The organism is Xylanivirga thermophila, from assembly GCF_004138105.1.
GTDB lineage: Bacteria > Bacillota > Clostridia > Caldicoprobacterales > Xylanivirgaceae > Xylanivirga > Xylanivirga thermophila.
This window is the reverse complement of the sequence record NZ_RXHQ01000019.1, coordinates 1-51338: the sequence shown is the minus strand read 5'-3', so window position 1 is coordinate 51338 and position 51338 is coordinate 1. Positions and strand designations below refer to the sequence as shown.

Sequence of the window (51338 nt, the reverse complement as noted above, 5' to 3'; positions counted from 1 at the left end):
TGTTAATGGTGTAGATAAAACTATAATACCAAACAGTCATCTGAATATATGGGAACTGTAACTTTAAGTAAAAATATCCCAGGATGTTATCTATTCTTCTTTTCCCTACAGTAAATTGACGCTATCTTTTATCATTTTTTACTTTCTTTATTCCAATATTTTTGATAGAATCAGTTTGGATGGGGTTTATGATAGAGACCTCAAATCCAGATTTACAAAGTGAATGGAAAAGGATTTTGTGATAGTGCCCAGTAGATTTCATGACGACGGAAGGGCTTGACCCAAAGTCCTTTTCCATTTTTCTAAGCAAATTAATAGCTTTTTTAACGTCATTATTGGAATCATGATTAATTTTCATTCGGGCAAACCACTTTGTTAGATGGTGAAACAATGACCATTTCACTAAAGAACTTGCCCACATCAATACCGGCGATAGGTTTAAAATTAATTGGATTTAAAGTATCCATTCCTTTCCGTGTAAGTAAATAACCTTGCATGTGACACGAGGAACCAGCTAAAGAGCTGGCCTCAACCAGCTGAAACATGTAGACTTACCGGAATGGATTAATACTCTAACTTACGGGTAATCGGCCCGCTAAGGTCCGTCCCAGGAGGTTTTGCATTAACCTTTCAAGTCCGGATAATATTATACATGTTATCAAGGTTCAGGCCAACAGGTGCTGGCAAATTGGCTAAGATATGGAACCGAAAATGTATTTGATATTTAGAATAGATTGGTTTTATTTGATGTGATTAACTATTAAATTTGCAGGTCTGACAGTGATTTCATTCACTGATTAATACAATACTAATTATACAAGGAGGAGTCATATGGAAAAGAAAATAAACTATTTTCCTGCGATTCTTCGTAAGCTTGAAAAAAAGGTGGAAATATATTGCCGTGTCAGTACCAATGATATGGAGCAATTAAAAAACCTTGTTGCACAGATTTCAGCATTAACAAGAATGGTTTCAATCGTTGAGCAGTGGAGATTAGTCGATACTTATATTGACATTGCATCAGATGATGATTGCACGAAACGCAAGAGTAAAAAGTATAGTTCAAAGAAGAAGGAAAACCATAATCAGAAATCTTAGATATATACTTTTAGAGGAGGCAATTACATTGATAAAAAAGAGATTGGACAATACATCAATCCATTACTGGATAAATGATTCTGACGCTGAAACGAGCATTCTGTTTCTTCACCCTGCTTTTGCTGACCACTCTTGCTTTGATAAACAGATGAAATACTTCGGCAATCATTTCAAAGTGATTGCGCTCAATCTGATTGGTCATGGATGCTCGCTGGGAAAAGGATCAATCACGGATACTGCTGATAACATTGCAGCGATAATGAAGGCGGAGAAGATTGGGAAAATCAATCTCGTCGGTGTTTCGATTGGGGCTGTGCTTGCATCGGATTTTGCAAATCAATATCCAGATCAGCTTGCTTCACTCTGCTGCATTGGCGGATATGATATTAACCATTTTGAACCTGAACTTCAAAAGGGCAACAGCGGTCAGCAGATGAAGATGATGCTTCGGGGATTCCTTTCGATTCGGAAATTTGCTGAAGAGAATAAAAAAATCAGTGCATATACTCCAGAGGCGCAAGAACAGTTTTACAATATGAATCTGCACTTCAAAAAAAGCTCGTTTCGTTATCTTGCACCGCTCGGCAGTTTGATAAACAAACACGAAACGCAGGAGCGTTCCTACCCTCTGTTAATCGGTGTGGGAGAGCATGATAATGAGATGGCGATTAAGGCATCAAAACAATGGGCAGAAACTGAGCCTACAGCTCGTTTTGTTATATTTGCAGGGGCTGGTCATATCGTAAATATGGACATGCCAGATGCTTTTAACAAAGAATTGGAGTCATTGTTTCAGTAAGATTATGAATGTAGTTCTCAACGATTGGATAGATTAGATAGTGGCCATTTTGAATAGGTTGAGAAGATAGAGTCGATCTAAACTTTGTTTAGTCCTGGGCATTAATTAAAATCTAAAGGGAAAATTTTTTAGCACATTTATCTTAGATCATTATTGACATCTTGGTCTATAAGGTATAGACTTATATTATAAAGTCGATATCGTATAGACCAAGGAGGGATAAATATGAAATCATATAAACTTACTGAAAGTGAAGAAAAGTTTGCAGAATTAATATGGCATGACGAGCCGATTGGTTCCGGTGATCTTGTGAAGATATGTGAAAAAGAAATGCATTGGAAAAAATCCACAACATATACAGTACTAAAGAAGCTGTGTGAAAAGGGCATTTTCCAAAATGAAAATGCTGTAGTTTCATCTCTAATCACAAAGGATGAATATTATGCCAAGCAAAGTGTACGCTTTGTTGAGGATACCTTTGGAGGGTCTTTGCCTAAATTTCTAGCAGCTTTTATTGGAGCAAAAAAATTAAGTAAACACCAGGCTGAAGAGTTGAAAAAATTGATTGACGAGCACAAGGAGGTGTAGGAATGGTTGAACTATTCCTTTCTGTTTTAAATATGAGTCTTACGGCAAGCTATGTTATTCTTTTTGTGATACTTATCAGACTATTACTCAAAAAAGCTCCAAAAGTCATCTCCTATGCCTTATGGGTTGTGGTGGCATTTCGCCTTATAATTCCATTCTCCTTTGAAAGCATGTTTAGCCTTATGCCACGGAATATGAATACTGTACCAATCCCCCATGACATTATTTATCAGCAAAGTCCTCAGATTGATACTGGGATAGAAGTAGTTGATGTATTTGTAAGCGAATCACTTCCTGCACCGACCATTGGGGCAAGTGTAAATCCACTGCAGATTTATATAGAAATAGGGGCATACATCTGGATTTTGGGCATAATAGCATTACTTGTTTATAGCCTTGTATCTGTCATACTCTTAAAAAGACAGCTTAAAAATGCACAATTGATAGAGCAGAATATCTTCGAAGCTAAGGATTTGAAAACACCATTTGTGCTTGGCTTAGTAAGACCAAAGATATATTTACCAGTTGGACTTAATGCTAACGCAAGAAGCTATATCTTATTACATGAACAGACCCATATTCGCCGGAAGGATCATATCATTAAAATATTAGCCTTCTTAATATTTATCATACATTGGTTTAATCCCCTTGTGTGGATTGCGTTCATGTTGATGAGTACAGATATGGAGCTTTCCTGTGATGAACAGGTACTGAAAGAAATGAATGAAGATATTAAAAAGTCTTATGCTAATTCGTTATTGTTACTTGCTACCGGAAGGCATATCTTAAATGGAAGTCCACTTGCCTTTGGCGAGGGAAATGTAAAAGGGAGGATTAAAAACGTGTTAAACTATAAAAGAGCAAGTTTTTGGGTACTTGTTTTTTCAATTGTCATTGTGACGGCAGTTGGAATTGGACTAATGGCAAATCCGAAAGCTGCAACTATTGAACCTACTGCACCCAAGTGGTCTCTCGAGCAAATCGTAGGAGCTGACATGGTTGAACTTGACTTTGCTTCTGATGATGTAGTAATTTTCCATGATTATTTCGGACTATTTGTATATGATATTAATTCACTACAAATTATACGCAGTCTAGATCTGAAGCCTTTAAATTGTCATCAAACGCAAGGAGATAATTATTGTGATGTTTCAGTGAGTGTGGACGGTAACACAGTGCAACTACACCCTATGAGTAGTGAAAATATGTTCATATATATCGTGCCAGATAATACATTACAGGAAACAACATATAAGCCAATGGATGATCCATTTAAAAGTCAGTTTGTTTCTATAGAAGAAGTGATTAATTCAACAAAACTTGGCAATTACAGTCATCATGCAGTCCTCTTTGACACAGGCGAATACGGATATCTTCATACAGAAGATGGGACGATTGGCACATTGTCATATGTACGAGGAGATATGATATTCAGGTTATTTGATATAAAAGAAGGCTTATCTGACAGACGGCCGATGATTATGGTAAATGATAAAATCTACATGGACACGGGAAAAGAAATACCAGCTGTAAAGTAAACAATTGAAGAGCCTTAGTTAGAATGTAAAGGAGAGCTTCCCATAGACAGGATACAACTAAAAATAAGTGAAACAGATATTGTGTTAAGGAATTGGAATATTGCTGATGAGACATATTCAAATACTGGAATGGAAAAACCTTATTTTATAATTGAAGTTTCAGATTTACTTATAAAAGATCAGGAGCAATTTGAAAAGGAATATATTGATTTAGTATTTGGCTGGAATGACTTAAAGGATTTTAGCATTGAAACTCAAGCTATGAAAGAGATCCGAACCAAAATAGAAAAAAGCTGGGAGTGCATTTTTGACTTGGAACGGGAAGATAAAAATCTTATTTATGGAAGCAACTCTAAGAAATCAATACAAGCTACATGTTGGGAATTAAAACTTGAACAAGTAATTAAAGCTGAGGTATTCATTGCGAAGTAGTTCAGTATCTATTATATAAACTAAACCCCATTAAAAATAGGAAAATACCCTAAGGACACATATAAAATGTTAGGTGATATTTTAAAAGTTTAGTTTACAAGAATTTTTTTCTCTTTTCTATACACAAAATTATTTGAGGCTTATATGTAATATCTACACTGTATGTATCAGAATTAGATTTCACTATTTTAAATTTTAGTATCAGGACTTACTTCTTTAACTGATTCCCCACATAATGTCAGCCCTAGCTTCATTTTATTAATACTTTATTATATAATGGAATGAAGCTATGAAGGGTTGATGGGGTAGCAATCAATAGATTATTGATAAAAAGTTATGATAAGGAAGATGATAATGGTCTATTTAAATGTTTTTACATTTCCAAATGAGGATATGGAATTTAACTTTTTTATGAAAATAAAAAGAACGTGCTATGATTCATTTTATCCGTTTAAGGTATTATCAAGGCATGGTTTTGAAAGAATTGATTTTGAACCAGTAACAATTTTATATGGGGGAAATGGTTCAGGAAAATCAACGGCATTAAATGTGATAGCAGAAAAAACAGGGATCAATCGTGATTCCATTTATAATAAATCTAATTTCTATATGGACTATGTAAATATGTGTACTATGCAGCTTGAGGACAATATTCCTAAAAATAGTAGAATTATTACTAGTGATGATGTTTTTGACTATATGTTGAACATTCGTAATCTTAACGAAGGAATTGACCAAAGACGGGAAAAGCTTTTTGAAGAATATTTGGATGCTAAATATTCTCATTTTCAACTGAAGTCTATAGAAGATTATGAGCAACTTAAAAAAGTAAATAGTGCTAGAAGTAAAACGCAGTCCCGTTTTGTGAGAAGTGAGTTGATGGATAATGTACGGGAATATTCAAATGGTGAGAGTGCATTCCTATACTTTACGGAGAAAATTGGAGAAAAAGGGCTTTATTTATTGGATGAACCTGAAAATAGCCTGTCCCCAAAACGTCAGATAGAATTAGTGAAATTTATTGAGGAATCTGCACATTTTTTTGGCTGTCAGTTTATTATATCAACACATTCGCCATTTTTGCTTTCTATGCATGGAGCAAAAATATATGATCTTGATGAGAATCCGGTTGATGTAAAAAGATGGACAGAATTAGAGAACGTACGCACATATTATGAATTTTTCAAAAGACATGAAAAGGAGTTCTAAAACATTTTAAAGAGTTAATAGAATTTTATAAATGTTTTTCAAAATTTATTTGTAGAAAATAGGGGAACGAGAAAAACATTTTCGTAATTCTGTTCTTACTTAAACAACAACATTGGAGGATTTTTATGTATTCGTTTTTACTTATAATTATATATATTGCCTTTATTAGTCTTGGACTGCCGGACTCGCTACTTGGCTCAGCATGGCCGGTTATATATGAACAGCTTGATGTACCAATATCTTATGCCGGAGTCGTAACAATGATTATTGCTGGTGGAACGATAGTATCCAGTCTTATGTCAGATAAGCTGACAAGAAAGCTTGGAGCAGGACTTGTAACTGCAATTAGTGTGCTGATGACAGCGGTGGCACTGTTTGGATTTTCTATTTCTAATTCTTTTATCTTACTTTGTTTATGGGCTATTCCATATGGACTTGGTGCAGGTGCAGTTGATGCTGCTCTGAACAATTATGTTGCATTGCACTATGCCTCTCGACATATGAGTTGGTTGCATTGCTTTTGGGGAGTTGGAGCGGCAGTTAGTCCATACATCATGAGTTATTGTCTAACAAGTGGATATGGATGGAATAGAGGCTACAGTTCTGTTGCCATTTTACAGTTTATATTGACAGCTGTACTTTTTATCAGCCTTCCACTATGGAAAAGGGAAAATAATATTGAAAATAGCTATGAAACTCTGCCAACGCCTCTGAGCCTGCCACAAGCTTTGAAAATTAAGGGAGTCAAGTTCGTACTCTTGACCTTTTTTAGCTACTGTGCTCTTGAAACAACGACAGGTTTGTGGGCAAGTAGTTATCTTGTTAAATTTCATGGAATTGATTCCGAAACTGCCGCAAAATTTGCATCTCTATTTTTCTTAGGAATAACCTTTGGGCGTTTCCTTTGCGGATTTATCGCTGATAAAATCGGAGATAAACTGCTCATTCGATTTGGTATAATGACTATTATTTTAGGAGTTATCTTGCTAGGGATTCCTAACGGAAGGAGCATACTGGCTTTAGTCGGACTTGTCATCATCGGTCTTGGCTGTGCCCCTGTTTATCCGTCATTAATTCATTCAACACCGTCAAACTTTGGACAAGAGAATTCTCAGGCAATTATTGGGATACAAATGGCAAGCGCTTATGTTGGTAGTACTTTTATGCCACCACTTTTTGGCTTAATTGCAGATAATATAAGCATTGGAATATATCCTATATATCTGATTTGTTTTGCAATACTAATGCTTATAATGTCAGAGATATTAAACCGAGTGATTGCAGTAAAAGAGTAATATTAATAGGGTTATTATGCAGAATGGAGATATGGGAAGCAGTACAACCAAGGCAGAAAAGGATGAGCGTATCAAGGTTGTAGGCATGGAAGGCTTACGTATAAGTGTGAATGTGCTTAAAGATGAATTTCAGGATTAACAATATTACATATATTGTGACATGACTGAAAAGCTTTGTAATGAAGTGAAGAAAACAGCGAAGGAGGAAAAAGAATTAAATAGTATTGTTTATGCGAGAAAATTGAAAGGAATGGATATATTTATGTTAAAGCCGTATTTATTAATTGTTGTACAGAGACCTGAACCAGGGAAGACAACATTTTATAGAGAGCCTGGCAAGCAGCTATTTTTGCCTGTAATCGGCTGTGACGGTATAGCAATAAGTATAAAATAACTTGCTATTATATTGTTGTTTTTGTATTTATTTAGTAGTAACATTATTATTATAATATAAAAGTCTGCTTAAAAAACAGGTTATATGAAAAATATTAAGGATTAAGATTTTAATTTTAATAAATAAAAATGTCTTGTAAAAATAAATAGAAAAATTGATAATATAAAGTAGGTGAAGATATGGCTTTTACTTTAGCTCATCCAGCAGCAGTAATTAATTTTACAAAAAAGCATAGATCATATATAAATAATGCTGCCATGATTTTAGGGACTATGGCACCAGATTTTGAATATTTTATATATTTTAAGCCCATAGGGGTTATTGGCCATAGTATAAAAGGATTTTCATTGATAAATTTACCTTTAGTGGCTTTATTATATTTAATTTTTTATAAAATTGTAAAAGATGATTTTATTTCAAATTTGCCTAGGGAAATAAATCAACACTTATATGGATTATATAATGATCAAATAAAATTAACTAGTTTCAAGGAGCTTATTACTTTTTCATATTCATCTTTTATAGGGATGGCAACCCATGTAGTATGGGATAGTTTTACCCATAAAAGTGGATATATTGTAAAACGAATAGATTTATTATCTAATAATATATTGAATATACCAATATATAAATATCTACAACATGGGTCTACTATACTAGGTTTTATGATTATAATTGGATATATATTAAGGTTAGAAAAGGGGGAGGTTTATAATTACAATATAGATGAAAAAACAAAATATTGGCTACAGGTCTTATTAATTAGTATATCAATATTTTTTATAGTTTTAAAAATAAATAAAAGTTTTTCTATCGGTGAAATAGTGATAGCTATTATGAACAGTGGATTTTTATCAGTATTGTTAATTTCATCTATTAGAATTATAAAGGTTAAATCTAAAAAAAATATTATTCATTAATGTATTAAATAAATTTATGATTAAGTGCAGATTCATATACTGCCTGTGGTCATGTAATTGATCTTAAGGAACGGTAACCATATTTCCCTCTGTTGATAATGCTGAAATAATAAGCGATTTATAAAATTAAGCTATGGGAAAAGGTATTAGATGAAATTTTCATCTGATACCTTTTCCCATTTTTATATATAATTAATTCTCAGTAATTGAGGTGGTTTTGCCTATAACTGCCTTGTCTTTCCATCTTCCTTTTTTATAGAAAATCGTAGTAATAGTTGCTCCACATATCCAAGCAGTTAGTAGGGAGATAAAAATTGCTTCTGGTCTTCCTGCAGGATATGATGCGCTTTTTGTAAAACGTGCAATACCATATGCAATAGGTACACGTAAAATTATTGTGGTAATAAATGAAATCCACATAGGAGTCATAGTATCGCCAGCACCACGCATCACTCCAGATAGACACTGGGTTACTGCCATTGCAATATAACCAACTGCAAGAATGCGCATCATGTGTATGCTCAGTTCAACTAGTTCAGCAGTATCAGTAAAAAGGTACATTAGGTATTTTCCAAAGATTAAAATAGTTATAGTGACAACAGTTGAAACTCCAACTGCTATTTTTGTACCATCCCGTACTCCCTTTTCCACCCTGTCTATTTTGTTAGCACCTATATTTTGTCCTACAAATGTCGTCATTGCATCGCCAAAAGTAAAATTAGGCATCATAGCAAATCCATCTACACGCATTACAATGACATTGCATGCAATAACCATTTCACCAAAGCTATTGGTAAGGGATTGCACAGCAATCATTGCGAACGAAAATATTGCATGTGTCAATCCAGATGGCAAGCCGAGTCTTATGAGTTTACCAGAGTATTCTTTTACTGGCTTCAGCATTTTTAGATTGAAATCAAAAACATCTCTCATCTGTATTAATTTTATAAAGCAGAGTACAGCAGATATTCCTTGAGCTATTACAGTAGCTAGAGCAACACCTCCAACTCCCATATTTAGCTCTGCAATAAACCATATATCTAGTCCCACATTGAGGGCAGTAGAAATTAAAAGAAACACAAGTGCTGAAACAGAATCACCTAGGCCCCGTAAAATACCCGATAGAATATTAAAATAAGAAAAACCCATGATACCAATAAAGAAGATCCTTAAATATTCATCGCACCAATCTATTATCGACGTTGGTGTATGTAGAATGGTAAGCAATGGACGGGTTACTAGAGGTCCTATAATCATAATTATTATAGATACTATTGCAGTGAGGGTAATAGAAGCTCCAATGGAACGGGATAGGGATTCCCGATCTTTTGCACCAAAATATTGTGCAACCATAATTCCTGCACCGGTTGCAACGCCTACAAAAAACACAAGTAAAAGATTTAATATTGGCGCAGCGCTACCGACTGCTGCAAGTGCATTGTCACCAATGTATTTACCGACTATAATTGAATCGGCAGTGTTGTAAAATTGTTGAGCAATATTACCAATTAACATGGGGATTGCAAATTCAACGATTCGTTTCCAAGGAGTACCCTCAGTCATATTTTTGGGGGCAAGTAATTCTCTCAATTTTGCCATAAACATTCCTCCATTTCATAATTATTAAATAAATTATTGATAAATTTGTATTGCTTATCTTATTCTACAATTAAAAAAGACCTACAGAGGTCTTGGTTGTGCAAAACTTTATTTCTTTGGGAGCTGAAGAAAATAGTTTTGGTGTATGGATATTATATCATAAATAATATTTAATTTGCCACAATAAATATTGTTTGTGATATATATTTTAGCATATAAAAACTTTATTACACTGCGAAAACTCAGTACGAAAGATTATATGATATAATAAAAGGGATAAAAAGTTTTAATGTAAAATAATAGGACAAATAATAATATTTATTGTTATTTATAGGAATATAGACAAAATATCCAAACTAAAGAGGTGGGAAATGATTGCTGAATTGAGAAAGAGCCCTTTATTCAACCATATGACTGATGAGGATATAAGAAATTGCTTGAAATGCAGCCACTCTAAGGTTATAAGCTATGAAAAAGATGAAGTGATTTTTTTGCAACAGGATAAGCCGAAAAAACTTTTCATTTTAATAGAGGGTTCGGTTGTTGTGTGCAGTGATTCTATTTCTGGGAAACGTAATATTATTACAACTATTAGTAAAACTGGAGAGGTGTTTGGAGAAGTTTTTTTGTTCCTGGATGAAAGAGGATATGAGAATTATGCCATTGCAGCGGATAGAGCAGAAGTGTTAGAAATGCCCAAGGAATTTTTGTATCATAATTGCGGCAACAATTGTGGCTATCATACCTTACTAATTTCCAATATGTTATCTATTCTTGCACAAAAGGCATATCACTTAAACCAAAAGTTACAAATCATGTCGAGTTCTACTTTGCGGCAGAAGATTTCAAAACTATTGCTTCAAAATGTGGATAAGGGTGGCAATGTTATATTAAAAATGAAACGTGAAGAATTAGCAGATTTTTTGAATGTGGCTCGTCCATCTTTATCAAGGGAGCTAATGAAAATGCAAGAGGATGGCTTGGTCAAAATTGAAAGAAATAAAATTAAAATTATTGACTTTGATGAAATACAAAACAATTTATAAAATCGACTGCTCTGTAACATATGTTACAGAGTTTTTTTTATGCTCCTGATAAGATAGACTCAACAAAGAATTTATGGGTATTGTTGGTATGAAAATATTTATTATGTGGATTAAAAAATAGGAGGAATTAATATATGGAAAATAAAATGTTTTGCTATCAATGTCAGGAAACAGCTGGCTGCAAAGGTTGCACACAGGTAGGGGTATGTGGAAAGAAGCCAGAAGTAGCTGCTATGCAGGATCTATTAGTTTATGTGACAAAGGGTATTTCAGTGATTACTACACGTTTGCGTGCTGAAGGTAAAGAGGTTGAAAAAGAAATAAATCATTTGGTTACATTAAATTTATTTACCACTATTACGAATGCAAACTTTGATGAGGATGCAATAGTTTCTCGCATTTTCACGACTTTGGAGAAGAAAAAGGAACTACTTGGGCAGCTTGATAATAAGGAAGGACTCCCAGAAGCAGCGCTTTGGGAATCATTTAACCGCGATGAATTTGCTTCAAAAGCAAATAAGGTCGGTGTACTTTCTACCCAAAATGAGGATATACGGAGTTTAAGAGAGCTGATCACCTATGGTCTAAAGGGGCTTTCCGCTTATAGTAAGCACGCAAATGCCTTGCTTGAAGATGATGAACAGGTGGATGTATTTTTACAAAGTGCATTAGCAAAAACACTTGATGATAATCTTAGCGTGGATGAATTGGTCGCTTTGTCTTTAGAGACTGGTAAATATGGTGTAAATGGTATGGCACTATTGGATAGGGCCAATACCTCTGCTTATGGCAATCCTGAAATTACAAAGGTTAATATTGGTGTGGGCAATCGTCCAGGAATATTGATCTCCGGCCATGACCTGCGTGATATGGAAATGCTTTTAAGGCAGACAGAAGGTACAGGCGTAGATATATATACCCATTCTGAAATGTTACCTGCCCATTATTACCCAGCTTTCAAAAAATATCCTCATTTTGTTGGAAACTATGGGAATGCATGGTGGAAACAAAAGGAAGAGTTTGAAAGCTTTAATGGTCCAATACTTATGACAACGAATTGTATAGTTCCACCTAAGGAAAGCTATAAGGAACGTTTGTATACTACAGGGGCAGCTGGATATCCCGGTTGTAAACATATCCCGGGTGGAATCGGTGAAGAAAAAGATTTTTCGGAAATTATTGAGCATGCAAAAAGATGTGCACCGCCTACTGAAATTGAAACCGGTGAGATCATTGGTGGTTTTGCCCATAATCAGGTTTTTGCACTAGCTGATCAGATCGTTGATGCTGTTAAATCCGGAGATATTAAAAAATTTGTTGTCATGGCAGGTTGCGATGGCAGAGCGAAATCTAGGAATTACTATACCGAATTTGCAAAGGCCCTGCCTAAGGATGCGGTCATTCTAACAGCAGGTTGTGCAAAATATAAATATAATAAGCTAAATTTAGGTACTATAGGCGATATTCCTCGTGTATTGGACGCGGGACAGTGTAATGATTCATATTCATTGGCTGTGATTGCCCTTAAGCTTAAAGAAATATTTGGACTGGATGATATTAATGATTTACCTATTGTATATAATATTTCCTGGTATGAGCAGAAGGCAGTCATTGTTCTACTGGCTCTCTTATATCTTGGTGTAAAAAATATTCATTTGGGACCAACTTTGCCTGCATTCCTTTCGCCCAATGTTGTAAATGTACTAGTAGAGAATTTTGGGATTGCAGGTATCGGCTCTGTAGAAGATGATTTGAAGCTATTCTTTGAGGAATAAGCAACAGATAGAATAGATCTTAATATGAAAGCCATAGGGTATGTTAACATGACCTCTATGGCTTTTATATAATAGTTATTAGTATGAATTTATGACTGGTTGATATTAAATTTTCTACCTGTCCATTTATTCTACTTTGGGATAAAATAGATGTTTTATCGTGTTAAACTTTTTGTATCCATACTTACATACTAACACCATAGGGTAGTGCTAATTGCAAATTTGTATTAGTTTTAGTAGTCTAGTTTGTTATGTTTCAAAAATTCTACTGATTTTTTCAGTATAAATTTTTTAAACCATAGATGGGAAGTTAAATGCCCTGCAGGAAGTATATACTTTTTTGGTTTGCCAATTTTGGTCCATAAATCTTTAGAAGAATTTCTGGGGATAAATGGATCAAAGGCTGCATTAATCATTAAAACCTTATCTGGGTTTATCATTTTTGCAAATAGGGACGGGTCATATCTAAAACAGTTAGGAAGACTATTTAAATCGTCTAAGGTGTTGAATTTTTCAGCCTGTTCATCAAAATTTTCATGTAGTCTATGGCACCTCTCTATGCTGCAGCTGCCTTTGTCCTCATAACGAACTCTGAGGACTTTGGTTGCAACGCTTTTCCAGGTAATATACATAAAGTTGCCTCCAGATACTATAAATATGGCCTTATCTAATCTATTATCCAAGGCTTTGGAGATGACTCCTATCATGCCTCCAAAGCTAAAACCCATAATGTGTATTTTTTCTATGCCTATATTTTGTAAGTAATCAACGCAGGATAGTATATCGGTAACTGACTGATAAAACCTTTTTTCAATATCAACTGCAGTGCCAGATAGGAAATCTATTTTTTTATCCTTTGGCATCCTTTCAAAATGATAAGGTAATACGGGCATGATTGTTGTGTAGTTATAATGGATTAAATTTTCAGGATAGTATTTTAAATAATCAAAATTTCTATTACCTAAACCATGTACGAATACAATACCTTCTTTTCCATGACCTCTATATAAAAGTGCTTTTACTTTATCAACATATTTATCGCCAGATGGAAAAGGACTATTAAAATATAGGGTGTTTTCATCTTTTCTTTCAAAAACTACGTTTTCTCTAGAAATATTATACATATTAATTTATCCTTCCTTTTTTAGCAATGATTATCTATGTTTTTATTATAGCACTTTTGTGGAGACGCAATCTATTCTAAAATCCGATAAAAATATTTAATGTGGATATAATATATACTAACTTCAGATTGGTATTTATCCTAATAGCATTATGGACGTAAAACCAATTTATAACTATTGAATTATCAGGGAGATGAAACTATGGAAAATAACAAAAAAAAAAGAAGAAGCTTCAGTTTCCAACAGCTTTTACAGTGCTCTTTATAGTTTTAATACTATCAGCTGTATTAACTTATGTGGTTCCAGCAGGGCTTTATTCAAAGTTAAAATATGATTCAGAGCAAAATATTTTCATGATAGAGGATCATAAAGGGCAAATAAGCACCCTCCCAGCTACACAAGCGACACTGGATAAATTAAATATCAAGATGGATGTTAGAAAGTTTATAGATGGTAGTATCAAAAAACCTATCGCAATACCAAATACTTATCAACCTATAGAACAATCACCTCAAGGATTGTTATCAATTATTATGGCACCTGTTGAGGGTGTCATGGATACAGTTGATATCATGGTTTTTGTACTTATACTTGGGGGAATTATTGGGTTAATCAATAAAACAGGTGCATTTGATGCAGGTATTGCAGCATTATCGCAAAAAACTAAGGGAAAAGAGTTTTTATTAGTAGTATTTGTTTCTTCTTTGATAGCATTAGGCGGTACTACATTTGGATTAGCAGAAGAGACTATTGCATTATATCCTATACTTATGCCTATATTTATAGCAAGTGGATATGATGCAATCATTTGTATTGCATCAATATATATGGGGTCTTCCATTGGAACTATGTTTTCAACTACAAATCCTTTTTCTGTAGTTATTGCTTCAAATGCTGCAGGGATATCCTTTAATGAAGGGCTTATCTTCCGTATTTTATCTTTAATTCTAGCTATGATAATAACACTTATATACATTTATTACTATGCGAAAAAGGTACAAAAAGATCCAAAAAACTCATTGATTTATGAAGACATGGTAAGTATTGAAGAAAAGTTTTTAAAGGATTATGATCCAGATAATGTAATACAATTTGACTGGAGAAGGATTTTAATACTTGTAATATTCTTAGCTGCATTTCCAATAATGATTTGGGGAGTATCCACAGGTGTGTGGTGGTTTCCAGAGATGTCAGGATTGTTTTTAGCCGTTTCCATAATAATTATATTTTTATCAGGACTTTCTGAACGGGAAGCGGTTAATACTTTTTTAGATGGGGCAGCAGATTTAGTAAGCGTTGTCCTTATTATTGGTGTTGCAAGGGCTATCAATATTGTAATGGATAATGGTATGATTTCTGATACATTACTTTACTATTCATCATCTATCATACAGAATATGAGTGGTGGTGTTTTTGTAACTGTTCAGATGTTATTATTTAGTTTATTAGGTTTTTTCATACCATCTTCATCGGGATTGGCTACATTATCTATGCCTATAATGGCCCCTTTAGCAGATACTGTAGGCATCTCAAGGGATATTATAGTTACTGCCTATAATTGGGGACAGGGATGGATGGCATTTATTACTCCAACAGGACTTATTTTAGCAACCCTTGAAATGGTTGATGTAACCTATGATAAATGGTTAAAATTCATACTCCCGCTAATGGGCATTATAGGAGCATTTTCTATTATAATGCTTGTAATACAGACGATAATATAGGATAATAATTATTTAGTACTTATTTGATAAAATAAAAATAATGCTAAAGAGGGGATTATCATATGGATAAAATTCTTGAAAGATTTAAAAGGTATATAGCTATAGACACAAAATCTGATGAAGATAGTAGTACTTGTCCAAGTACGCCAGGACAAATAGAACTTGGGACTTTATTAGTAGGGGAATTAAAGGAGTTAGGACTTAGTGATGTCAAACAAGACAAAAATGGATATGTATATGCTACACTTAAATCCAATATAGATAAAAAGGTACCGACAATAGGATTTATATCACATTTAGATACTAGTCCTGATTTAGATGGTAAATGTATAAATCCAAATATCTTTTTATATGAAGGTGGGGATATTAAAATAAACGATCAGTATTCCATGACTGTAAAGGAATTTCCTTTTCTAAAAGATCTTGTAGGTAAGGAGATTATAACAACAGACGGAACAACTTTATTAGGTGCGGACGATAAGGCAGGAATTGTGGCAATCGTAGATGCAATGGAATATTTGATTTTACATCCAGAGGTTAAACATGGAGATATTAAAATTGGATTTACGCCAGATGAGGAAATTGGCCGTGGTGCAGATTTGTTTGATATAGAGGACTTTGGTGCAGATTTTGCTTATACTGTTGATGGAGGCCCTGTAGGTGAATTAGAATATGAAAACTTTAATGCAGCAAGTATAAAGATTGATATTCAAGGCAAGAATGTTCATCCAGGTGCAGCAAAGAATATAATGATAAATTCTCTCAGAGTTGCTATGGAGATAGAGCATATGCTACCGGTAAATGAAAAACCAGAGTATACAGAAGGATATGAAGGCTTTTATCTATTGGATGACATTGTTGGGAGTGTAGATCATACTGTTGTTCACTATATCATTAGAGATCACTTTATGGATAAATTTGAAGAAAAGAAGGCATATATTAGGAAAATTGTTGACTTTTTAAATCACAAATATGGCGACATCATTACTATCAAAATTGAAGATAGTTATTATAATATGCGCGAGAAGATTGAGCCGCACATGGAGATCATTGATCTTGCTAAAAAATCTATGCTAGAACTTGGAATAGAGCCTAGAATTAACCCCATTAGAGGGGGTACGGATGGGGCTAGACTTTCCTATATGGGGCTTCCATGTCCCAATATTTTTACAGGTGGATATAACTTTCATGGAAGATTCGAATTGATTCCCACAGAATCTATTAAGTCAGCATCCCGGTTAATAGTAAAAATTATTGAGAATAATGCCATTTAAGTGGGGGGTAATGGTTATCATTTGATGATATTATTTTGTATATTATTTATTATATAAGGGATATTAATATTATATAAAGCCATGTTTAGGAGGTGTTCCAAATGGAAATCAAAGAAGGGGTAATGGTACCACTAGGTTATGGCAAGTTTGTTCGTTCAGATAAGATTATTAGTCTTGAACCTATTGAGGATGATCGGGGACCAGGGAGAAGGACCGTTGTATATGTGGAAGAGGTTAAATCTCCAATAATCGCTTCTAGGACAGAAAATTCTATCCTTGCGGGAATGGTGGAAATACCCAGAGATGAGTTGGAAGCATCTGCTGCTTTGGAACTTTTATATGACATACGAGATGATATCCAACAAATCGGACCTATGCTTAGAAAAAGTATAAAGGAAGAAGCGAACTTTGATATTGATCGAATTGAAAAACGTATAAATGAAATACTCAAACACGAAATTGAATTCAATGAAATACATTGAATTAGATTTTAAAAACTATATCATCATAGAACATAACCATAGCTCCCGCCGTGGTTCTCTTTGCTAATGGAAGGGCGCATCTAGCTATGCGATAAAATCTATCTTCATCGTTTGGAATCATATGTAATTTTTTGTAGATTTTAATGGTAACTCTAGCATTGAATCTTATATAGTTTTCGATAGAGTCTAGTAGATAAGCCCCATTTTCCACCTTAAAGTCGTCAAAAAAGTCATAGGTTCTTTTGATATATGTTTCGTATTGACGATGATCATCTAGCAGGCGAATATTTGCATGCTGTGGAATAGTCATATCCTGAATAATATGGAGGGCTGAACCAAGATAGAATAGTGATCTATTAAACTGGGCATTTTTCCAGAGCTTAATAGCCTCTGAATAATAATCTGTGCCTAAATCCAATGCGCTCTTTCTTCCATATAATCCTCTTTTTTTATATGGATTATAAAAATGGTTTGAACTTTTAAAATCTTGATCAGCCCATACAGTTCCATCATCTATATCTGAAATATATCTATTGAAAAAATTGTATTCAGCGGAATAACCATCATTTTTAAGAATATCTAGGGCATCAAGATTAATAAATTTATGAACCTTGCATTGGGTTTTAATTATTACTTTTTTTACTGGATTTGCTACACCAAACACTACCCTTAAAAGATGGTCATAGGTTGCTTCAATAGTATCCATGTTAATCACCTTCTGTAATATAATTATCTAGCTCTATTATTTGCAGTTTTGATAATAATAAACATAAGCGTAAATAATAATTTTACAGAAGTTTGGTACTTGTAAGGTTTTTGTTTTAGTATAATTTCTTTAATGGTTTTTTAAGCTTATCTTTACAACCGACAGGGAAAAAAATGCAATTCCTGTTATTATTAAAATTAAAACACTTATATTAAAAGGTATTATGCTATTACCAGACTTATACACTACACCGAAGATAAGCTTTATTTCCTCAATAGCTTCTGGAGGGGCATTAACTAACGAAAGCGGTTGTTCCATCATAATCTGCCTAAACAGTGCTGCGGCATGGGCGGGAGGGAATATTTTTATGGCTGTCTGAACTCCGGTAGGCAAGTTACCTATGGGGATATATATGCCTGACAGAAATCCGATCAATGTCCCAATTATTGTGCTGGCGGTAGCAAAAGCATTGTTGGACTTAAAAAACAATACAAGAAATAATATTACGGCAGTAGAGGAAAAAACACTTAAGGCCATGATGTAGATTACTTTAAAAATTTGCTTAAGACTAAGTAGCTTCCCACCATAGGCGATGATATAAACCTCTGAAAGTATTAAGGCAATAATACCCATAATCATTCCAATAGTCCAAGAACTTATTGCATATCCACTTATAATTTGCCACCGGGAAATTGGTGATGCAGAGAAATCCTTGGATACACCCCTTGTTTTGTCATATATCATTATACCGAAAGCCCCTAGTGTAGTAGTAACGGATAAGACAGCTAAAAGACCTGCCATGATCCAACTATCCATAAGAAAGCGTGTGTTTTTACCAGCAATATTTTTCATATTATCTACAAAAACATCTCCTAAAAACAATGCATATAATCCAATAATTATAAAGAGTGACAATAAAGAAAAAAAGACTGCTGAATGATCCCTAAAAAACATCTTTAAATTGCGTTTTATAAGTTGTGCTATTGCATACATATATTATACATCCTCCCGTATTTCTCTGCCTGTAATATTTACAAATACATCATCCAAATTACCTGCTATAACCTGAAATCCAGAAATGCTGTTTTTAACAGTTTCTAGTATGGGCAAAGCATCAAGGCTATTTTCCAATTGTATAATGAATTGTTCTCCCTGTTTTTTATAATCAAATGGGTATTGATTTAGTATGTTTAAAAGCCTTTTATCATCATCTGTTAAAAGATAGAGTTTATCAACACTATATTGTTCTTTCAATACAGCCGGTGTACCAGTAGCAACGATTAGTCCATTATCAATAATAGCAATGTTATCAGCTGATGCTGCTTCCTCCATATAATGAGTAGTAAGAAAAACTGTCATACCTGTATCCCTTTGTAATTTATAAATGGTTTCCCATATATTTAACCGGGTTTGAGGGTCAAGACCTGTTGTAGGCTCATCTAAAAATAATATTTTAGGTGTATTAATCAAAGCCCTTGCAATATTTGCACGCCTTTTTTGCCCGCCTGAAAGTTTGCCATAGGGTCTATCTATAATATCAAATACATCTGCCGACCTTGCGGCAAATTCTATTGCATTATCCCTCTTGTTCCCAATCAAACCGTAAAAGGCAGCTCTTAAATATAGATTTTCTTTAATTGTTAATAGATCATCTAATGTGTTTTCTTGAAAAACAACACCTATATTTTGCCTAATAGAATGGTCCATATTTCCAAGTTCAAAACCTTCGATCTTTACAGTGCCCATATCTGGCTTTAGCAGTGTACATAGAATATCAATAGTTGTAGACTTTCCTGCTCCATTTGGTCCTAGAAATGCAAAAAATTCGCCCTTTTGTACTGTAAAGTCTATTCCTTTTACTGCTTCAATGTTGCCGTAACTTTTATGTAGATTTTTTACTTCAATGGCGTATTTCATCTTATCACTTCCTTTTAAAGATTTAATTCAATGTATACAAAAAAACTCAAATGTGATATTGTATAAACTAATGGTTAATATATAAGATAGAATAATATTATATTAATTATAATTACAAGTATAGGAAAACACAATAGTATATTATAAGATATTCAAGACATGTTGCTATTTGTTGGTAACGTGTCTTTATAAAGAGAAAAGCGCCTTATTAGGTGCTGAAACTTTGTAAAAAGCAAAAATGAATTTTTGATTTATGAAAGGACGTGAAAAATGACTATTTTATTTGAAGAATTCTTAGAGCAACTCATTACGAATCCTGCTTTGCTTGTTACAGTATTGCTAACTTTGGGAGTGGTTTTAGTAAATGGCTGGACCGATGCTCCCAATGCCATTGCAACATGTGTTTCCACACGCTCAATGAGCCCCCATTCAGCAATTTTAATGGCTACTGTATTCAATTTTTTTGGTGTGCTAGTAATGACTATGATAAACAGTTCTGTTGCAATGACTATATATAATATGGTAGATTTCGGTGGAGATTCGCATACAGCACTAGTTGCCCTTTGTGCCGCATTATTTGCTATAGTAACATGGGCGACAGCAGCATGGTACTTTGGAATACCTACAAGCGAGAGTCATGCTTTGATAGCTGGTATATCAGGTGCCGCCATAGCACTTCAAGGGGGATTTTCCGGTATTAATGGTTCTGAGTGGGCAAAAGTTCTGTATGGCCTTGGCTTTTCTACTCTATTTGGATTTGGGATGGGATTTGTTACTGTAAAGATTGTTGAATTTATATGTCGCGATATGGACAGACGTAAAACATTAGGCTTTTTTAAAAAAGCTCAAATATTCGGTGGAGCAGCAATGGCATTTATGCATGGTGCACAGGACGGGCAGAAATTTATGGGAGTATTTATGCTTGGGATTTTTCTTGCAAAGGGTCAGGGAGGGGTATCTGATTTTCAGATTCCATTTTGGCTTATGGTTTTGTGCTCACTTGTGATGGCTTTGGGTACGTCTATCGGTGGATATCGTATAATTAAAGCAGTAGGAATGGATATGGTGAAACTTGAAAAATATCAAGGCTTTTCATCTGATCTTGCAGCTGCACTTTGTCTACTGTTTTCTTCGTTATTTGGATTGCCTGTAAGCACTACACATACAAAGACAACGGCAATAATGGGTGTAGGATCAGCAAAACGTATATCTTCAGTAAACTGGTCTGTTGTTAATGATATGGTTCTAACTTGGGTTTTAACGTTTCCTGGTTGTGGTATTATTGGATTTTTAATGGCGAAACTTTTTATGAATTTGTTTTAGATAAAAAAGGAGGACAAAATGAAACGGAAAAATAGTTATGATTATTATTCTATGTTTGTAAAAATGGCTGATTATTCATGCGAGGCTTCTGAAATGCTGAGGGAAATAGTTAAAAACTTCAATGTGAAGGAGCTTTCACAAGAAATGGTGAATATGCATAAAATAGAGCATGATGCCGATGTAGAAAAGCATACTATGATGCAGAATCTTGCAAAGGAATTTCTTCCTCCAATAGAACGGGAGGATATAATAGAACTTGCGCAACAACTTGATGATGTGATAGATGCAATTGAGGATGTTTTATTGAGACTATATATGTATAATGTAAAAAATATACGTCAAGAAACCATTGATTTTATGGACATTGTAGTAGAGTGTTGCAAAGAAATGAAGAGTATGATGGAAGAATTCCCGTCATTCCGTAAATCCACCCGGATTCATGATTATATTGTAAAGATAAATAATATGGAGGAAGAGGGGGACAAGCTCTATACAGAGGCAATGAGAAGCCTTTATGTAGAATCGAGAAATCCAATGGAAATAATATCTTGGACACAACTTTTTCAATGTCTTGAGGATTGCTGCGATGCGTGTGAAGATGTAGCAGACATTGTAGAGAGTATTATTATGAAAAACATTTAAAATCTATTAATTATTATATAATATATTTTGCTATACAATAATTAACAAGCATGAAACCTTCCTTGTTGGCTAAGACTAATGGATGAATAAATTATTCTTGCTAACATGGAGGTGGGATTATTTGAATATAATGAATGATGGAAATAGATTTTTTATATTTCCTCCAATTATAAATGGAGTTCAAGATGATAGACTAAGGGAAAAAATGGCTCATGACCGATATAATGTATATGTTAATGGAGATTATGTAGGTGACAAAATCTTGATGACCCAAGGTGACGGAGGATGGCGTTCCATAGAGGATTATCTTAAAAGTAGAAATTTTGGTAATTACAGTATTACCTGTGAAGGAGATAGAGTATATATTGATGTAGAGGATGAAGATGAGCGGGAAGCGATTCGCAATCATTTAAGAGTTTACACACAATTAAGATGAATAATGTGTAATAAAAATAACTTTAAATCCTTTTTGCTTGTTTGTTAGAGCAAAAAGGATTTTGCATTTATTGCTCAGTGGGCGTAAAAATAATTGAAATAAGTAAAATATAAGATTATAATATAGGCGAATTACTTTTATTTGGGATATGTATGATGTTCAGACAGGATGATATATTATGAATATAAATAAAACGCTTAAACTTGCATCTTCTGCCGGACAAATGATATTAGAAAACGGTGGAGAAACCTACAGAGCCGAGGATACTATTGGAAGAATGTTGGAAAACAAGGTTGAAAAGGTAGAAACTTTTGTGACTCCAACAGGGATTTTTGTATCTGTAGAACATGATGGAAAAATATATACAAAAATAAGTCGGGTTAAAAGAAGGGATACAGACTTAAATAAAATTGCCATTGTAAATGATCTTTCCAGACGCTTTAGTAAAGAAGAATGGGAAACATTAGATGTTGATAAATACATAGCTGAACTTCATGAAATTAATTCTATGGGAAAGTATAATTATTATTTAAGGATTTTTGCTGCAGGTGTAGCTGCAACAACTTCTATGATGATGCTTGGCGGTAATAGTAAGGATTTTATACCTACCTTTGTAACAGCTGTATTGCTGCAGATATTTGTCTTATTTCTTGAAAAAGTGGGATTTCCCAATTTTATTGTTAATTGTTTTGGTGGGGGATTTGTTACTGTCTTTGGCATATTGTTTTCGCAAATGGGAATGGGATCCTTGGATATGATAATAATAGGTTCAATTATGACATTGGTGCCAGGGGTTGCAATAACAAATTCTCTTCGTGATATTATCTCTGGAGATCTTGTCTCAGGAACATCTAGGGGCGTAGATGCACTTATTGCAGCTACGGGGATAGCTACAGGTGTTGGGGCATTTTTAAAAATATGGGCTATGGCGGGAGGACTAAGGTGATATTGCAAATTATATATGGATTTTTTGCAACCATAGGTTTTGGCATCTTGTTTAATGTACCTAAAAAATATATAATCGAAGCGGGTTTTTCAGGAGCTATAGGCTGGGCTGGTTATTTACTTATGATGCATATAAGTAAGTCTACTATTGCTGCAACATTTATTGCATCCATTTTTATAGGAATAATGGGAGAATTTTTTGCAAAGCGTACAAAAAATCCCGTTACTATATTTATTATTCCTGCGATTATACCATTAGTCCCCGGTGTTGCTTCTTATAAGACTATTAAGGCTCTTATTGATGGGAAAAATAAAGAAGCGTTGAGCTTGGGAATTTTAACGGCAGGTATAGCACTTGCTATTTCTTCAGGTCTTATTCTTGTTATCTCATTTTTTCGCATTAGAAGTCAGAAACAATCTTGGAAGTGAATTTATTTCAAAAATTTGGTAGAGGAAGTGGTGAAAGTTATGAATAGGACTGTATTGGTCACTGGAGGAGCAAAAGGAATTGGTTATGCCATATCAAAATTATTTTCTCAAAATAATTACAATGTAATAATAAATTACCTAAATTCTGAAAAAGAAGCATTATCTTTACAATCTCTCCTTGATAAAGATGGATATACTACTATGGTATATAAAGCAGATGTGAGGATAAGGGAACAGGTTGAAGAAATGATAGACAAGGGTATTTCCAAATTTGGTTCAATTGATGTTGTTGTAAACAATGCTGGTATTTCACAACAAAAACTATTTACAGAAATAGATGAAAATGAATGGGATAATATGATAAATGTACATGTTAAAGGAATGTATAATTGCTGCCAGTGTGTCTTGCCGTACATGATAGGAAGAAAGCAAGGTAAAATAATCAATATATCCTCTATATGGGGGATAACGGGGGGCTCATGCGAAGTACATTATTCCACTGCAAAAGCAGCGATGATTGGTTTTACCAAATCACTGGCAAAAGAATTGGGGCCTTCAAATATTCAGGTCAATTGCGTTGCTCCTGGAATTATTGATACTGAAATGAATGGTTTTCTTAATGATGATGAACGGGAGGTATTAATAGATGATACACCGTTGTTAAGGTTTGGAAAACCAGAAGAAATAGCATATACTGTTTTATATCTTGCCTCCCGCCAAGCTGATTTTATTACCGGTCAAGTTATAAGTCCCAACGGAGGATATGTAATTTAATAAAATGTTTTGACATTTTAACCGTAAAGATGTACTATATAAGAAACAAAAAAATTAATAAATTCGATGAAGAGAAAAAATAGGATATATTCTTGTTCCAAAGAGAGTTGGTGTTTTGCTGAAAGCCAATGTTCAAGGTATATTTGAAAATCATCTCGGAGAAGCAAGGTTGAAAAATACAGTAAGTCTTGCCGGGATCTTCTGCCGTTAAAAGAAAGCGTATTATTTAGTACGTAATTGAGAGCTATAAAAATATAGTCTGTATTTTTATGGAATTAGGGTGGTAACGCGATGAAACCTCGTCCCTTTTGTTAGGGATGGGGTTTTTTATATGCAAAAAAATTATTAAGACACTAAAAATTAAAAAATGAGGAGGTATTTTAGTTGGAGCATCTATCCAAGAAGAATTTAGTACTTATAAGTTTAATGTTATTTTCATTATTTTTTGGAGCAGGAAATTTAATATTTCCGCCATTTCTAGGTCAAGCAGCGGGGGAAAATACTTGGACAGCCATGCTAGGTTTTTTCGTTACGGCAGTGGGATTTCCTGTGCTTGGGGTAATAGCTGTAGTAAGATCAGGTGGGCTCAATAAATTATCAAAAAGAGTGAACAGTGTTTTTTCAGTGATATTTACTATTTTAATATATCTCTCAATAGGTCCTTGTTTAGGGATACCAAGGGCAGGAAGTTTGCCATTTGAAATGGCAGTAGCACCTTTTTTACCAAAAGGACTTATATCAGATACACTGGCATTGTTTCTATATACGCTTGTATTTTTTTCTATAGCATACTGGTTATGTTTAACACCGTCAAAATTGGTAAACCGTATGGGCAAGGTTCTAACACCTATACTATTGATGTTGATAACAGGTATTTTTGTAGCAAGCTTGTTTAAGCCATTAGGTGGATATGGAAAAGCAACGGCAGAATATGCAACAACACCTTTTGTTAAAGGATTTTTAGATGGATATTTAACAATGGATACAATAGCGGCCTTAAATTTTGGTATAGTAATATCTTCAGCGTTAGTGCAAAAAGGGGTTAAAGACAAAAAAGATATAGTCTCAAACTCTATAAAGGCGGGAGTAATAGCAGGATTTTTATTAATGGTTATTTATTCTATGATTGCACATTTAGGAGCAACAAGTGGCGGGAGATTTGGGCAGACAGAAAATGGTGCACAAACCCTAACCAATGTAACATTATATATATTTGGAAAGCAAGGGGCAGTATTATTAGCATCAATATTTAGTCTTGCATGCTTGACAACTTGCGTTGGTCTTATAACTTCTTGTAGTCAATATTTTGCACTCGTATTTCCAAAAGTTAAATATAAGACTTTTGTAAGGATAATTACTATTTCAAGCATGGTTCTTGCTAACATGGGACTAACAAAAATACTAGCAGTATCTGTACCAGTATTAGATGCAATCTATCCGGTAGCTATAGTGCTTATAATACTTTCTATGGTAGATCCGCTTTTCCAAGGAAAATCTGTTGTATATAGATCTACAATAGGATTTACTGGTGTTGTAAGTATATTATCTGTATTGAGTGATATAGGATTAAAAATAGGGGTTGTAGAAGGACTGTTGAACAAATTGCCATTGTATACGCAAGGATTAGGCTGGATTTTACCTGCTATATTAGGTTTTATATTAGGAATTTTTTTAAAACTTATAAAAGGCGATATGGAAAAGCAGGCAGCACGCGTTGGAGATATTCAATAGATATATTTATTATTAGATAAAAAGGAATAGCTCGTTTAATCAAGCTATTCCTTTTTCGTAATAGTCCATCCTGTCCATCCGTATAGGGTAGTGAGTATAGGACATAGTATACAAAAAAATGCAAAGGGAGCATATTGTATAGTTGAAACTCCAAGGACATTGGTTAAGAAGGTACCACATACACCCCAAGGTACAAGGGGATTTACGACGGTGCCAGCATCTTCTAATACTCTAGATAGATTTTTGCTTTCTAAGCCTATTTTTTCAAATTGAGACTGATAGGTTTCTCCAGTAAGCAAAATTGATAGGTATTGTTCCCCTGTTAAGAAATTGATCATAATGCCGGTAACGGCAGTTGCCGTAATAATAGAACCTATACTGTTTAACTTGGATTCTATTTCTAAAAGAAGTTTGGGGATAATGCCAAGTACAAATAACAATCCACCCATGCTTAATGCCAATATAATAAGAGAAACAGTAAACATCATGCTCTCAATCCCACCACGTGTCAACAATGCATCCACTGCCTGATTACCAGTTTGTGAAACATATCCGCTATATAAAACCGAAAACAAAGCACTTACAGTTTGACCTTGCATATGCAAGAAGGATAAGGCAATTGCCGATATGGAGCTAATTGCCAGTGTAATGACTGCAGGGACTTTTTTTATTGACAAAAAAACAAGGATTACAAGGGGAATTAAGCTATACCAATGCACCATTCCCGTTTTTAAAAGTGCATTTTTAAACATATCGAGCTGGCCAATTCTGGTTTGGCTTGCTGTTGGAGATAGAAGAGCAAAGATAACCAGAGTTATACAAAAAGCTGGGAAAGTAGTCCATTTCATATTATTTATATGCTCAAACAAATCAACATCAGCAATAGAAGATGCCAAATTGGTTGTGTCGGATAAAGGTGACATCTTATCGCCAAAAAAGGCACCGGAAACTACAGCTCCCGCCGTAATGGGTAAAGAAAAACCAAGGGCGGAGCTGATACCTATAAAAGCAGCGCCAATTGTTGCAGCGGTAGTTAATGAGCTTCCAATGCATAGCCCTGTAATGGAAGTAATTACAAATATAACCGCATAGTAAAAATGTGGTATGACAAGGTTTAATCCTATTGTCATTAAAGTCGGAATGGTGCCACTTATAAGCCAGCTGCTGATTAGAATTCCAATAAAGAAAAATAGAAATATTGCGCCGATAGCTGTACTGGCCCCTTCGATCATGCCGTGTTCCAAATCACGAAATGATAATCCTTTTGCTAAACCATAAAAGATTAAAATGAGTATGGATATTACAACTGGTATATGGGGTGTGGAATCAAAACAAATAATTGATAGGCCAATTATTGTCAAGACACCGATTGTTAATAGGATAGCCTCCCACCATGAAGGCATAATTTTTGGTTTAATACGAAACATCAAATAAATCCTCCATAAAAATAGTCATAAGAAATACTATATCAATTATTTACGATACGTCAAGGGAAAAATAAAAACAATGAATCTTTTATATTATAAAAAGTTATGTTATTATTAAGGTCGAAAAGCTTATGCAGATGGAGGAATTTATATTATGAAGATATTTTTTATGTCAGATATACATGGCTCTCTTTATTATACAAAAAAGGCATTAGAGAAGTTTAAAGAAGAAGGAGCTGATTATATAGTTATATTGGGTGATGAATTATATCATGGGGCAAGGAATCCTTTGCCTTTAGAATATAACCCAAAGGAAGTTGCAAAATTGCTTAACAGTTTTGCAGATAAAATTATAGCCGTAAGGGGAAATTGTGATAGTGAGGTTGATGAAATGGTAATTGATTTTCCCATTATGGCAACATACTCTACAATCCTATATAATGGAAAACGTTTGTTCCTAACACATGGACACATATATAATGAGGTGAATATGCCAAAACTAAGTTCAGGAGATATATTCATATATGGGCATACCCATGTACTCAAAGCTGAAAAAGCAAATGATATATTTATAATCAATCCGGGATCCATTACACTTCCAAAGGAGAATAATCCAAATACATACGGTATTTTGGAAGATAACTTTTTCAAGATAAAGGATTTTGAAGATAATATAATTAAAAAGATATTTATAGAATAGTTAGTTTTGGATTTGACTATTGTACATTATTTATATATACTTTATTATTGAAAAAAATATATGAAAAATGAAAGCAGATGGGCGGCTTAACTACCCATTTGCTTTTTTTATTGTTATAAGTTAGGAGGTAAAAATGAAAAAATTTGTTAGAAATAAGGAATTCTTTTTAACAATTATTACATTGCTCATCCCCATCACTTTACAAAACCTAATAAGCTCTTCCCTTAATATGGTTGATAATTTGATGATCGGTAAACTTGGAGAAGATGCTATTGCAGCAGTTGGGTTGGTAAATCAATATTTTTTTATATTTATGCTATGTTTATCAGGTATAAATGCCGGTGCAGGCATATTTATGTCTCAATTTTGGGGCAAAAAAGATGTTTCAAACATACGAAAAATGTTAGGCTTGGATGCTATTATAAGTATTTTAACTGCATTAGTGTTTTCTTTTATTGCTTTTATGTTTCCTCAATCCATAATGAGAGTTTTTACAAAGGAAGCAGTGGTAATAGATTTAGGAACGGAGTACCTTAAAATTATTGCAATAACTTTTATATTTACTAGTATGACACAGGCTCTTTCTACTACTTTAAGATGTATAGGCATGGCAAGACCTCCTATGTTTGCGAGTTTAGTTGGAGTATTGATAAACGCCTTTTTAAATTGGGTATTTATATTTGGACATTTTGGATTTGATGCTATGGGGGTGGCAGGAGCAGCTATAGCAACAAGCATAGCGAGATTTATTGAGATGGTATATGTAGTAATTTATGCTTACAAAGCAGATGACATTATTGCTGGTAAATTAAAGGAGATTATGAGTTTTAATTCTGAATTTATCAAGATGTATTTTAAAACATCTTCTTCTGTAATAATAAATGAGTTAATATGGTCTTTAGGTATTACCACATATTCAATAATATATGCAAAGATTGGTATTAATGCGGTGGCAAGTATGCAGATAGCAACAACTATAAATAATATGTTTATGGTTTTATCTATAGGACTTGCTACAGCAGCTTCTATAATAATAGGAAATAAGATAGGTGCAAACGAAGAGGACACGGCGCTTGAGTATGCAACTAAACTTGGCATATTAGCTCCAGTGGTAGGAGCGGTAGCAGGAACAGCATTATGGATTGCATCGCCTTGGGTTTTAAAAAATTTTAGTATAAGCGATGAAACTTTAAATCTTACACTTATTGTATTACGAATTATGGCTGTATTTGCGCCACTTAGATTTTTTAATGTTCTTATGATCGTAGGTGTTTTTAGGGGAGGAGGAGATACTACCTATTCAATGCTAATCCAACTCGGCACTGTATGGTGTTTTGCTATTCCGGCTGGTTTTATAGCTGCTGTATATTTTAAATTGCCACTTGATAAGGTGTTTTTTATAATTTGCTTGGAAGAAGTGGTCAAAGTATTTTTCGAAGCTAAAAGGTTACAATCAAAGAAATGGATTAGAAATGTTGTGGAAGAAGTAGATTGCCTATATAATAGCTAGCCAAATTTGTTTATAAAAAATATTCAATAAAAATTTCCGTAAAAATGCTATTCGTATGTTATAATAAGTGTCATAATATATTTTGAGCAAAAGAGTAAAATTAAAAAAGGAGAATTATATAATGAGTGAAACAAAGGTATTTGCAGTAGTTAATGGAAAAGAGATAACCCAGCAGGATGTATTTGCATTCTTAAATGAATTGGATCCGCAAATTGCTATGCAATTTCAGTCACCTGAAGGAATAAAGAAGATAGTAGAAGAGTTGGTAAATCAAGAGTTACTATATATTGATGCTGTTGAAAAGGGATTTGATAAGGAAGAAACATTCAAGACAGAGATGAAGAAGATTGAGGCAAATGTTTTAAAACATTATGCAGTAAACAAACTTCTATCAGATATATCTGCAACTGAAGGTGAAGTGATAAACTACTATAACGAGCATAAGGAATATTTTAAAAGTCCGGAAGCGGTACGAGCTAGCCATATACTAGTCAAAGAAGAAGAAGAGGCTAAAAAGATACTTAATGAAATGGATGAGGGCCTGTCATTTGAAGAAGCAGCTAGTAAATATTCTATCTGTCCTTCAAAAGCAAAAGGCGGTGATCTAGGAGAATTTACCAGAGGCAAGATGGTTCCAGAATTTGAGGAAGCTGCTTTCAATATGAATGAAGGGGAAATTAGTGATCCAGTAAAAACACAGTTTGGCTATCATATAATACGGGTAGACTCTAAAAAGGCGGAAGGCATAAGCAAATTTGATGAAGTAAAATCCCAGGTTACAGAGCAGGTTGTTGCATTAAAACAGCAGGAAAGGTATTTGGATACTACTGCAAAGTTAAAAAATAAATACGATGTAAAAATAAATTTATAGTATAATAGTTTGTTAATGAAAATGGTAATATTCTAATTTAAAAGGATATTACCATTTTTATTATGGGCTCTGCTTAGATCTGTTTTTTATTATTTATAGTAACAATATCCTTTATTCTCTCCGGATAATCTGTTATGATCCCATCAATATTATATAGTAATACATTGCGAATATCTTCTTCTTCGTTGACAGTCCATACCCATACTTCCCTATTGAGCCTATTGGCTTTTTTTACAAAAGCATCTGATAACATGGTTTGTTCTATAGTATAAAAATCTAAATCCAAGGTGGAGAGATCCCCTGCAGAGAGTATTATTATTTGCCCTATTTTTATATCCTTGTTTAATTTTCTTACTGTTTGTAATGCCTTATAATCTAGAGATTGTATATAGCAATTTTTTATCATATCATGTTTTTCAACTAGGTCTACAACTTTTTTTGCAAGCTCATTTCCGGTATTATTATAAGATTTAAGTTCTATAATGAGATTTATTTTATCCTTTGTAGCGACTAAAATTTCTTCCAGGGTAGGTATTTTTTCTCCCGCATATCTATTTGAAAATCGACATCCGATATCTATGGAGGCTAGATCCTTATAGGTTAGATCGGTTATATTGTCAGATATGCCGGCTATTTTTTTTAAGGTTTTGTCATGATGCAATACTACTACGCCATCCTTTGTCTGTTGAACATCTATTTCTACAAAATTTGCCCCTTTTTCCAGGGCATTCATTATTGCAGGCAAAGAATTTTCAGGTGCATCTGTGATGCTGCCCCTATGTCCTGCAATGTTAATATCTCTCCCTAGATACATAACTTCATCTGTTATAAAATTATTTACCATACCAAACCCGATTACTGCTAATATTATTATTGAGATCACAATACCCTTTTTCCCTTTCAAAAAGGTAGCTATACTGGATTCGAATCTGTTTAGTTGTCCGTTTTGAACTATAGACAATGAATCATATATTTTTTCTCCACGATTTTCTTTTAATTCATAATAGATTCTCGTGAGAAATATTATATTCATAGGTGTTATGACTAAAGTAGATATAAATGTGGCAGCACTTATTACCATAATTATAAAAGATCCCGTAAATATATGTTTGAATTTGGCATCGAATAATGTACCAGTAAAGCCAATGGTTAATAATACACAGATTATCAAAAGTAATGTTGCTAAGAAAGAAGCTATATTAAAGATGATTAGCTCAAATAATATTTTACTTTTATTGTTTTTAGTAAGGTATAGGCTGGATTTTATAGCTTCTTTTGTGTTTTTACCTTCGATAATTATAAAGTGTATGGTGAATATCCATCTCAAGAATACGTATATTACTGCACATACTCCCGCCATATACAATATGGAGAGTATGTTAGATTCAAATATGGCATCCATAACAAATTTCGGTATGGCGATATTTTCTATCAATCTAGCTGTCACAGGTGCTTCAATAAAGGGGATGATAAGTATGACCAAGAGAATCAATTTTATCATGCCAAAGTTAAAAATCCTTGGAATCTTAGCTATGCATGTTAAGAATGCGTCTGCAATAGAGACATTTTTTTTGAAAAAATTTTTTTGGGATATAACGATTAAAGAGCCATATTCAATAAAGATAAATATGGTAGATATTATTAGGATGACTATAAGTCCTACAAATCCTTTATAATTAAGACCTATTTTAAATATCTGCTTGTTAAGCAGGGAACGGGAACCTATAGTCCTCATGGCAAAATGAAAAATATAGGAAATCAAAGGTATAAATAGTACACTAGTTAGTGCCTTATATATGCCCTCAAATATTATATATTTTCTTAGATTGACAGTAAAATCTTTAAAGCTACTTTTAATTAATTGGAACATTCTGACATCCCCCGATATAATATCTATAAATATAAATTGTATAATAAAATCTTTATGAAATCCATAGAAAGTTTTATACTAATTTATATCCATATTATAAATTGAAGTTTAAACAAATAAACCATTACAGGGAATGCTAAAAATAGGGGTAAGTAAAATAAAGACGTATTGACGATGTAAAACGCCATATAATATAATCAACCTATAATTGGTCAATTTTAATAGAAAGAAGGGATATATTGAACGCACTTATATCATCAGTAGAAGAGAGGATAGAGGAAACAAGCAACGTTTTGAAGGATAATGAAAAGCTCTATAATATGTTTAAAGAGTGCTTTTTGAACACGCTAAAGACAACTATACAGCCATTAGACGATGGAACTACATATGTACTTACTGGAGATATACCTGCAATGTGGCTCAGGGATTCTACTGCCCAAGTTCACCATTATATTGCTTTGTCAGATGAAATCGATGGATTAAAAATGGTAATAGAGGGTCTTATAAAAAGACAGGTAATGTATATATTGATCGATCCCTATTCAAATTCCTTTAATAAAGAGCCCAATGGGAACAGATATGCTGAGGATATTACCGATGGTGAGCAGTCGCCATGGGTATGGGAGAGAAAATATGAGATAGACTCCCTTTGTTATCCGATACAACTAGCCTACAAATATTGGAAACGCACGGGAAGTACAGTTGTCTTCGATGACAAGTTTAAAGATGCAATGAAGCTCATTATAGCCCTTTGGAAGACAGAGCAAAATCATATGGAAAAATCTCCATATCGATTTCAAAGGTTTGACTGTCCTGAGACCGATACATTAAAAAATGGAGGGTTGGGCACACCGGTTGGATATACCGGCATGACATGGTCGGGTTTCCGCCCAAGTGACGATGCCTGTGCCTATGGTTATCTTATACCTAGCAATATGTTTGCAGTAGTAGTGCTTGGATATATGGAGGAGATAGCATCTGTTATTTATAAGGATTGGGATATAAAGGAGCAGGCAGGGGCGCTGAAGGCAGAAATGGATGCTGGTATCAAAAAATATGGTATCTATGAGCATCCTGAATTTGGACCTATATATGCATATGAGACGGACGGACTAGGGGGATATAATTTAATGGATGATGCTAATGTCCCGAGCCTTTTATCCAGTCCATATTTAGGATACTTAAGGGCAGATGATCCCATATATAAGAACACCAGAAAGTTCTTATTGAGCAAGCATAATCCGTACTATTATGAAGGAAAGATGGCAAAGGGTATAGGCAGCCCCCATACTCCTAAAGGCTATATATGGCATATCAGTCTAACTATGCAGGCATTGACATCTACAGATGAAGATGAGATAAGAAGTCTTGTGGAGATTCTCCAAAATACCGACGGAGGTACGGGGTATATGCATGAAGGATTTGATCCTGATGATTCCAAAAAGTTTACTCGCCCATGGTTTGGCTGGGCTAATTCGCTCTTTGGTGAATTAATCTTTAACTTGGCCCAAACGGGCTTTAAGTTTTAATTGATTTTATATTATAATTAGCATTAACCATAGCGGGTATATCAATGTATCAGTTTTTTGATAAAAATAGAAAGGCTTTCTCGCTATGGTTTTATATTTTTTGGTGTTATATTCAATTATGTACCTAGCTACCTTGAACGAATATAGTATAATAGTTATAACAAAAAATTTTTAGTAGGGGATGAAGATATGGTTATTAGAGAGCGTATCGCAAAATTACGTCAATTGATGAAGGAACATGGTATAGATGCATATATAATCCCTAGTAGTGATCCTCATCAAAGTGAATATGTAGGAGAACATTTTAGGTGTAGACAATGGATATCCGGTTTTACTGGTTCTGCCGGTACTGTAGTGGTTACATTGGATAAAGCAGGATTATGGACAGATGGCAGGTATTTTATTCAGGCCGAAAGGCAGCTTAAAGGTTCAGGAATAGAACTTTTTAGGATGGGAGAGCTTGGAGTACCATCCTATAGTGAATGGATAAAGGATGAGCTTAAGGGAGAAGCATGCCTAGGATTTGATGGCAAGGTATTTTCAATTTCCCAGGTACGCAAAATGAAAAATATAATAGGTAATAAGATTTCCTTTGAGGACAGATATGACCTTATAAATGAATTATGGGAGGATAGACCGGGACTTCCATCTGACCCAATATTTATTCATGATATAGAGTTTGCGGGGAAGGATCGTGGCAGAAAGATCCGCGAGGTACAGCAAGGGATGAAAAAGTATGGTGCGAGCCATTATCTTTTGACATCTCTAGATGATATTGCATGGCTGTTTAATATTCGAGGGAATGACATTCCGAGCAATCCAGTGGTACTTTCCTATGCTGTTATATCTGAAGAAAAGGCCTATCTCTTTATCGACAAAAACAAGGTAGGGGCAGATGCTTCAAATGAATTTGAATCAAGTGGTATAGAGATAATGGACTATGATGATATAGATAAATTTTTAAAGGGACTTAAAAAAGGAGATAAGATATTAATAGATCCTGATAAAACAAGTATATGGCTGTATAATGCAATTGATAGAGATATAGAAAAAAGAGAAAAATTAAACATCACCACCATGATGAAGGCTATAAAGAATGATATAGAGATAAAAAATCTAAAAAAATGCTATATAAAGGATTGTGTAGCGCTGGTAAAATTTATTTACTGGTTAAAGAAGAACGTGGGGCATGAACATATAACAGAGATATCTGCAACAGAGAAGCTTGAAGACTTTAGGCGGGAGCAGGAATATTTTATGCAGCCTAGTTTTGATACCATAGCAGCATATAAGGACCATGCAGCCATGATGCATTATAAGGCAACTAGTGATTCAGACTGTGAACTTGAACGGGAGGGCTTTCTGCTAGTGGATTCAGGTGGGCAATACCTAGATGGTACCACTGATATAACTAGAACTATTGTACTTGGGGATGTGTCTGATGAGGCAAAAAGGGATTTTACATTGGTACTAAAGGGACATATCGCTCTAAGCACTATTAAATTTCTTTATGGCATTACCGGCTCAAATCTGGATGTATTAGCTAGAAGACCCATATGGGAATACGGCATGGATTATAAATGTGGAACCGGTCATGGAGTGGGTTTTTGCTTAAATGTGCATGAAGGTCCTCAAAGAATCAGCCCTGCTCCAAATAACATAAGGCTTGAGAAAGGTATGATTCTTACAAATGAACCTGGTATATATAAAGAGGGTAAATATGGCATAAGAACTGAGAATGATCTATTGGTGGTAGAGGATGAAGTGACTGAGTTTGGTAAATTTATGAGGTTTGAAACTATCTCATATTGCCCCATAGATATTGAGGGTATAGATGCATCTATGCTTACAGAGGATGAAAAAACATGGCTAAATGATTATCATAGAAAAGTGTATGAGTTATTGTCTCCATATTTGGATGAAGAGGAACGGAAGTGGTTGGAAGATCAAACCAGAGAGATATGAGTAGAAATGGGAGAGGGGAGTAGCTTATGCAGCTTTTGAAAGAAAAGATAATGACTGAAGGCAAGGTTATAGGTGGTGACATACTAAAAGTGGATGGCTTTTTAAATCATCAGATGGATATACATCTTTTTAACGAAATGGGCAAGGAGTTTAAAAGGAGATTTCAATATAAGGAGATAAACAAGATATTGACCATAGAATCCTCCGGAATTGGCATTGCATGCATAACTGCTCAATATTTTGATGTACCGGTGGTATTTGCAAAAAAACACCCAGGAGCTAATATGAGTAAGGATGTATACCAATCACAGGTATATTCCTTTACCAAGAAACAATATTACTCAATAAAGGTATCCAGAGAGTTTGTAAATAGTCATGATAAGATACTTATAATCGATGATTTTCTTGCAAATGGTAATGCGGTAAAAGGGCTTGTAGATATATGCAACCAGGCGGGAGCAAAAGTACAGGGAGTGGGCATTGCTATAGAAAAGGGATTTCAAAAGGGCGGGAGCGTTATAGAGGATCTTGGATTAAGGTTGGAGTCCCTGGCGGTAATCGAGGGCTTTGCAGATGGCAAGGTTATACTAAGATAAAGATATGAGGCTTCTATATAAGAAGCCTCATATCTTTATATCCAAGCTAGGGAGTATCTTGAGCATATCATTTAGGAAGGCGTTAAGGCCACCATATTGATCCTTTAGTGGCAGGAACATTATGCTATTTGTATTAAATTTGTATCTGTTAAATATTTGGATTATGGAATCTTTATTTTTATCCATTATATCAGCTATCTGTGGCTGGCTGAAAAACTTTACATTTATTGTTTTGTCTATACCCTGTATGCTGGTTTCTATGCGCCCTATTTTAGGAATATCTGACCATAGGAAAACGCTATAATATTTGTTTTTTTGATTATTGTCTTTCCTGTTCTTTATAGTCCACATCTCTCCAAATATAATCTTTTCATCATATACTATGAATAATGGAACAAACAGAAAAGGGAAGGTATCTTTTGTTTGTCTTTCAAGTGCTCCCGCCATATCCCCATGTATTCTCCTATAAAGCATCATCTTTGTAGTATGTTTTTTTATTTTTTGGGCGTTATCCTCAAAGTTTTTTATTATCGTTTGGTCCATTTTATTATTCGTTAAAAGCCTATACCAAATATCTAATACCCTTTGCCTTTCAGCTAAAGGGAACAGCTTTACATAATTACTAAAGATATTTATAAACATTTGCCAAACTTCTTGATTATTTGTTTTATTACCTGCATTTTCATACGCCGTTTCATATATTTTAAATAGCATTTCCGGCTGTTTTAAAATCTTTTCAATACGATGTTCTAGATTAGATTGATCAAGATTTTTTATAATATCCTCTGTATTTTTACCAAATACAAAATAGAGTTTATCTAGCAATACTATATTTTCAGATGTCAGTGGGATATTAAAATCTGAGGCTAGATCTACTAGATTTTGCAGATGCTCCTTTATATTGATATATGAGTTGGTTTTGGGATTAGCTAAATCATTGGTCTTTATCCTATCATATAGGTCTATATATTCTCCATATTCGTCCTTTACATGATACATAATGTAGTCCACATTGTTAAATGTATCTATAATATCTCCTTCTGAGAGATTTTGTATATATCCTTCCGCCTCATCTAATGGCACTGCAAAGGCCTTTATCTGTTCTAGTATGTGTTGTTTATCATCTTCCTGAAGGAACGTTAAAAGCTTACGTAAATCTCCACTTATAAACAGGCCCAATCTCTTAATATACATAAGATTTTCTTCTGTAGGTTCCAAACCGAGGATAGATATAATATCTGGCAGGGTTTGGATATTAGTAATGTCTATTTGAAGATCCGTTTTATCCAAAGGTGTATTTTCTTTATCTTTTAATATGTTATCTGCTATATTATTTACGATTCTAGCCATATTCCCTTCGATTTTTTGATTTATTGGTGGAATATTCATATTTACCTCCGCATATATGGTATCTTAACTAAATCATATAATAACAAGGATTTAGTTTCAATATACAGTTACACTTGAGTTTCCACAAAAGCAAAAGGCAAATCGCTTAGATATTACAAATATATACAAGGGCTTTGATTAGGCGCTTAAGGGTATAGATAAAATGTAATAATTTATAGAAAAGGTGATGAATATGAAATTGGAACTTACAACTCCCGCCCTATTGTTTACTGCAATATCCCTTTTAATTTCAGCCTACACCAGTAGATTCTTAACCCTTGCCCAACTTTTGCGGCAGTTAGATGGTGCATATAGGGAAAAACCAGATAAGAGGATATTGGATCAAATGAAGAATTTAAGCAGGCGTATAAGGCTTATTAGATGGATGCAGGTGATGGGGGTATTGAGTTTTATATTATGTGTCCTATCCATGTTTTTACTTTTTATGGACAATCATATAGGTGGCCAAATAAGCTTTGGTATCAGCCTTTTATCGCTCATGTTATCATTGATAATACTCATATATGAAGTCCAAATATCGGTAGATGCTATAGCGTATCAACTGCAAGATTATGAAGATCATGATCTTAAGCTTTAAAATCAAATATTGGTGTTAACTTACTAGATTATATATTATATCAGCGAGGGTGAGGTCATTCGGTGTCCATTTCCTATGTGTATAATTGCATATCTTATATGGTCTATTAAAGCTGTTTATAAATTTAAAAAATTCATCATCTAGCCATGGAGGTGTCCAGGTACCTGATCGTGCAATATGTATTAGGGATATTTCAGGCATATTGAATAACTTATCCATTGAATCGTACTGTACGTTAAATTCAGAATTTATTTCTGAAAATTGATCTTTGGACTCGTGGGAGAGAGGGCTCAGGATGATATGGGCCTTCTTTATCAATCTATCTTTTAAAAGTTTTCCCAACCAATTGGCACAATTTACTCCAAAATCAAGGGCAGCAAGACCACCATATCCTAGATCTGTATGGGCATCAAACGAATATACATCTGTGCACTTAAAGCGTTGTGTAATATAATACGATAGTTTATGGGAATCGGAGATATACATCTTTGCATTATCTTTTATATGGAAGATATTATTTAGCAAGTCATAAAAACTATTTATTAGACCTTTATCCAATTTAAAATTTTCTTCTAGATTTTTGCCACATCTTTTAGCTTCAAAATACCGCTTATACCACATCATTACTATGTTTTTGTTATTTTCAATAAGTGAATATATCCAACTATCATCTGTTTTAATAAAATAATCCCAGTCAATACTCAACAGTGTATTCATATATATCACTCCAATTTTACCTGGATAGGGATTTATTACCTTTTATTATATCACTATAATTTATAATGTCAAAAATGATTTTGTATAAATAACAAGGGATATTATGGTATAATACATTGAAAGAGGGCTATTCATATAGGAGAGGGTGATCTATGTGAAAATATACAGAATAATGGTTTATATAGTCATTGTAATGTTGTGTCTGGGCCTAATGTCGTTTCTTTATATGAAAGGTATTGGTAATAATAAAATTGAAGATATGGAGGGTAAACCAAGGATAATAATGCTTGCCCATATATATCAAAATCCCTATTGGCAAATTATAAAACAGGGGGCTGAAGAAGCTGCAAAGTATCGTGGTTGTATTATTGAATATAATGGACCTCAAGCAGCAAGTGTGGAGGAGAGTCTAAAGCTTTTTGACATGGCTATAAATGCAAAAGTAGATGGCATATTGACCTATGTGCAGGATGAATCTTTATATGCTCCATATATAAATAAGGCCAGTTCTGTAGGAATTCCCGTAATTACAGTGGATACAGATGCTTCTAAAAGTGAACGTATTGCATATGTTGGCACGGATAATATTTACGCGGGAGAAGCAGCAGCTAAGATTTTATGCGACCATATAGATGGCGCATTGAATATAGGTATTGTCATGGGTGGACCGACGACAAATCAAATAGAGCGGGTAGACGGTTTTAAAAAATACATCTCTAGTTATAAGGATGCCAAAATTGTAGACACACAATCTTCTGATTCATATATGGTAGAGGCTAGGCTTATGACCGAAAAGATGATAACTAATCATCCAGATATAAATAGTATATACTGTACAAGTGCGTTGGATGGAGCCGGGGCAGCCAAAGCCATACAAAAGCTTAACAGAACTGATATAGTAATTGTTTGCTTTGATGACCTGCCGGAAACTCTGGACTATATAGACAAGGGGATAATATATGCAACGATCGTACAAAAACCTTATGAAATGGGATATAAAAGTGTTAATTTGATGATGGATCATATAGAAAACAAATCCAAAGTATCAGGCCAGTATATAACAGATGTTGAAGTAATAACAAGGGACAATTTAGATGATTATATTGAACAAAGAGGCGAGAGATGAGATGAAAAATCGCAGTTTCAGGTCGATACTCCTTGCATTTATGATTAGCATTATAATACTGATGGCTTTTGTAAATATCTATTCTATTTTTGCGACTTATTCAATTGAAGAGCAATACAGATCCATGATAAACAATATGTTTACTATAAATCAGGTGAGTAGAGATATAAATCTTTCAGTATTTTATTTTGATAAATATTTTTCAACTAGGGTAGAAACCAACTGGAAAAACTACAATGCAAGTTTGAATGATGCAATAGATAAATTGGTTGCATTGGAAGGCAATTTGGATAAGGATAGTGCAATAATCCTTAGAGATTTAAAAAATGTCATTGGCTCATATCAAGAAAATGCGGATCAGGCATATAAAAAGCTCATATTATCGGAAAAATATGATGAGTTCTATCCAAACTTTACAGAAGCTAAAAAAGTGGCAGGCTATGTTGATGAATATGTCCAAAGATTAAACAACAGCTATCTAAATTATAATGGTGTTATATATCAAAAGCTTAAACAGCTCACCAGAATGGGCAGGATCATTATGGTGTGTTTATTGGTAATTATTACGTTTATGTGTATAATGTTTACTATATTTTTCTCAAAGGATATAACCAATCCACTCAATGAATTGGTTGTGGCATCTCAAAAGGTATCCCAAGGTAATTTTGATATAGGTGGTTTTAAAAAATCAAACATAAATGAAATTAACATCCTATTTAATGATTTTAATATAATGGTGAAGGATATAAAGGGATTTATAGAGGAGATAAAGGAAAAGGCAGATATAGAAAAAAGGCTTAAGGATGAAGAGATGAAAAATCTATTATTTAAAAACATGTTAAGGGATACTCAACTTAAAATGCTACAATCTCAGATAAATCCACATTTTTTATTTAATACTCTAAATACTGTAACTCAAATGGCCATAATAGAAAATGCCCCTCAAACTGAAAAGCTTATAAACTCCATATCCGTTCTTTTGAGATATAGCCTAAATACAGTGGATGAAAGATCTACCATAGGCAGGGAGGTAGATATAATAAAGGAATATATCTATATCCAAGAAAACAGGTTTAAGGATAGAATGAACTTTGTACTTGATCTAGATGAAAGTCTTTTTAATGTGGAAATTCCAGGTATGACTTTGCAACCTTTAGTCGAGAATGCATTTATACATGGTATTGAGCCCAAGGAAGATGGTGGTATGATTTCTATAAGCATATTTAAAGAGGATAATTTTTGCAATATACGGATATTGGATGATGGAATGGGAATGTCTAAGGAAAAAGTAGATAGATTATTGAGAGATGTTGATGATACCAGTTATATAGGCCATACCACGGGCATTGGTATAAAAAACGTTAGAAATAGACTAGATATTATGTATAGGGGTAGGAGTATTTTTATAATCAAAAGCAAACCTAATATTGGGACGAGTATAAATATAAAAATTCCATTGGAGGGATTGAGAGATAATGATAAAACTGCTTATTGCTGATGATGAACAAATAGAACGTAGAGCAGTGAAGATGGTTTTAGAAAACAATTTTGCGGAGATGTTTGATTTCTTAGAAGCTAAAAACGGGAGACAGGCTATAGAAATATCCGATACACAAAAACCAGAGATAATTATAATGGACATAAAAATGCCGGGGATAAATGGTATAGAGGCTATAAAAGAGATAAAGAAGTTGTTGCCGGAGAGCTATTTTATAATACTTACTGCCTATGATTATTTTGTCTATGCCAAGGAAGCTATGGAGTGCGGCATAAAGGATTATTTGCTAAAGCCTTTAAATCGGGAGGATTTGATAGCAAAGGTTAGAGAGGCTTTAGACTATTTAAAATGTTTAAGAAATAAGCGTAAAGAGCAGTTAGAGACGAAGGAACGGTTTAATATTCTTAAACCCATAGTGCAAAACGAGTTATGCTATATTATCATGAACGGTAGCTTTGAAGGTATAGATTATGAGAGCTACCTTAAATTCTTAGGTATAAAATTTGAGTTTGGCTATGCCATGATAATTGGTATAAAAGACAAATATGGATATGCGGATACGGATGAAATAGGCAGAATCGAACTAAAAAGAGATATAAAAGATTTTATATATGATTATCTTTCCATGTGCGGGAGATGTATATCGACTTCATTATATACCAGAGATATTTTAATATTTGCAGAGGTTGATTATAGGGATAATTTCTACAAGACTAAACTAGAGTGTATTGAACTGGCAAGAACCATTGCTTCTAAGGTGAAAGAACGGTTTAATGTATCAATAGTAGTAGGTATCGGTAGAGTACATAAAGGCGTAGAAAGATTGACAATTTCATATAACGAAGCAATGGTTGCAATAAACTATGAGGATGTTGATATGAGGGTTAGACATTATGATGATGTCTTTAATGGTCAGCCTGCAGGAGGATATTATCCTTTTGACTATGAAAAAAGGCTTTTAAATAGTATATACAGGGAAGACTATGTTGAGAGCTGTGAGATTTTTAGCTCAGCAATGGATAGGGCATATGATGAAAATGGGGATGAGATAAAGACGAAGAATATAGCAATTCAGATGATTTTAAATATTATAATATCCATAAATGAATCAGCGGAAAACGTAGTAGACATAAGAATTATAAATGATTATGTAAATGATGAGGAGAGCGCTATATTATCTGCAATAAAGAAATGGGGCCAAAATGTTATACACAGTATTATAGATGCATTATCTGCAAGGCATATGGATAGTCAGAGGGAAATAATCAAAAGATCGACTGATTATATAGAGAAACATTATATGGAGGATGTAACTTTGGACAAAGTTGCAAACTATGTGTGTATAAGTCCCTATTATTTTAGTAAAATATTCAAAAAGGTAGCAGGGGAAAGTTATATAGATTATCTTACTAGAATTAGGATAGAAAATGCAAAGGAGATGCTTAAGACCAATATGGGGAATATAAAGGAGATATGCTATAATGTCGGGTATAATGACCCTAATTATTTTAGTAGGGTATTTAAAAAGGTAGTAGGTTTGAGTCCTACTGATTTTAAGGAAAAGTTTAGTTGTTGACGGTATAACAAAAATATAAGGGTGATATGGCAATAAAATGCTATATCACCCTTATATTTTATATGTATATGGCATTATAATCCATCAGAATGCCAACTAAATGTATAGTATAAAATATCTTTTTTTATTATCCTGTATTTAGATCCTAAAATTTTTAAGGAGGGGTAGAAAAAATGAAAAAATTCATTTGTATTTTTCTTTCGGTTACTCTCTTAGCTGTTTTATTTACAGGCTGCGGCGAATCAAGCGGGAGTAAAAGTACGGGGGGTAAGAATGGCGAAATAAAGGTTGGCGTTGCCTTGTACAAATTTGATGATACATTTATTTCAACAGTGAGAGAGGCAATAGAAAAGGAAGCCAAAAAGATAGAAGATGAAGAAGGGGTTAAAATATCTATAAATGCAGTTGATGGTCAGGGACAACAGGCTACACAAAATGATCAGATCGATACCTTTATAACACAAAAATATGATGTTATATGTGTAAACATGGTAGATCGTACAGCGGCCTCAGTGGTAATAGATAAGGCTAAAAAAGCAAATATACCGGTTGTATTCTTTAATAGGGAACCTGTCGAAGAAGATATGAAGAAGTGGGATAAGATATATTATGTTGGTGCAAAGGCTGAAGAATCCGGTACTATGCAGGGGAATATAATAGCTGATTACTGGAAGGATAATGCCGATGCTGATAAAAATAAAGATGGAGTCTTACAGTATGTTATGTTGGAAGGTGAACCAGGACACCAAGATGCCATATTGAGGACTGAATATTCCATAAAGGCCCTTGAAGATGCAGGGATAAAAACCGAAAAATTAGCTAGTGATACAGGAAACTGGCAAAGGGCTCAAGGTCAGGAGAAAATGGCTGCATGGTTGTCGGCTTATGGTGATAAGATTGAAGTGGTGTTTGCCAATAATGATGATATGGCACTCGGTGCAATTGAAGCATTAAAGGCAGCAGGATATTTTCAGGATGATAAATTTATCCCTGTAGTAGGGGTAGATGCTACTGCTCCCGCCCTGGATTCTTTGGCGGAATTTAAAATGTTTGGTACTGTGCTAAATGATGCTGAAGGTCAGGGGCAGGCTATAATAAGGATAGCGTACTATCTGGCTAAGGGCGAAGATCCTTCAAAGTCTGTAGATGATATTACAGATGGACAGTACAAATGGGTACCATATCAACCTGTTACCAAGGAAAATATGAACAAATTCAAAAAATAATGATATTTAAAATATATCTGGGGAGTGTTATGCACTCCCCGAATAATTCCTTGAGCACATAAAAGGGGGGAAATAGATGGAGCAGGGATATATTTTGGAGATGAACCATATATTCAAGACGTTTCCAGGCGTAAAGGCGTTGGATGATGTAATGTTAAAGGTAAGGCCCGGAACAGTTCATGCCTTGGTTGGAGAAAATGGAGCGGGAAAATCCACCCTTATGAAATGTTTATTTGGCATATATACTCCAGATTCGGGAGAAATAATACTAGATGGCAAGGAAATTCATCTTAGAAATGCCAAAGACGGGTTAGACAATGGGATTTCAATGATACATCAGGAATTACAGCCCATACCTTACAGGGATGTAATGGAAAATATATGGGTAGGAAGGTTTCCAATCAAAAATATTATGGGATTTTCGGTTGTTGATCATAAGAAGATGTATACGGACACAAAATCATTGTTGGAAAAACTGCATATGGATATAGAACCAGATACGCTTGTATCAAAATTATCAGTGTCACAAGTTCAGGGACTAGAAATAGCAAAGGCTGTTTCATATAGCTCTAAAATAATAATAATGGATGAGCCTACTTCATCCCTTACGGGAAATGAGGTAGAAAATCTCTTTAGAATAATCCGGGAACTTAGGGAACAAGGGGTAGCTATCATATATATATCCCACAAAATTGAGGAGATATTGGAAATTGCAGATGATGTAACCATAATGCGAGATGGCAAATACATAGGGACATGGGCGGCAAAAGATCTGACAATTGATGAAATAATCTCTAAGATGGTAGGGCGGGAGCTCACACATAGATTTCCGTATAGGGAGAATAAACTTGGCGAAGTAATACTGAAAGTGGATAAATTGACCTCCATGAATCCAAAGTCATTTAAGAATGTTACCTTTGAGTTGAGGCAGGGTGAGATATTGGGGATAGGTGGTTTAGTAGGAGCACAGAGGACAGAGCTTGTAGAATCCATATTTGGACTTAGACGTATAGCTGAAGGACACATATATATAAGGGGTAATGAGGTAAGGATAAAGCATCCAAAGGATGCAAAAAAATATGGTATGGCTTTACTTACAGAAGAGAGAAGATCTACAGGTATATTTCCAATGCTTTCGGTAGCAGATAATACCATTATAGCTGGTATAGATAGATATATTAAATTTAATTTTATGCTGGATGAGGATAAGGGGATTGGCGATGTAAAGAAAACAATTGATAAATTAAATATAAAAACCCCTTCAATAAAAACACAAATACAGTATTTATCAGGTGGAAACCAGCAAAAAGTAATATTTTCCCGTTGGCTATTACTTGAACCTAATATATTAATTCTCGATGAACCTACTAGAGGTATTGATGTTGGTGCTAAATACGAGATATATAAAATAATTGCGGATCTTGCAAAACAGGGCAAAAGCATAATAATGATATCTTCCGAGATGCCTGAGCTCTTAGGTATGTCAGATAGGATAATGGTCATGTGTGAAGGTAGAGTAAGCGGCATTATAAAAGGTAATGAAGCTGATCAGGAAACTATAATGAAATATGCTACTAAATTTGCAAATTATTAGGACGAGGGGGTAATTGTATGGCAGATAATACAAAAAAAGTAAAAGACATATTGAGCCGATATGCTATATATATAGTACTTTTAGTGTTGTTTTTAGCAATTGGTATGATTAATAGAAATTTTTTCTCCATTGATAATATAGTAAATGTATTGATAATAGCTGCCGTAAGGCTTGTAATAGCACTTGGTGTGAGTGGTGCTCTTATAACCCGTGGAACGGATCTGTCAGCTGGACGTACAGTAGGCCTTACTGCCTGTATAGCGGCGAGTTTACTACAACGTCCCGATTACGCATATAAGCTGCTTCCGGATATACCGCAACTTCCAGTCATAGTACCTATATTATTGGCTATACTCGTAGGCGTTATTATAGGCATTACAAATGGATTGGTAATTGCATATCTAAAAGTTCCTCCTTTTATTGCTACTTTAGGCATGATGGTTATAGTATATGGTGTTTCATGCATATATACAAATGCCCAGCCTATTGGAGGACTGAGGGATGATTTTACAAATATTGCATCAGGCTCGATTGGGTTCATGCCAAATCTTATTTTGATAGCGATTATAGTTATATTTGTTATATGGTTTATCTACAACAAAACACGCTTTGGCAAATATATATATGCTATAGGTGGAAACCCGAATGCTGCTGAAGTATCGGGGGTTAATGTGGAGAATATATTAGTTAAAGTATATGCCTTGGCAGGCGGGTTGTATGGCCTAGCTGGTGCATTACTAGCAGCTAGGACTGGTGGCGCTACAAACAATTATGGACTGATGTATGAATTGGATGCCATAGCAGCTTGCACAATAGGGGGCGTATCTACATCAGGAGGTGTTGGCAGAGTTTCAGGGGTTATAACAGGTGTACTTATTTTTGAAGTGCTCAATAATGGTTTGGTTGTTTTAGGGGTACAAACATATTGGCAACAGGTTATAAAAGGTATAATTATAATAATGGCAGTAGCTTTAGATATTAGGAAATATTTAGCTAAGAGATAACCGAAATTAAAATGTTTAGTGATTTTTCAAATAATTCTACACTTTAATCGACATAATAATATCGAGCCTTCTTTTGAATCGGTAACTTTTGTTACCGATTTACTTTATGGATAAATGATAATATGGATTCATAGGAAATAAAAGCATGGAAGGAGAATTTTTATGGCACAACAATTACTTAAAAACATTGATTTTTCAAAGGTATTGGATATGGAGAGATTAGTTGAATATCAGCAGGGGACAGTAATTAGTAAGACTCTTGCCCAAGGTGCTCCACTTAGTATTACATTGTTTGCATTTGATAAGGGAGAGGAGATAAGTTCCCATTCATCAGATGGGGATGCGCTAGTATATATAATGGATGGTAAAGCGGAGATTACATTGGGAGATCAGAAGCATGTATTAGAAAAAGGGCAGGCTATAGTTATGCCAGCAGGGATACCCCATGCATTGATGGCCAATGAGCAGTTTAAGATGATGCTGATCGTAGTTTTTAGTTTGCAATAGGAGGCAATAAGGTGAGTGAAATAATAAATAACAGTGAATATAGGCAAAAGGTATTGAAACAACTTATAATGGAGCTCCATGATGGTAAAAGTATAGAGGAAGTCAAGGCGAAATTTGAAAAACTAATAGAAGGTGTATCTGTATCAGAAATATCTCAGATGGAGCAAAGCCTTATTATGGAGGGGATGCCAGTTGAAGAGGTGCAAAGGCTATGTGATGTACACGCAGCTGTTTTCAAAGGTTCCATTGAGGAGATACATAGGCCAGTGTCTCCAGACAAGGTTCCGGGACATCCTTTAAATACATTTACCATGGAAAACGAAGCTATAGCTGATTTTATAGAACATACAATTATGCCACACCTGAATAATTTAAAAAATCAGTCAGATAGAGAAGCATGTGAGGTATTAATTGCTGATTTTAAAAGATTATCTGAGATAGATAAACATTATAATAGAAAAGAAAACTTATTATTCCCTCAACTCGAAAAACATGGTATAGAAGGTCCACCTAAGGTTATGTGGGGGGGTGGATGATGAGATAAGGCAGGGGATAGATGATGTTATAAGTATGCTAGAAGATTATGACAATGATGCACATAAGGTTGTTGAAAAAATCGAGGAAATATTGCATAAGGTTGATGAGATGATATTTAAGGAGAAAAATATATTATTTCCAATGGCTCTAGAGGGTCTTTCAGAGGATGAATGGATATCTATATATGATGATACTCCTGAAATAGGATATACGTTTATAGATCCACCTGCAGATTGGATGCCGGAGAGAATAGATACAGAAGAAAAAATGGCATCGGATGAATCTGTGTCTGAAGGATATGTGAAATTTGATACTGGGGTACTATCCTTTGGTGAAGTAGAGGCTGTATTAAATACGCTACCATTAGATATAACGTTTATAGATAAAGACGATGTAGTAAGGTATTTTTCACAAGGGAAGGACAGAATATTTCAAAGGCCTAAGTCGGTAATAGGTAGGACGGTACAAAACTGTCATCCACCTGCTAGTGTAGATGTGGTAAATAAAATAGTTGAGGATTTTAAGACAGGTGCGAGGGATCATGAGGATTTTTGGATACAAAAGGGCGATGTATATGCATATATAAGATATTTTGCAGTGCGGGATATGGATGGAAAATATTTGGGAACTCTGGAGGTAACCCAAGACATAAAACCCATACAACAAATAACCGGAGAAAAAAGATTAAGGGACTAACAATCATCTGTTGGTCCCTTTCTATCTATTTAAACTGTTATATATCATGGTTTGGATTTTTAGACACCACTTCTACTGCCTGGGTTATAGCCTTAAGGGTATCAGCTTTAAATTGTGCTTCCAATTCGTTTAGTTTTGCATATATATTGCCTTTTTGCGTTACTACATACATGGGTTTCAAATGGTTTAACGCCATAGCTTTTATATCTTCCATACATTGATCGCACGTGCATATATTAGGATACTTTTCCAATACCGTGGGCAAGAGATGGTCCACTACTAGTTCCATATAATTTTTTATCATATTTACCTCCTGCTTTATTTGTTCTAATAGATTATATATCATTTGTAGCACTATAGGCAACTATCTATGCTTGACTAAAATATAAATATCTTTTAAGATTAATATTAAAGTTATATAGTTCCTATTCGCTCATTGTTGTGGAAGGGGAAGGTTTTATGAAAATTGTTATCTTTGGTGCCACTGGACTTTTGGGGAAAGAACTGTTAAGAAGACTTGAAGAAGATGAGGTAATACCATTATCTAGTAGGGATGTAAATGTAGAGGATAGTAAGAAGGTGCTAGATGCTATAAAGCAGATAGAGCCAGATGCTGTTATAAACTGTGCTGCCATAGCTAATCCAGATATATGCGAAAAGCAGCCTAAATTAGCCTATGGAGTAAATACTATTGGTGCTAGAAATATTGCTGTAGCCTGTCAATATACAGGCTGTAAAGATGTTTATATATCTACGGATCATGTTTTTGGTGGATATAATCGGTGTGATAATTATTATACTGAGTTCGATATTACTTCACCTCTCAATGTATATGGTAAATCAAAGGTTATGGGAGAGAGATTTACAAGAGAATTGAGTGATAAATATTTTATAGTAAGAACATCTATTTTGTTTGGTATACATCGGGACACCCTTGTTACTAGGAGTATAAAACAGGCAAAGCGGGGTGAGACCATAATAGTGCCGAAGGATCAGATAGTATCCCCAACCTATATAAAAGATTTGTCTTTTATGATTAGAAATCTGTTGGAAGGAGAGGAGTATGGAGTTTATCATCTGACCAACAGGGGAGAATGTAGTAGATATGAATTGGTAAAGGAAGCCCTCTATATAGCAGGATATAAAGATGCCAATATAGTGCCGGTAGCGTCGGATTTTTCAGGGAAGGCAAAGAGGCCCCTTAATGTGGTGCTTAGAAATTATATGCTTGAGATCATGGATAAACCATTACCTAGGGATTGGCATGAGGCACTAAAAGAATTTATCGAGGAGGAATGTATATGCTGATGGAAGAGTTTTCCAAGTTCTGGGAAATATATGAGAGCTCTTTTCCGGAGGATGAAAGACGTGATCAATTGACACAAAAGAAAATACTGAGTAATAAAAGCTACAAGTTAATACCTTATTATAAAGATGGTCATATGATAGGCTTTGCTGCCTTATGGGAGCTTGGCGATTTCATATTTTTAGAACATCTAGCAATAAAAGAAGAGTTTAGGGGGAATGGCTACGGGACTAAGATATTAGAGGACATAAAGCATAAGCACCCTAACAAGGTGGTATTGGAAGTGGAGCCACCTAAGGATGATATATCCATAAAACGTATTAAATTTTACAAAAAGGCAGGATTTCATCTAAATAATAACCACTATATGCAACCACCATTGGGTAAGGGGAAAAAATCCGTGCCACTTAAAATTATGTCCTATCCGACACCTATTTCCTCAGACAAATTTGATCATATAGTTAATAATATACACACAAATATAGAGCATGCATAACAATAAAATTTAGAATAATTAAAAATTTTTAAAAAAAGTGAAACCTTTTTGGCCTATTGTGTATCTAATATTATGGAAGAAAAATAAATTGTTATTTAGTAATACCAGTTAGTTTTTTTAAAAGATGGTGAAATGGACTCCAAAATCTCCTCCCTCCATCTTTTTTTTTATCCTTTTTACGTGGAATCTAGCGTTCACAATAGCTCACACTTATGTTAGAATTAAACTGAACATAATGAAAAATGTATAATACATGATTTCTTACTCTTAAAAGTAGCCTCTCGAAAAAGAATTGGAAATAGTTAAGGCTAACCTAAAACTGGAATATATCGAGATGCTACGGCTGATTTTGTAAAAGAAATAAAATTGAACGTTGAGAAACGCATATTGTAGTGATTGG

47 protein-coding genes, 3 pseudogenes and 1 other annotated feature are annotated in these 51338 nt (G+C 34.2%); of the genes and pseudogenes, 39 read left to right on the top strand and 11 right to left on the bottom strand.

Features of this window, described 5'->3' with window-relative positions; genetic code table 11:
* Positions 1-127: 127 nt before the first annotated feature.
* Positions 128-449 (bottom strand): annotated as a pseudogene (locus tag EJN67_RS09400) (IS110 family transposase); the annotation flags it as partial.
* A gap of 382 nt (positions 450-831) precedes the next feature.
* Here EJN67_RS09400 and EJN67_RS09395 point away from each other — a divergent pair.
* The 10 genes from EJN67_RS09395 to EJN67_RS09350 all read left to right on the top strand — a co-directional run bounded on the left by EJN67_RS09395 (position 832) and on the right by EJN67_RS09350 (position 8273).
* Positions 832-1098, top strand: coding sequence for a recombinase family protein (locus EJN67_RS09395; protein ID WP_207208007.1), 267 nt, complete (start codon positions 832-834; stop codon positions 1096-1098).
* A 28-nt stretch (positions 1099-1126) separates the two neighbouring features.
* The gene (locus tag EJN67_RS09390; protein WP_207208006.1) at positions 1127-1897 is read left to right on the top strand and encodes an alpha/beta fold hydrolase; all 771 of its coding nucleotides are present in this window, start codon (positions 1127-1129) and stop codon (positions 1895-1897) included.
* 225 nt (positions 1898-2122) lie between these two features.
* Positions 2123-2485 (top strand): BlaI/MecI/CopY family transcriptional regulator, encoded by a 363-nt coding sequence (locus tag EJN67_RS09385; RefSeq protein ID WP_129724071.1) that lies wholly within the window; start codon positions 2123-2125, stop codon positions 2483-2485.
* 2 nt (positions 2486-2487) lie between these two features.
* Entirely contained in the window at positions 2488-4023 is a 1536-nt protein-coding gene (locus EJN67_RS09380) for a M56 family metallopeptidase (protein WP_129724070.1), read from the top strand.
* Positions 4024-4104: 81 nt separating this feature from the next.
* A complete protein-coding gene (locus tag EJN67_RS09375) occupies positions 4105-4455 on the top strand; it encodes a DUF3841 domain-containing protein (protein ID WP_129724069.1) in 351 nt (116 codons plus the stop codon).
* Between the two features lie 354 nt (positions 4456-4809).
* On the top strand, positions 4810-5664 hold the full coding sequence (locus EJN67_RS09370; RefSeq protein ID WP_129724068.1) for an AAA family ATPase: 855 nt from the start codon (positions 4810-4812) through the stop codon (positions 5662-5664).
* Between the two features lie 125 nt (positions 5665-5789).
* Positions 5790-6959 carry an MFS transporter gene (locus EJN67_RS09365; protein ID WP_129724067.1) on the top strand — a complete coding sequence of 390 codons (1170 nt, stop codon included), beginning with the start codon at positions 5790-5792 and terminating at the stop codon, positions 6957-6959.
* A gap of 31 nt (positions 6960-6990) precedes the next feature.
* Positions 6991-7098, top strand: a complete 108-nt coding sequence (locus EJN67_RS09360) for an aminoglycoside 6-adenylyltransferase (protein WP_165000824.1) — start codon at positions 6991-6993, stop codon at positions 7096-7098.
* A 21-nt stretch (positions 7099-7119) separates the two neighbouring features.
* A complete protein-coding gene (locus EJN67_RS09355; protein WP_129724065.1) occupies positions 7120-7353 on the top strand; it encodes a hypothetical protein in 234 nt (77 codons plus the stop codon).
* A gap of 179 nt (positions 7354-7532) precedes the next feature.
* Positions 7533-8273 (top strand): DUF4184 family protein, encoded by a 741-nt coding sequence (locus tag EJN67_RS09350; protein WP_129724064.1) that lies wholly within the window; start codon positions 7533-7535, stop codon positions 8271-8273.
* Between the two features lie 192 nt (positions 8274-8465).
* Here EJN67_RS09350 and EJN67_RS09345 read toward each other — a convergent pair whose 3' ends face one another.
* Complete coding sequence (locus tag EJN67_RS09345) at positions 8466-9872, bottom strand: MATE family efflux transporter (RefSeq protein ID WP_129724063.1); 1407 nt, start codon at positions 9870-9872, stop codon at positions 8466-8468.
* Between the two features lie 371 nt (positions 9873-10243).
* On the opposite strand from EJN67_RS09345, the gene EJN67_RS09340 reads away from it, so the two are divergent.
* Positions 10244-10918, top strand: a complete 675-nt coding sequence (locus EJN67_RS09340; protein WP_129724062.1) for a Crp/Fnr family transcriptional regulator — start codon at positions 10244-10246, stop codon at positions 10916-10918.
* A gap of 134 nt (positions 10919-11052) precedes the next feature.
* Positions 11053-12693 carry a hydroxylamine reductase gene (hcp, locus tag EJN67_RS09335; RefSeq protein WP_129724061.1) on the top strand — a complete coding sequence of 547 codons (1641 nt, stop codon included), beginning with the start codon at positions 11053-11055 and terminating at the stop codon, positions 12691-12693.
* 233 nt (positions 12694-12926) lie between these two features.
* Here the strand turns inward: hcp and EJN67_RS09330 are convergent, their stop codons facing one another.
* Positions 12927-13817, bottom strand: a complete 891-nt coding sequence (locus EJN67_RS09330; protein ID WP_129724060.1) for an alpha/beta hydrolase family protein — start codon at positions 13815-13817, stop codon at positions 12927-12929.
* Positions 13818-14035: 218 nt separating this feature from the next.
* Between EJN67_RS09330 and EJN67_RS09325 the strand changes: the two are divergent.
* The 3 genes and pseudogenes from EJN67_RS09325 to EJN67_RS09315 form a co-directional block, all read left to right on the top strand.
* A pseudogene (locus EJN67_RS09325) lies at positions 14036-15541 on the top strand (YfcC family protein); the annotation flags it as partial.
* Positions 15542-15603: 62 nt separating this feature from the next.
* Entirely contained in the window at positions 15604-16815 is a 1212-nt protein-coding gene (gene pepT / locus EJN67_RS09320) for a peptidase T (protein WP_129724058.1), read from the top strand.
* Positions 16816-16916: 101 nt separating this feature from the next.
* A complete protein-coding gene (locus EJN67_RS09315) occupies positions 16917-17297 on the top strand; it encodes a hypothetical protein (protein WP_129724057.1) in 381 nt (126 codons plus the stop codon).
* A 1-nt stretch (position 17298) separates the two neighbouring features.
* Here the strand turns inward: EJN67_RS09315 and EJN67_RS09310 are convergent, their stop codons facing one another.
* The 3 genes from EJN67_RS09310 to EJN67_RS09300 all read right to left on the bottom strand — a co-directional run bounded on the left by EJN67_RS09310 (position 17299) and on the right by EJN67_RS09300 (position 19920).
* Positions 17299-18003 carry a zinc dependent phospholipase C family protein gene (locus EJN67_RS09310; protein WP_129724056.1) on the bottom strand — a complete coding sequence of 235 codons (705 nt, stop codon included), beginning with the start codon at positions 18001-18003 and terminating at the stop codon, positions 17299-17301.
* Between the two features lie 129 nt (positions 18004-18132).
* Positions 18133-18996 carry an ABC transporter permease gene (locus tag EJN67_RS09305; protein WP_243641275.1) on the bottom strand — a complete coding sequence of 288 codons (864 nt, stop codon included), beginning with the start codon at positions 18994-18996 and terminating at the stop codon, positions 18133-18135.
* Between the two features lie 3 nt (positions 18997-18999).
* Positions 19000-19920, bottom strand: coding sequence for an ABC transporter ATP-binding protein (locus EJN67_RS09300; protein WP_129724055.1), 921 nt, complete (start codon positions 19918-19920; stop codon positions 19000-19002).
* A 270-nt stretch (positions 19921-20190) separates the two neighbouring features.
* Between EJN67_RS09300 and EJN67_RS09295 the strand changes: the two genes are divergently transcribed.
* The 7 genes from EJN67_RS09295 (at position 20191) to brnQ (ending at position 26200) form a co-directional block, all read left to right on the top strand.
* Complete coding sequence (locus EJN67_RS09295; RefSeq protein ID WP_129724054.1) at positions 20191-21243, top strand: inorganic phosphate transporter; 1053 nt, start codon at positions 20191-20193, stop codon at positions 21241-21243.
* Between the two features lie 18 nt (positions 21244-21261).
* Positions 21262-21885, top strand: a complete 624-nt coding sequence (locus EJN67_RS09290) for a DUF47 domain-containing protein (RefSeq protein WP_129724053.1) — start codon at positions 21262-21264, stop codon at positions 21883-21885.
* Between the two features lie 121 nt (positions 21886-22006).
* Entirely contained in the window at positions 22007-22321 is a 315-nt protein-coding gene (locus EJN67_RS09285) for a hypothetical protein (RefSeq protein ID WP_129724052.1), read from the top strand.
* 178 nt (positions 22322-22499) lie between these two features.
* Positions 22500-23267 (top strand): threonine/serine exporter family protein, encoded by a 768-nt coding sequence (locus EJN67_RS09280; protein ID WP_129724051.1) that lies wholly within the window; start codon positions 22500-22502, stop codon positions 23265-23267.
* Positions 23264-23695 (top strand): threonine/serine exporter family protein, encoded by a 432-nt coding sequence (locus tag EJN67_RS09275; protein ID WP_129724050.1) that lies wholly within the window; start codon positions 23264-23266, stop codon positions 23693-23695. The genes EJN67_RS09280 and EJN67_RS09275 overlap by 4 nt, the downstream gene beginning before the upstream one ends.
* 39 nt (positions 23696-23734) lie before the next feature.
* Positions 23735-24469, top strand: a complete 735-nt coding sequence (ymfI, locus tag EJN67_RS09270; protein ID WP_129724049.1) for an elongation factor P 5-aminopentanone reductase — start codon at positions 23735-23737, stop codon at positions 24467-24469.
* A 57-nt stretch (positions 24470-24526) separates the two neighbouring features.
* Positions 24527-24779 (top strand) — a binding site (T-box leader).
* A gap of 74 nt (positions 24780-24853) precedes the next feature.
* Positions 24854-26200: a branched-chain amino acid transport system II carrier protein gene (gene brnQ / locus EJN67_RS09265; protein ID WP_129724048.1), complete on the top strand. Its 1347-nt coding sequence runs from the start codon at positions 24854-24856 to the stop codon at positions 26198-26200.
* 44 nt (positions 26201-26244) lie between these two features.
* Here brnQ and nhaC read toward each other — a convergent pair whose 3' ends face one another.
* A complete protein-coding gene (gene nhaC / locus EJN67_RS09260; protein WP_129724047.1) occupies positions 26245-27627 on the bottom strand; it encodes a Na+/H+ antiporter NhaC in 1383 nt (460 codons plus the stop codon).
* A 154-nt stretch (positions 27628-27781) separates the two neighbouring features.
* On the opposite strand from nhaC, the gene yfcE reads away from it, so the two are divergent.
* The 3 genes from yfcE (at position 27782) to EJN67_RS09245 (ending at position 30708) form a co-directional block, all read left to right on the top strand.
* Positions 27782-28327 (top strand): phosphodiesterase, encoded by a 546-nt coding sequence (yfcE, locus tag EJN67_RS09255; protein ID WP_129724046.1) that lies wholly within the window; start codon positions 27782-27784, stop codon positions 28325-28327.
* A 133-nt stretch (positions 28328-28460) separates the two neighbouring features.
* Positions 28461-29837, top strand: coding sequence for an MATE family efflux transporter (locus tag EJN67_RS09250; protein WP_129724045.1), 1377 nt, complete (start codon positions 28461-28463; stop codon positions 29835-29837).
* 121 nt (positions 29838-29958) lie between these two features.
* Positions 29959-30708: a peptidylprolyl isomerase gene (locus tag EJN67_RS09245; RefSeq protein ID WP_129724044.1), complete on the top strand. Its 750-nt coding sequence runs from the start codon at positions 29959-29961 to the stop codon at positions 30706-30708.
* 73 nt (positions 30709-30781) lie between these two features.
* Here the strand turns inward: EJN67_RS09245 and EJN67_RS09240 are convergent, their stop codons facing one another.
* Positions 30782-32578, bottom strand: coding sequence for a glycerophosphodiester phosphodiesterase (locus EJN67_RS09240; RefSeq protein WP_129724043.1), 1797 nt, complete (start codon positions 32576-32578; stop codon positions 30782-30784).
* Between the two features lie 239 nt (positions 32579-32817).
* Between EJN67_RS09240 and EJN67_RS09235 the strand changes: the two genes are divergently transcribed.
* From EJN67_RS09235 to EJN67_RS09225, 3 genes are all read left to right on the top strand, one after another.
* Positions 32818-34107 carry a glycoside hydrolase family 125 protein gene (locus EJN67_RS09235; protein ID WP_243641274.1) on the top strand — a complete coding sequence of 430 codons (1290 nt, stop codon included), beginning with the start codon at positions 32818-32820 and terminating at the stop codon, positions 34105-34107.
* Between the two features lie 189 nt (positions 34108-34296).
* Complete coding sequence (locus tag EJN67_RS09230; protein WP_129724042.1) at positions 34297-36072, top strand: aminopeptidase P family protein; 1776 nt, start codon at positions 34297-34299, stop codon at positions 36070-36072.
* Between the two features lie 26 nt (positions 36073-36098).
* On the top strand, positions 36099-36668 hold the full coding sequence (locus tag EJN67_RS09225) for a xanthine phosphoribosyltransferase (RefSeq protein ID WP_129724041.1): 570 nt from the start codon (positions 36099-36101) through the stop codon (positions 36666-36668).
* A 27-nt stretch (positions 36669-36695) separates the two neighbouring features.
* Here the strand turns inward: EJN67_RS09225 and EJN67_RS09220 are convergent, their stop codons facing one another.
* Positions 36696-38057 (bottom strand): hypothetical protein, encoded by a 1362-nt coding sequence (locus EJN67_RS09220; protein WP_129724040.1) that lies wholly within the window; start codon positions 38055-38057, stop codon positions 36696-36698.
* Between the two features lie 193 nt (positions 38058-38250).
* On the opposite strand from EJN67_RS09220, the gene EJN67_RS09215 reads away from it, so the two are divergent.
* Positions 38251-38655, top strand: a complete 405-nt coding sequence (locus tag EJN67_RS09215; protein ID WP_243641273.1) for a DUF2721 domain-containing protein — start codon at positions 38251-38253, stop codon at positions 38653-38655.
* A gap of 15 nt (positions 38656-38670) precedes the next feature.
* Here EJN67_RS09215 and EJN67_RS09210 read toward each other — a convergent pair whose 3' ends face one another.
* Positions 38671-39372 carry an arginase gene (locus tag EJN67_RS09210; protein WP_129724039.1) on the bottom strand — a complete coding sequence of 234 codons (702 nt, stop codon included), beginning with the start codon at positions 39370-39372 and terminating at the stop codon, positions 38671-38673.
* 154 nt (positions 39373-39526) lie between these two features.
* Here EJN67_RS09210 and EJN67_RS09205 point away from each other — a divergent pair, with 154 nt between their 5' ends.
* From EJN67_RS09205 to EJN67_RS09170, 8 genes and pseudogenes are all read left to right on the top strand, one after another.
* Positions 39527-40498, top strand: a complete 972-nt coding sequence (locus tag EJN67_RS09205; RefSeq protein WP_129724038.1) for a sugar-binding protein — start codon at positions 39527-39529, stop codon at positions 40496-40498.
* Complete coding sequence (locus EJN67_RS09200) at positions 40467-41996, top strand: sensor histidine kinase (protein ID WP_129724037.1); 1530 nt, start codon at positions 40467-40469, stop codon at positions 41994-41996. The genes EJN67_RS09205 and EJN67_RS09200 overlap by 32 nt, the downstream gene beginning before the upstream one ends.
* The gene (locus EJN67_RS09195; RefSeq protein WP_129724036.1) at positions 41974-43572 is read left to right on the top strand and encodes a response regulator; all 1599 of its coding nucleotides are present in this window, start codon (positions 41974-41976) and stop codon (positions 43570-43572) included. Before EJN67_RS09200 ends, EJN67_RS09195 begins: the two co-directional genes overlap by 23 nt.
* A gap of 173 nt (positions 43573-43745) precedes the next feature.
* Complete coding sequence (locus tag EJN67_RS09190) at positions 43746-44798, top strand: galactose ABC transporter substrate-binding protein (protein ID WP_129724035.1); 1053 nt, start codon at positions 43746-43748, stop codon at positions 44796-44798.
* A gap of 76 nt (positions 44799-44874) precedes the next feature.
* Complete coding sequence (locus EJN67_RS09185; RefSeq protein ID WP_129724034.1) at positions 44875-46392, top strand: sugar ABC transporter ATP-binding protein; 1518 nt, start codon at positions 44875-44877, stop codon at positions 46390-46392.
* Between the two features lie 17 nt (positions 46393-46409).
* On the top strand, positions 46410-47396 hold the full coding sequence (mglC, locus tag EJN67_RS09180) for a galactose/methyl galactoside ABC transporter permease MglC (RefSeq protein ID WP_129724033.1): 987 nt from the start codon (positions 46410-46412) through the stop codon (positions 47394-47396).
* A 162-nt stretch (positions 47397-47558) separates the two neighbouring features.
* Complete coding sequence (locus EJN67_RS09175; protein WP_129724032.1) at positions 47559-47903, top strand: cupin domain-containing protein; 345 nt, start codon at positions 47559-47561, stop codon at positions 47901-47903.
* An 11-nt stretch (positions 47904-47914) separates the two neighbouring features.
* Positions 47915-49136 (top strand): annotated as a pseudogene (locus tag EJN67_RS09170) (DUF438 domain-containing protein).
* 37 nt (positions 49137-49173) lie between these two features.
* Here EJN67_RS09170 and EJN67_RS09165 read toward each other — a convergent pair.
* Positions 49174-49440 (bottom strand): late competence development ComFB family protein, encoded by a 267-nt coding sequence (locus EJN67_RS09165; RefSeq protein WP_129724031.1) that lies wholly within the window; start codon positions 49438-49440, stop codon positions 49174-49176.
* A gap of 155 nt (positions 49441-49595) precedes the next feature.
* Between EJN67_RS09165 and rfbD the strand changes: the two genes are divergently transcribed.
* Positions 49596-50444, top strand: coding sequence for a dTDP-4-dehydrorhamnose reductase (gene rfbD / locus EJN67_RS09160; RefSeq protein ID WP_129724030.1), 849 nt, complete (start codon positions 49596-49598; stop codon positions 50442-50444).
* Complete coding sequence (locus tag EJN67_RS09155; protein ID WP_165000823.1) at positions 50438-50938, top strand: GNAT family N-acetyltransferase; 501 nt, start codon at positions 50438-50440, stop codon at positions 50936-50938. Before rfbD ends, EJN67_RS09155 begins: the two co-directional genes overlap by 7 nt.
* Positions 50939-51338 lie beyond the last annotated feature (400 nt).

Bases quoted from the DNA above. Each gene is read 5' to 3' on its own strand.
- EJN67_RS09395 (WP_207208007.1), top strand. From the start codon at position 832: ATGGAAAAGAAAATAAACTATTTTCCTGCGATTCTTCGTAAGCTTGAA.
- EJN67_RS09385 (WP_129724071.1), top strand. From the start codon at position 2,123: ATGAAATCATATAAACTTACTGAAAGTGAAGAAAAGTTTGCAGAATTA.
- EJN67_RS09380 (WP_129724070.1), top strand. From the start codon at position 2,488: ATGGTTGAACTATTCCTTTCTGTTTTAAATATGAGTCTTACGGCAAGC.
- EJN67_RS09370 (WP_129724068.1), top strand. From the start codon at position 4,810: ATGGTCTATTTAAATGTTTTTACATTTCCAAATGAGGATATGGAATTT.
- EJN67_RS09365 (WP_129724067.1), top strand. From the start codon at position 5,790: ATGTATTCGTTTTTACTTATAATTATATATATTGCCTTTATTAGTCTT.
- EJN67_RS09360 (WP_165000824.1), top strand. From the start codon at position 6,991: ATGGGAAGCAGTACAACCAAGGCAGAAAAGGATGAGCGTATCAAGGTT.
- EJN67_RS09355 (WP_129724065.1), top strand. From the start codon at position 7,120: ATGACTGAAAAGCTTTGTAATGAAGTGAAGAAAACAGCGAAGGAGGAA.
- EJN67_RS09350 (WP_129724064.1), top strand. From the start codon at position 7,533: ATGGCTTTTACTTTAGCTCATCCAGCAGCAGTAATTAATTTTACAAAA.
- EJN67_RS09345 (WP_129724063.1), bottom strand. From the start codon at position 9,872: ATGGCAAAATTGAGAGAATTACTTGCCCCCAAAAATATGACTGAGGGT.
- EJN67_RS09340 (WP_129724062.1), top strand. From the start codon at position 10,244: ATGATTGCTGAATTGAGAAAGAGCCCTTTATTCAACCATATGACTGAT.
- hcp (WP_129724061.1), top strand. From the start codon at position 11,053: ATGGAAAATAAAATGTTTTGCTATCAATGTCAGGAAACAGCTGGCTGC.
- EJN67_RS09330 (WP_129724060.1), bottom strand. From the start codon at position 13,817: ATGTATAATATTTCTAGAGAAAACGTAGTTTTTGAAAGAAAAGATGAA.
- pepT (WP_129724058.1), top strand. From the start codon at position 15,604: ATGGATAAAATTCTTGAAAGATTTAAAAGGTATATAGCTATAGACACA.
- EJN67_RS09315 (WP_129724057.1), top strand. From the start codon at position 16,917: ATGGAAATCAAAGAAGGGGTAATGGTACCACTAGGTTATGGCAAGTTT.
- EJN67_RS09310 (WP_129724056.1), bottom strand. From the start codon at position 18,003: ATGGATACTATTGAAGCAACCTATGACCATCTTTTAAGGGTAGTGTTT.
- EJN67_RS09305 (WP_243641275.1), bottom strand. From the start codon at position 18,996: ATGTATGCAATAGCACAACTTATAAAACGCAATTTAAAGATGTTTTTT.
- EJN67_RS09300 (WP_129724055.1), bottom strand. From the start codon at position 19,920: ATGAAATACGCCATTGAAGTAAAAAATCTACATAAAAGTTACGGCAAC.
- EJN67_RS09295 (WP_129724054.1), top strand. From the start codon at position 20,191: ATGACTATTTTATTTGAAGAATTCTTAGAGCAACTCATTACGAATCCT.
- EJN67_RS09290 (WP_129724053.1), top strand. From the start codon at position 21,262: ATGAAACGGAAAAATAGTTATGATTATTATTCTATGTTTGTAAAAATG.
- EJN67_RS09280 (WP_129724051.1), top strand. From the start codon at position 22,500: ATGAATATAAATAAAACGCTTAAACTTGCATCTTCTGCCGGACAAATG.
- ymfI (WP_129724049.1), top strand. From the start codon at position 23,735: ATGAATAGGACTGTATTGGTCACTGGAGGAGCAAAAGGAATTGGTTAT.
- nhaC (WP_129724047.1), bottom strand. From the start codon at position 27,627: ATGTTTCGTATTAAACCAAAAATTATGCCTTCATGGTGGGAGGCTATC.
- yfcE (WP_129724046.1), top strand. From the start codon at position 27,782: ATGAAGATATTTTTTATGTCAGATATACATGGCTCTCTTTATTATACA.
- EJN67_RS09250 (WP_129724045.1), top strand. From the start codon at position 28,461: ATGAAAAAATTTGTTAGAAATAAGGAATTCTTTTTAACAATTATTACA.
- EJN67_RS09245 (WP_129724044.1), top strand. From the start codon at position 29,959: ATGAGTGAAACAAAGGTATTTGCAGTAGTTAATGGAAAAGAGATAACC.
- EJN67_RS09240 (WP_129724043.1), bottom strand. From the start codon at position 32,578: ATGTTCCAATTAATTAAAAGTAGCTTTAAAGATTTTACTGTCAATCTA.
- EJN67_RS09230 (WP_129724042.1), top strand. From the start codon at position 34,297: ATGGTTATTAGAGAGCGTATCGCAAAATTACGTCAATTGATGAAGGAA.
- EJN67_RS09225 (WP_129724041.1), top strand. From the start codon at position 36,099: ATGCAGCTTTTGAAAGAAAAGATAATGACTGAAGGCAAGGTTATAGGT.
- EJN67_RS09220 (WP_129724040.1), bottom strand. From the start codon at position 38,057: ATGAATATTCCACCAATAAATCAAAAAATCGAAGGGAATATGGCTAGA.
- EJN67_RS09215 (WP_243641273.1), top strand. From the start codon at position 38,251: ATGAAATTGGAACTTACAACTCCCGCCCTATTGTTTACTGCAATATCC.
- EJN67_RS09210 (WP_129724039.1), bottom strand. From the start codon at position 39,372: ATGAATACACTGTTGAGTATTGACTGGGATTATTTTATTAAAACAGAT.
- EJN67_RS09200 (WP_129724037.1), top strand. From the start codon at position 40,467: ATGATTATATTGAACAAAGAGGCGAGAGATGAGATGAAAAATCGCAGT.
- EJN67_RS09195 (WP_129724036.1), top strand. From the start codon at position 41,974: ATGATAAAACTGCTTATTGCTGATGATGAACAAATAGAACGTAGAGCA.
- EJN67_RS09190 (WP_129724035.1), top strand. From the start codon at position 43,746: ATGAAAAAATTCATTTGTATTTTTCTTTCGGTTACTCTCTTAGCTGTT.
- EJN67_RS09185 (WP_129724034.1), top strand. From the start codon at position 44,875: ATGGAGCAGGGATATATTTTGGAGATGAACCATATATTCAAGACGTTT.
- mglC (WP_129724033.1), top strand. From the start codon at position 46,410: ATGGCAGATAATACAAAAAAAGTAAAAGACATATTGAGCCGATATGCT.
- EJN67_RS09175 (WP_129724032.1), top strand. From the start codon at position 47,559: ATGGCACAACAATTACTTAAAAACATTGATTTTTCAAAGGTATTGGAT.
- EJN67_RS09165 (WP_129724031.1), bottom strand. From the start codon at position 49,440: ATGATAAAAAATTATATGGAACTAGTAGTGGACCATCTCTTGCCCACG.
- rfbD (WP_129724030.1), top strand. From the start codon at position 49,596: ATGAAAATTGTTATCTTTGGTGCCACTGGACTTTTGGGGAAAGAACTG.
- EJN67_RS09155 (WP_165000823.1), top strand. From the start codon at position 50,438: ATGCTGATGGAAGAGTTTTCCAAGTTCTGGGAAATATATGAGAGCTCT.